The 55,818-nt window shown below is 61.7% G+C and carries 57 protein-coding genes and 1 riboswitch (1 of these 58 cut by a window edge); of the genes, 20 read left to right on the plus strand and 37 right to left on the minus strand.

What is annotated here, in order from left to right:
- The 12 genes from AC2FLM_RS07835 to dnaK all read right to left on the minus strand — a co-directional run.
- Positions 1-180, minus strand: partial view of an ABC transporter permease gene (locus AC2FLM_RS07835; RefSeq protein ID WP_496857030.1) — the start only. Its footprint begins 555 nt before the window's first position; 180 of the gene's 735 nt are visible here — the first part of the coding sequence; the start codon lies at positions 178-180; its stop codon lies beyond the left edge, outside the window.
- Positions 177-905, minus strand: coding sequence for an ABC transporter ATP-binding protein (locus AC2FLM_RS07840; RefSeq protein WP_496857032.1), 729 nt, complete (start codon positions 903-905; stop codon positions 177-179). Before AC2FLM_RS07840 ends, AC2FLM_RS07835 begins: the two co-directional genes overlap by 4 nt.
- Positions 902-1,582, minus strand: coding sequence for a thiaminase II (tenA, locus tag AC2FLM_RS07845; RefSeq protein ID WP_496857034.1), 681 nt, complete (start codon positions 1,580-1,582; stop codon positions 902-904). Before tenA ends, AC2FLM_RS07840 begins: the two co-directional genes overlap by 4 nt.
- On the minus strand, positions 1,579-2,514 hold the full coding sequence (locus AC2FLM_RS07850; protein WP_496857036.1) for an ABC transporter substrate-binding protein: 936 nt from the start codon (positions 2,512-2,514) through the stop codon (positions 1,579-1,581). The genes tenA and AC2FLM_RS07850 overlap by 4 nt, the downstream gene beginning before the upstream one ends.
- Positions 2,515-2,527: 13 nt before the next feature.
- On the minus strand, positions 2,528-3,493 hold the full coding sequence (locus AC2FLM_RS07855; RefSeq protein ID WP_496857038.1) for a ThiF family adenylyltransferase: 966 nt from the start codon (positions 3,491-3,493) through the stop codon (positions 2,528-2,530).
- Positions 3,490-4,086, minus strand: a complete 597-nt coding sequence (locus AC2FLM_RS07860; RefSeq protein ID WP_496857040.1) for a thiamine phosphate synthase — start codon at positions 4,084-4,086, stop codon at positions 3,490-3,492. The genes AC2FLM_RS07855 and AC2FLM_RS07860 overlap by 4 nt, the downstream gene beginning before the upstream one ends.
- Positions 4,083-4,847: a thiazole synthase gene (locus AC2FLM_RS07865; RefSeq protein ID WP_496857042.1), complete on the minus strand. Its 765-nt coding sequence runs from the start codon at positions 4,845-4,847 to the stop codon at positions 4,083-4,085. Before AC2FLM_RS07865 ends, AC2FLM_RS07860 begins: the two co-directional genes overlap by 4 nt.
- Before the next feature lie 3 nt (positions 4,848-4,850).
- The gene (gene thiS, locus AC2FLM_RS07870) at positions 4,851-5,045 is read right to left on the minus strand and encodes a sulfur carrier protein ThiS (protein WP_496857044.1); all 195 of its coding nucleotides are present in this window, start codon (positions 5,043-5,045) and stop codon (positions 4,851-4,853) included.
- Complete coding sequence (locus AC2FLM_RS07875) at positions 5,029-6,006, minus strand: FAD-dependent oxidoreductase (RefSeq protein ID WP_496857046.1); 978 nt, start codon at positions 6,004-6,006, stop codon at positions 5,029-5,031. The genes thiS and AC2FLM_RS07875 overlap by 17 nt, the downstream gene beginning before the upstream one ends.
- The gene (gene thiD, locus AC2FLM_RS07880) at positions 6,003-6,806 is read right to left on the minus strand and encodes a bifunctional hydroxymethylpyrimidine kinase/phosphomethylpyrimidine kinase (RefSeq protein WP_496857048.1); all 804 of its coding nucleotides are present in this window, start codon (positions 6,804-6,806) and stop codon (positions 6,003-6,005) included. The genes AC2FLM_RS07875 and thiD overlap by 4 nt, the downstream gene beginning before the upstream one ends.
- A 44-nt stretch (positions 6,807-6,850) precedes the next feature.
- Positions 6,851-6,955: riboswitch (TPP riboswitch) on the minus strand.
- A 142-nt stretch (positions 6,956-7,097) separates the two neighbouring features.
- Positions 7,098-8,243 carry a molecular chaperone DnaJ gene (gene dnaJ, locus AC2FLM_RS07885; RefSeq protein WP_234139193.1) on the minus strand — a complete coding sequence of 382 codons (1,146 nt, stop codon included), beginning with the start codon at positions 8,241-8,243 and terminating at the stop codon, positions 7,098-7,100.
- Between the two features lie 75 nt (positions 8,244-8,318).
- On the minus strand, positions 8,319-10,232 hold the full coding sequence (dnaK, locus tag AC2FLM_RS07890; protein ID WP_234220820.1) for a molecular chaperone DnaK: 1,914 nt from the start codon (positions 10,230-10,232) through the stop codon (positions 8,319-8,321).
- A 213-nt stretch (positions 10,233-10,445) separates the two neighbouring features.
- On the opposite strand from dnaK, the gene AC2FLM_RS07895 reads away from it, so the two are divergent.
- Positions 10,446-11,048, plus strand: coding sequence for an alpha-ketoglutarate-dependent dioxygenase AlkB family protein (locus AC2FLM_RS07895; RefSeq protein ID WP_496857051.1), 603 nt, complete (start codon positions 10,446-10,448; stop codon positions 11,046-11,048).
- On the opposite strand, the gene AC2FLM_RS07900 is transcribed toward AC2FLM_RS07895, so the two are convergent.
- Positions 11,045-11,629 carry a COG3650 family protein gene (locus AC2FLM_RS07900; RefSeq protein ID WP_496857053.1) on the minus strand — a complete coding sequence of 195 codons (585 nt, stop codon included), beginning with the start codon at positions 11,627-11,629 and terminating at the stop codon, positions 11,045-11,047. The genes AC2FLM_RS07895 and AC2FLM_RS07900 overlap by 4 nt on opposite strands.
- Positions 11,626-12,420 carry an ABC transporter permease gene (locus tag AC2FLM_RS07905; RefSeq protein WP_235790371.1) on the minus strand — a complete coding sequence of 265 codons (795 nt, stop codon included), beginning with the start codon at positions 12,418-12,420 and terminating at the stop codon, positions 11,626-11,628. The genes AC2FLM_RS07900 and AC2FLM_RS07905 overlap by 4 nt, the downstream gene beginning before the upstream one ends.
- 145 nt (positions 12,421-12,565) lie before the next feature.
- On the opposite strand from AC2FLM_RS07905, the gene cysQ reads away from it, so the two are divergent.
- From cysQ to AC2FLM_RS07935, 6 genes are all read left to right on the plus strand, one after another.
- On the plus strand, positions 12,566-13,363 hold the full coding sequence (gene cysQ / locus AC2FLM_RS07910; RefSeq protein ID WP_496857055.1) for a 3'(2'),5'-bisphosphate nucleotidase CysQ: 798 nt from the start codon (positions 12,566-12,568) through the stop codon (positions 13,361-13,363).
- On the plus strand, positions 13,364-14,164 hold the full coding sequence (locus AC2FLM_RS07915; protein ID WP_496857057.1) for a 3-deoxy-manno-octulosonate cytidylyltransferase family protein: 801 nt from the start codon (positions 13,364-13,366) through the stop codon (positions 14,162-14,164).
- Between the two features lie 13 nt (positions 14,165-14,177).
- Positions 14,178-15,221, plus strand: coding sequence for a glycosyltransferase family 2 protein (locus tag AC2FLM_RS07920; RefSeq protein WP_496857059.1), 1,044 nt, complete (start codon positions 14,178-14,180; stop codon positions 15,219-15,221).
- A 201-nt stretch (positions 15,222-15,422) separates the two neighbouring features.
- Positions 15,423-16,409 carry a glycosyltransferase family 2 protein gene (locus AC2FLM_RS07925; protein ID WP_496857249.1) on the plus strand — a complete coding sequence of 329 codons (987 nt, stop codon included), beginning with the start codon at positions 15,423-15,425 and terminating at the stop codon, positions 16,407-16,409.
- Complete coding sequence (locus tag AC2FLM_RS07930; RefSeq protein ID WP_234220836.1) at positions 16,406-18,106, plus strand: DUF5927 domain-containing protein; 1,701 nt, start codon at positions 16,406-16,408, stop codon at positions 18,104-18,106. Before AC2FLM_RS07925 ends, AC2FLM_RS07930 begins: the two co-directional genes overlap by 4 nt.
- A gap of 6 nt (positions 18,107-18,112) precedes the next feature.
- The gene (locus AC2FLM_RS07935; protein WP_496857062.1) at positions 18,113-19,552 is read left to right on the plus strand and encodes a sulfotransferase family 2 domain-containing protein; all 1,440 of its coding nucleotides are present in this window, start codon (positions 18,113-18,115) and stop codon (positions 19,550-19,552) included.
- 10 nt (positions 19,553-19,562) lie between these two features.
- Here AC2FLM_RS07935 and AC2FLM_RS07940 read toward each other — a convergent pair whose 3' ends face one another.
- The gene (locus AC2FLM_RS07940; RefSeq protein ID WP_496857064.1) at positions 19,563-20,471 is read right to left on the minus strand and encodes a LysR substrate-binding domain-containing protein; all 909 of its coding nucleotides are present in this window, start codon (positions 20,469-20,471) and stop codon (positions 19,563-19,565) included.
- Positions 20,472-20,615: 144 nt separating this feature from the next.
- Here AC2FLM_RS07940 and AC2FLM_RS07945 point away from each other — a divergent pair, with 144 nt between their 5' ends.
- A complete protein-coding gene (locus AC2FLM_RS07945) occupies positions 20,616-20,873 on the plus strand; it encodes a hypothetical protein (protein WP_496857066.1) in 258 nt (85 codons plus the stop codon).
- Here AC2FLM_RS07945 and AC2FLM_RS07950 read toward each other — a convergent pair.
- The 8 genes from AC2FLM_RS07950 to hslO all read right to left on the minus strand — a co-directional run bounded on the left by AC2FLM_RS07950 (position 20,857) and on the right by hslO (position 30,085).
- A complete protein-coding gene (locus tag AC2FLM_RS07950; protein ID WP_234220846.1) occupies positions 20,857-21,375 on the minus strand; it encodes a L,D-transpeptidase family protein in 519 nt (172 codons plus the stop codon). The two genes, AC2FLM_RS07945 and AC2FLM_RS07950, sit on opposite strands and share 17 nt — an antisense overlap.
- A 64-nt stretch (positions 21,376-21,439) precedes the next feature.
- Positions 21,440-22,216, minus strand: coding sequence for an ion transporter (locus AC2FLM_RS07955; protein WP_496857068.1), 777 nt, complete (start codon positions 22,214-22,216; stop codon positions 21,440-21,442).
- Positions 22,217-22,233: 17 nt separating this feature from the next.
- Positions 22,234-23,466 carry a class I SAM-dependent RNA methyltransferase gene (locus AC2FLM_RS07960; protein ID WP_496857070.1) on the minus strand — a complete coding sequence of 411 codons (1,233 nt, stop codon included), beginning with the start codon at positions 23,464-23,466 and terminating at the stop codon, positions 22,234-22,236.
- A gap of 39 nt (positions 23,467-23,505) precedes the next feature.
- Complete coding sequence (locus AC2FLM_RS07965; RefSeq protein WP_496857072.1) at positions 23,506-25,338, minus strand: ABC transporter ATP-binding protein; 1,833 nt, start codon at positions 25,336-25,338, stop codon at positions 23,506-23,508.
- Positions 25,335-27,173 carry an ABC transporter ATP-binding protein gene (locus AC2FLM_RS07970; protein ID WP_496857074.1) on the minus strand — a complete coding sequence of 613 codons (1,839 nt, stop codon included), beginning with the start codon at positions 27,171-27,173 and terminating at the stop codon, positions 25,335-25,337. The genes AC2FLM_RS07965 and AC2FLM_RS07970 overlap by 4 nt, the downstream gene beginning before the upstream one ends.
- Before the next feature lie 191 nt (positions 27,174-27,364).
- A complete protein-coding gene (locus AC2FLM_RS07975; protein WP_496857076.1) occupies positions 27,365-28,519 on the minus strand; it encodes a CCA tRNA nucleotidyltransferase in 1,155 nt (384 codons plus the stop codon).
- Positions 28,516-29,112: a CoA pyrophosphatase gene (locus AC2FLM_RS07980; protein WP_496857078.1), complete on the minus strand. Its 597-nt coding sequence runs from the start codon at positions 29,110-29,112 to the stop codon at positions 28,516-28,518. Before AC2FLM_RS07980 ends, AC2FLM_RS07975 begins: the two co-directional genes overlap by 4 nt.
- Positions 29,105-30,085, minus strand: coding sequence for an Hsp33 family molecular chaperone HslO (gene hslO / locus AC2FLM_RS07985; protein ID WP_496857080.1), 981 nt, complete (start codon positions 30,083-30,085; stop codon positions 29,105-29,107). Before hslO ends, AC2FLM_RS07980 begins: the two co-directional genes overlap by 8 nt.
- Positions 30,086-30,161: 76 nt before the next feature.
- Between hslO and AC2FLM_RS07990 the strand changes: the two genes are divergently transcribed.
- On the plus strand, positions 30,162-30,614 hold the full coding sequence (locus tag AC2FLM_RS07990; protein ID WP_496857082.1) for an NUDIX hydrolase: 453 nt from the start codon (positions 30,162-30,164) through the stop codon (positions 30,612-30,614).
- Here AC2FLM_RS07990 and AC2FLM_RS07995 read toward each other — a convergent pair.
- Complete coding sequence (locus AC2FLM_RS07995; protein ID WP_234145331.1) at positions 30,601-31,854, minus strand: fused response regulator/phosphatase; 1,254 nt, start codon at positions 31,852-31,854, stop codon at positions 30,601-30,603. The two genes, AC2FLM_RS07990 and AC2FLM_RS07995, sit on opposite strands and share 14 nt — an antisense overlap.
- Positions 31,855-32,044: 190 nt before the next feature.
- Between AC2FLM_RS07995 and AC2FLM_RS08000 the strand changes: the two genes are divergently transcribed.
- Positions 32,045-32,371, plus strand: coding sequence for an Hpt domain-containing protein (locus tag AC2FLM_RS08000; protein ID WP_496857084.1), 327 nt, complete (start codon positions 32,045-32,047; stop codon positions 32,369-32,371).
- A 6-nt stretch (positions 32,372-32,377) separates the two neighbouring features.
- Here the strand turns inward: AC2FLM_RS08000 and ilvA are convergent, their stop codons facing one another.
- Positions 32,378-33,604 carry a threonine ammonia-lyase IlvA gene (gene ilvA, locus AC2FLM_RS08005; RefSeq protein ID WP_234145333.1) on the minus strand — a complete coding sequence of 409 codons (1,227 nt, stop codon included), beginning with the start codon at positions 33,602-33,604 and terminating at the stop codon, positions 32,378-32,380.
- Positions 33,605-33,758: 154 nt separating this feature from the next.
- Here ilvA and AC2FLM_RS08010 point away from each other — a divergent pair, with 154 nt between their 5' ends.
- From AC2FLM_RS08010 to AC2FLM_RS08020, 3 genes are all read left to right on the plus strand, one after another.
- Positions 33,759-34,988 carry an argininosuccinate synthase gene (locus tag AC2FLM_RS08010; protein ID WP_496857086.1) on the plus strand — a complete coding sequence of 410 codons (1,230 nt, stop codon included), beginning with the start codon at positions 33,759-33,761 and terminating at the stop codon, positions 34,986-34,988.
- Positions 34,985-35,428 carry a DUF1810 domain-containing protein gene (locus AC2FLM_RS08015; protein WP_496857088.1) on the plus strand — a complete coding sequence of 148 codons (444 nt, stop codon included), beginning with the start codon at positions 34,985-34,987 and terminating at the stop codon, positions 35,426-35,428. The genes AC2FLM_RS08010 and AC2FLM_RS08015 overlap by 4 nt, the downstream gene beginning before the upstream one ends.
- A 75-nt stretch (positions 35,429-35,503) precedes the next feature.
- Positions 35,504-35,785 carry an SCP2 sterol-binding domain-containing protein gene (locus AC2FLM_RS08020; protein ID WP_496857090.1) on the plus strand — a complete coding sequence of 94 codons (282 nt, stop codon included), beginning with the start codon at positions 35,504-35,506 and terminating at the stop codon, positions 35,783-35,785.
- A 7-nt stretch (positions 35,786-35,792) separates the two neighbouring features.
- Here the strand turns inward: AC2FLM_RS08020 and AC2FLM_RS08025 are convergent, their stop codons facing one another.
- Positions 35,793-36,506, minus strand: a complete 714-nt coding sequence (locus AC2FLM_RS08025) for a sulfotransferase-like domain-containing protein (protein WP_496857092.1) — start codon at positions 36,504-36,506, stop codon at positions 35,793-35,795.
- Positions 36,507-36,668: 162 nt separating this feature from the next.
- On the opposite strand from AC2FLM_RS08025, the gene msrA reads away from it, so the two are divergent.
- Positions 36,669-37,331 (plus strand): peptide-methionine (S)-S-oxide reductase MsrA, encoded by a 663-nt coding sequence (gene msrA, locus AC2FLM_RS08030; protein WP_496857094.1) that lies wholly within the window; start codon positions 36,669-36,671, stop codon positions 37,329-37,331.
- Here msrA and AC2FLM_RS08035 read toward each other — a convergent pair.
- Both AC2FLM_RS08035 and AC2FLM_RS08040 read right to left on the minus strand, forming a co-directional pair.
- Positions 37,328-38,200: a ribokinase gene (locus AC2FLM_RS08035; RefSeq protein WP_496857096.1), complete on the minus strand. Its 873-nt coding sequence runs from the start codon at positions 38,198-38,200 to the stop codon at positions 37,328-37,330. The two genes, msrA and AC2FLM_RS08035, sit on opposite strands and share 4 nt — an antisense overlap.
- Before the next feature lie 3 nt (positions 38,201-38,203).
- Positions 38,204-40,459, minus strand: coding sequence for an NADP-dependent malic enzyme (locus AC2FLM_RS08040; protein ID WP_234220871.1), 2,256 nt, complete (start codon positions 40,457-40,459; stop codon positions 38,204-38,206).
- A gap of 248 nt (positions 40,460-40,707) precedes the next feature.
- Between AC2FLM_RS08040 and AC2FLM_RS08045 the strand changes: the two genes are divergently transcribed.
- Entirely contained in the window at positions 40,708-41,022 is a 315-nt protein-coding gene (locus AC2FLM_RS08045) for a hypothetical protein (protein WP_496857098.1), read from the plus strand.
- 67 nt (positions 41,023-41,089) lie between these two features.
- Complete coding sequence (gene mutS, locus AC2FLM_RS08050; protein ID WP_496857100.1) at positions 41,090-43,726, plus strand: DNA mismatch repair protein MutS; 2,637 nt, start codon at positions 41,090-41,092, stop codon at positions 43,724-43,726.
- A gap of 63 nt (positions 43,727-43,789) precedes the next feature.
- Here the strand turns inward: mutS and AC2FLM_RS08055 are convergent, their stop codons facing one another.
- Complete coding sequence (locus AC2FLM_RS08055; RefSeq protein WP_234182175.1) at positions 43,790-44,353, minus strand: nucleotide exchange factor GrpE; 564 nt, start codon at positions 44,351-44,353, stop codon at positions 43,790-43,792.
- Positions 44,354-44,363: 10 nt separating this feature from the next.
- Entirely contained in the window at positions 44,364-45,428 is a 1,065-nt protein-coding gene (gene hrcA, locus AC2FLM_RS08060; protein WP_496857102.1) for a heat-inducible transcriptional repressor HrcA, read from the minus strand.
- Positions 45,429-45,550: 122 nt separating this feature from the next.
- Between hrcA and rph the strand changes: the two genes are divergently transcribed.
- Genes rph through AC2FLM_RS08080 form a run of 4 tightly spaced genes read left to right on the plus strand, consistent with a single transcriptional unit; the run spans position 45,551 to position 48,379 of the window.
- Positions 45,551-46,264, plus strand: a complete 714-nt coding sequence (rph, locus tag AC2FLM_RS08065) for a ribonuclease PH (protein WP_234182172.1) — start codon at positions 45,551-45,553, stop codon at positions 46,262-46,264.
- Entirely contained in the window at positions 46,261-46,875 is a 615-nt protein-coding gene (rdgB, locus tag AC2FLM_RS08070; RefSeq protein WP_496857104.1) for an RdgB/HAM1 family non-canonical purine NTP pyrophosphatase, read from the plus strand. The genes rph and rdgB overlap by 4 nt, the downstream gene beginning before the upstream one ends.
- On the plus strand, positions 46,865-48,022 hold the full coding sequence (gene hemW / locus AC2FLM_RS08075; RefSeq protein WP_496857106.1) for a radical SAM family heme chaperone HemW: 1,158 nt from the start codon (positions 46,865-46,867) through the stop codon (positions 48,020-48,022). The genes rdgB and hemW overlap by 11 nt, the downstream gene beginning before the upstream one ends.
- Before the next feature lie 3 nt (positions 48,023-48,025).
- Positions 48,026-48,379, plus strand: coding sequence for a YbaN family protein (locus AC2FLM_RS08080; protein ID WP_496857108.1), 354 nt, complete (start codon positions 48,026-48,028; stop codon positions 48,377-48,379).
- Here AC2FLM_RS08080 and AC2FLM_RS08085 read toward each other — a convergent pair.
- The 7 genes from AC2FLM_RS08085 to AC2FLM_RS08115 form a co-directional block, all read right to left on the minus strand.
- Positions 48,369-49,259, minus strand: coding sequence for a ParB/RepB/Spo0J family partition protein (locus AC2FLM_RS08085; protein ID WP_496857110.1), 891 nt, complete (start codon positions 49,257-49,259; stop codon positions 48,369-48,371). The genes AC2FLM_RS08080 and AC2FLM_RS08085 overlap by 11 nt on opposite strands.
- A 22-nt stretch (positions 49,260-49,281) precedes the next feature.
- Entirely contained in the window at positions 49,282-50,085 is an 804-nt protein-coding gene (locus tag AC2FLM_RS08090) for a ParA family protein (RefSeq protein WP_234220884.1), read from the minus strand.
- Positions 50,078-50,692 carry a 16S rRNA (guanine(527)-N(7))-methyltransferase RsmG gene (gene rsmG, locus AC2FLM_RS08095; protein WP_496857113.1) on the minus strand — a complete coding sequence of 205 codons (615 nt, stop codon included), beginning with the start codon at positions 50,690-50,692 and terminating at the stop codon, positions 50,078-50,080. Before rsmG ends, AC2FLM_RS08090 begins: the two co-directional genes overlap by 8 nt.
- Positions 50,689-52,557 carry a tRNA uridine-5-carboxymethylaminomethyl(34) synthesis enzyme MnmG gene (mnmG, locus tag AC2FLM_RS08100; RefSeq protein ID WP_496857115.1) on the minus strand — a complete coding sequence of 623 codons (1,869 nt, stop codon included), beginning with the start codon at positions 52,555-52,557 and terminating at the stop codon, positions 50,689-50,691. Before mnmG ends, rsmG begins: the two co-directional genes overlap by 4 nt.
- Before the next feature lie 12 nt (positions 52,558-52,569).
- Positions 52,570-53,856 (minus strand): tRNA uridine-5-carboxymethylaminomethyl(34) synthesis GTPase MnmE, encoded by a 1,287-nt coding sequence (gene mnmE / locus AC2FLM_RS08105; RefSeq protein ID WP_496857117.1) that lies wholly within the window; start codon positions 53,854-53,856, stop codon positions 52,570-52,572.
- A 31-nt stretch (positions 53,857-53,887) separates the two neighbouring features.
- Positions 53,888-55,159, minus strand: a complete 1,272-nt coding sequence (rho, locus tag AC2FLM_RS08110) for a transcription termination factor Rho (RefSeq protein WP_234145352.1) — start codon at positions 55,157-55,159, stop codon at positions 53,888-53,890.
- 125 nt (positions 55,160-55,284) lie between these two features.
- A complete protein-coding gene (locus tag AC2FLM_RS08115) occupies positions 55,285-55,734 on the minus strand; it encodes a CopD family protein (protein WP_234139148.1) in 450 nt (149 codons plus the stop codon).
- Between the last annotated feature and the right edge of the window lie 84 nt (positions 55,735-55,818).

Genomic DNA, 55,818 nt, shown 5'->3' on the forward strand with positions numbered 1-55,818 from the left:
AACCTCCAGCGCCGTCACCGCCGTATGCTCGGCGATCAACCAGCGGCTCTGCCACCAGGTTTCGGCCACCAGAGCAGGGCCGGGCAGGATGAATCGCGGCAGGTCGGTCAGGCTGACCACCGCCTGCCAAATCGCCAGCGCAAAAAGGGTCGCGGCCAGAGCCGGGAGCCAGCGTGTCATTCCCCTCCCTCCCGCAGCATCCTGAGCAATACAGCCTGACATTCCAGCGTCGCGACGTCATCCACCGCGCGCGGCATTTCTTCCGTTGGCGGTACGACCGCTGTCAGCCCCCCGGCGGTCATCACCTGGATCGAATGACCCAACCGCGCGGCCTCGGCCGGGTCGTGGGTCACCAACAGCACGGTCCGGCAGGCCAGCAGTTCGGCGGCCAGCTCCTGCATATCGGCGCGGGTCCGGGCATCGAGGGCCGAGAAGGGCTCGTCGAGCAATACAACCGGCTTGTCCTCCATCAAGGTGCGCGCCAATGCCACCCGCTGGCGCTGGCCACCCGAGAGTTCCGCCGGGCGCTTGGCGGCATGGTCTGTCAGGCGCACCCGACGCAGCAGGTCGTCGAGCCGCGCACGGTCCACTTGCTCGCCCCGCAGCCGCGCGCCCAGCGCCACGTTCTGCGCTACACTGGCCCAAGGGAACAACAGATCGTCCTGCGCCATATAGGCCACTCGCGCCTCCACCGGGGAACTATCCGACGCCGTGATCGTGCCGCTGAACTCCGCTCCTGTTTCCAGCCCCGCGATCAGCCGCAACACCGTCGACTTGCCCACACCGGACCCGCCCAAGAGGCAGGTCCATTGCGCCGCTTCCAATGTCAGGGCCAACGGCGCGAACAAAGACCCACCGTCGATGCTGGCGCTGCCGGCAACAGTTATCGCGGGTGCCGGGGTCACGGGGTAAGCCCCATCTGCCAGAAACCGACCTCGAGTTCCGTTGCGGTGCAGAAGGTCCGACACAGACGTTCCCATCGCGGCGAGGCCTCGAAATCTGCGCCAATACGCCTTGTTAGAGCCTGATCCATCAACTCACCCGCAGCCTTGCAAGCCGCTTGATACTCGGCCCCGGCATAGGTGTCGATCCAATCCCTGTAACGATCACTCGTCGCCTCTGCCGCCAGCCGTGTGCCGATCTCGCCATAGCCCATGACACAGGGCGCCAGCGCAGCCAGCAGATCGGCCAGATCACCGCTATACCCGGCCTCGAGCACAAAGCGGGTATAGGCGAGGTTTTCGGGCCGCTCGGGGGTGGCAAACAGCGCGTCCTTCGAGATCCCCGCCGCCTCGCACACCCCGATATGGAGCTGCATCTCCTCGGCCACCAAGGCGTTGACGGTACCAACGGCGGCCAGCATCTCGGCATGGGTCTGGCCCTTGACCACCGCCAGCGCCCAGGCGCGCGCGAAATGGATCAGGAACACGTAATCCTGCCGCAGATAATGCAGGAAAGCATCGTGCGGGAGGCTGCCATCCTTGATCCCTTCGACAAAGGCGTGGCGGGTATAATCCCGCCACGGCTGGCCAGCCGCCGCACGCATCAGGCCAAAGGCGTGGCCATAATCCGGCGCGCTCATTCAGCGGTCACGTCGATGGTGATGGCCGAGACCGGATTGACGCTGTCGATCAGGCCGGTGTCCTTCAGAAACGCCTCGAACCGGGCATAGCGGCCCGCGTCGAACCCGGCGGGACGCAGGGCAAAGCGCGGCAGCGTATCGACCCAGGCGCGCTTGTTCAGTTCGTCCTGCAATTCGGGCGAGGTGGCGGCGAAGATCTCCCAGCTGGCCTGCGGGTTGTTGACGATGAACTGCGTCGCCTTCTCGGTCGCCTCAAGGAAGCGCGCGATCTTGTCGGCATCCATCCGGTCGGGGTTGGCGACGTAGATCAGCTCGTCATAGGACGGCACGCCCTCTTCCTCGATATAAAAGCAGCGGCCCGGTTCGCCTTCGATATCCATCTGATTCAACTCGAAGTTCCGATAAGCACCGATCACCGCGTCGACCTGCCCACTCATCAGCGCGGGCGAGAGCGAGAAATTGACGTTGATCATCTCGACATCGCTCAGGGCAACACCGTATTTGCCCAGAACCGTGGTCAGGATCGCCTCTTCGACGCCCGCGACAGAGAAGCCGATTTTCTTGCCCTTGAGGTCAGTGGGCGATTTGATTGGGCCGTCTTCCAGCACCAGAAGGCAGTTGAGCGGCGTGGCGACCAGTGTGCCCACGCGCTTGAGCGGCAGCCCCTCGTGGATTTGCAGGTGCAGTTGCGGCTGATAGCTGACCGCCAGATCGGCCTGACCTGCGGCCACCAGACGCGGCGGCGCGGAGGGGTCGGCAGGGGCCACGATTTCCACGGTTAGACCCTGTTCCGCGAAATATCCCTTTTCCTGTGCCACGATGATCGGGCCGTGATCGGGGTTGATGAACCAATCGAGCAGCAGGGTCATCTTGTCCTGCGCCAGGGCTGGCGTGGCGGCCAGCAGCGCCAATGCGGTTACCAAATGTTTCATGTCGCGTTTCCTTTCATGTTGTGGCAGCCGCGACGAGGACGATCTCGCCGGGCCAATCCGGTTGCAACTGTTCCGCAGCGCGCCAGGCCCGGAGGCCGGTGGCGCAGCACAGAACCAGTCGTTTTTCTTGGTTAGTGTCTGTTATTTCGATCTCGGATGTCGTCATGCGGCGGGCAGACGGGTGCGCTGGATGGGGTGCTTCGGACTCGCTGCGCAACTCGATGACGAGGTCATCGGCGGTCAGGCTCGAGGGCGCCACAAAACGGAAGGCGGTCTCTGGTTCCGGTGCGTGATCAAATCGGAACGCGCTATTGCGCCAGGTTTGCGCGTCGATCTGCACCATCTGGCCAAGCGGCGAAGGTTCCAGCCCGAGAAGCGCCGAAAGCGTCATTTGCGCCTGTATAGAGCCTAGTATTGAGACAACCGGCCCCAGCACGCCGGCGGTTGCGCAGCTTGCCGAGCTGTCCGGTGCCTCGGGGAAGACCGCGCGCAGGCTGGGCGCGCCGCCGCAGAAACCACCGGCATAGCCGCTCAGCCCCAGAACCGAGGCGCTGATCAGCGGTTTGCCCAGCGCCAGACAGGTATCGCTGAGAAGATAGCTGGCAGCATAGCTGTCGGCGCAATCCAGCACCAGATCGACATCCCGACAGGCCCCGATCACGTTTTCCGGGGTGATTGACCGTTTTGTCCCGGTCAGGACAATCCCGGAATTGAGCGCGCGGCAGCGTTCGGCGGCGACCTCGGCCTTGGCCCGGCCGACATCATCCTCGGTGAACAGCGTCTGCCGGTGCAGGTTCGACAGCTCGATCAAGTCGCCGTCGAAGATGTCGATCTGCCCGACCCCTGCCCCGGCAAGCAGTGGCAGCTCCGAGGCCGCGAGGCCCCCGGCCCCGACCACCAGCACGCGGGCGGCGGCAAGCCGGGCCTGGCCCTCGGCCCCGACCTGCGGCAGCATCATCTGGCGGGCATAACGGCTCATCTGGTCGCCTCGATCCACTGGCGCGCGCGTGCCTCGGGGTCGGCATTCAAGGTGATGTCGGTGACGACCGAGACGATATCGGCACCGGCGGCAAGCACACCCGGCGCGCGCTCGACGCTCATGCCGCCGATACCGACCAGCGGGATGGCACCGACACGCGTCTTCCACTCGGTGACGCGCGGCAGGCCCTGTTGGTGCCATTTCATCTGTTTCAGGATGGTCGGATAGACCGGGCCAAGCGCCACATAGTCGGGATCCATGCTCAGCACCCGCTCCAACTCGTCATCGTCATGAGTGGAGACGCCCAGCCGCAGACCCGCCTTGCGGATCGCGGGCAAATCGGCCTGATCCAGATCCTCTTGCCCCAAGTGCAGCCAGTCGCAGCCCGCGTCGATGGCGGCCTGCCAATAGTCGTTGACCACCAGCACCGCGCCATGCGCGCGGCAAAGGTCGCGCGCGGTGGCAATCTCGGCGCGGATCACCGCGTCGGGCTGATCCTTGATCCTCAGTTGCACCAGCTTGACCCCCAACGGCAGCATCCGGCGCAGCCAGTCGGTATGGTCGAAGATCGGATAGAACCGGTCGAGCGTCATGACAGGAAGGCCTTTCCTATGACTGGGGTCGAGGCGCTGGCCATATCGCGCGCCTCGATCGGATCGGCGCGATGCGCCAGTTGCCCGGCCTGAATGGCCAGAGCCATGGCGCGCGCCATCTCTACCGGGTCGCCCGCACGGGCCACGGCGGTGTTGAGCAGAACCGCGTCATAGCCAAGCTCCATCGCGCGGGCGGCATGGCTGGGCAGGCCGATGCCCGCATCTACCACCAGCGGAGTGTCGGGAAACTCGGCCCGCATGGCGCGCAGCGCGTATTCGTTGTTCAGCCCCCGGCCCGAACCGATGGGCGCGCCCCAGGGCATCAGTACCTCGCACCCCGCCGCCAACAGCCGTTCGCCGACGATCAGGTCGTCGGTGGTGTACGGGAACACCTGAAACCCATCCTCGGTCAGGATGCGCGCGGCCTCGACCAGGCCGAAGACATCCGGTTGCAGGCTGTCGGTATGGCCGATCAATTCCAGCTTGATCCAGGGCGTGCCGAACACCTCGCGCGCCATATGGGCGGTGGTCACCGCCTCTTTCACCGTGTGGCAGCCAGCGGTGTTGGGCAGGATCAGCACACCCAGATCGCGGATCATCGACCAGAATGTCTGCCCCGCCCCGGATTCCCGCCGCAGCGACACGGTGGCCACCCCGGCCCCGCTGGCGCGGAACGCCTGTTCCAGGATCGCGGGGCTGGGATATTGCGCGGTGCCCAGCATCAGCGGGTTCGGCAATTCGGTTCCGTAAAAGGCGCGCATGTTTCAACCCCCTTGCATGGGCGCGAGCACCTCGACCCGGTCGCCATCGTTCAGCCGGTGCCCGTCGCGCAGGAGCGCGGGCACAAAGCTTTCATTCACCGCCGTGGCCACCCGGCCCGACAGACCGCATTCCACCAGCAGCGCGGCCAGGGTTTCGGCCTCGACCTCGCGCGGTTCGCCGTTAAGCACGATCTTCATCAACCAACTCCGTATGTGTGTTGTTTAGCGCCAGGTCGGCCACCCCCTGTGCAAGCGCGGGCGCCAGCAGGTAGCCGTGGCGATAAAGGCCATTGGCATAGATCGTCTGCCCCAGCCGCCGGATGCGCGGCAGGTTGTCGGGAAAGGCCGGGCGCAGATCGACGCCGATTTCCAGCACCTCGGTCTCGCCAAAGGCGGGGTTCAGGGCATAGGCGGCGCTAAGGAGTTCCAGCATCGAGCGCACGGTGATGCGACCGCTGTCCTCACTCTCAATCATCGTAGCACCCAGCATGTAGACATGGTCGCTGCGCGGCACGACATAGAGCGGCATGCGCGGGTGCAACAGGCGAATGGGCCGTGTTAGAGCCACATCTGGCGCACGAATGACCAGCATCTCGCCCTTGACGCCACGCAGGTCATGCAGGACCTCGCGCGCGTGCAGGCCACGACAGTCGATGGCATTCTTCAGCCCGGCGGGGGCGGGTTTGCGGTGAAACTGGACCCCCTTGTCAGTGAGGCCGCGATAGAGGTCCGAGAGCGCGCGACGCGGGTCCAGATGCGCCTCGTTCGGGAAATGGAGGCCCTTGGAGAAGGCGGTCAGATCAGGCTCTAATTGAATGATTTCTGCTTGGATAACTTCGGTAAACCCTTCCGTCCGGCGGGCAAAGCGGCGCAGGTCCGGCAGGTCGCGCGGATTGGCCACCACCAGGGTGCCGCGCCGGGTGACCGTGGTGTGCTGCGCCCACCATGCGATGGCCTGCTGGCCCAGCCGCAAGATAGGCTCCTCGGCGTTTTCGTACTCGCACCAGGGCGCCAGCATACCGCCCGCCCACCAGCTGCACCCATGTGGGCCGGGTGGACCGGAGGGGTCGAACACCTGCACCTGTGCGCCGCGCGCGGCCAGTTCGGTCGCCACCGCCAACCCAGCAACGCCTGCACCTATGACCGACCAGAGCGTCATGCGGGCCATACTCGATGGAAATGATGCACCGGGCCGTGGCCTTGGCCCACGTGCAGATCGTCGGCGGCAATAATCGCGCCTTGCAGATAGGTATGCGCCTCTTGCACCGCGCTTTTCAGGGTCAGCCCCTTGGCAAGACCGGCGGCAATCGCCGAACTCAGCGTACAGCCGGTGCCATGCGTGTTCTTGGTTGCCCGGCGTGGCGCGGTGAACTCGGCCAACACGCCTTCAGGCCCCACCAGAAGATCATGACAGATCGCCCCGCTGGCATGCCCACCCTTCATCAAGACCGTATCCGCGCCCAATGCGACCAGGGCGCGACCTTGAGCGGTTACCTCGTTCAAGGACCCGGCGTCATTGGTCTCCAGCAAGCACGCCGCTTCAGGCAGATTTGGGGTCAACACCGATGCGCGCGGCACAAGCAGACGCCGGAGCGCCCCGATTGCCTCTGCCGCCAGCAACGCGTCACCCGATTTCGCAACCATGACCGGATCCAGCACGATTGGCCCGTCAAACCCGGCGATGGCATCGGCCACGACCCCGATGATCTCGGGTGTCGCCAGCATGCCGATCTTGATCGCCTTCACGTCAAGATCGCCCAGAACCGCGTCGATCTGCGCCCGGATCACTTGCGTTGGGATACCATGCACCGCCGTCACCGCGCAGGTGTTCTGCGCTGTCACCGCCGTGATCACCGAGGCGCCATAAACGCCCAGCGCCGACATCGCCTTCAGATCGGCCTGGATCCCCGCGCCGCCGCCGCTATCGGATCCCGCTATTGTCAGCGCAATCGCTGCCATTTCCGCTACTCCGGTTCAGGGGCAACGGGGGCATGGAAAACGTCCGATAGCGATAGACCGTTCCCTACGCCGGTATTGCCCGGATCAGGTTCGATGGGTTGACGCAGCCGCGCCTCTCAGCCCCAAACGGGGCACCCCAACGGTTATGCGCACCTTCTCAGGTGACGTCGCGGTAATCAAGAGGAAATTGACAAACGGAAAAGGGCGGGCACCACATGGCACCCGCCCCTGTCTTCATTCCGCCCAAAATACTCCGGGGGAGTCGCCGTCAGGCGGCGGGGGCAGCGCCCCCTAGCCTTTCATCCCGTCCCAGAACGACTTGACCGAAGAGAAAAAGCTCTTGGTCTCGGGATTATTGTCTTCGCTCAGCTCGTCGAATTCGCGCAACAGTTCTTTTTGCTTGCTGGTCAGGTTGACCGGGGTTTCCACCGCCAGTTCGATGAACATGTCACCTATACCGCCGCCACGCAGGGCGGGCATGCCTTTGCTGCGCAGGCGCATCTGCCGGCCTGACTGGCTGCCCGCAGGCACCTGCACCCGGCCCCGGCCGCCGTCGATGGTCGGCACCTCGATGGCACCGCCAAGCGCCGCCTTGGCCATGCTGACCGGCACCCGGCAATAGAGGTTCACGCCGTCGCGTTCGAACAGGTCGTGCTTAGCCACCTCGACAAAGATATAGAGATCGCCCGGCGGGCCGCCGCGCATCCCGGCCTCGCCTTCGCCGGCAAGGCGAATGCGGGTGCCGGTTTCGACCCCGGCGGGGATATTGACGCTCAGCGCGCGATCCTTTTCCACACGGCCCTGCCCCCGGCAGGATTTGCACGGGTTCTTGATGATCTGACCCAGACCCGAACAGGTGGGACAGGTCCGCTCGACGGTAAAGAAGCCCTGTTGCGCGCGCACCTTGCCCATGCCCGAACAGGTCGGGCAGGTGGTGGGTTCAACCCCGCCTTCGGCGCCGGTTCCCTCGCAGGCCGAACAGGCAACCGCGGTGGGCACGTTGATGGTCTTTTGCAGACCCGAGAACGCCTCTTCCAGCGTGACCCGCAGGTTATAGCGCAGGTCCGAACCACGCGCGGCGCGGCGACCGCCGCCTCCCCGCTGGCCACCCATGAAATCGCCGAACAGGTCCTCGAACACATCCGAGAACGCGCTGGAGAAATCGCCCGATCCAAAACCGCCGCCGGGACGCTGGCCGCCGCCCATCCCACCTTCGAACGCGGCATGACCGAACCGGTCATAGGCCGCCTTCTTCTCGGCGTCTTTCAGGACCTCATAGGCCTCGTTCACGTCCTTGAACAGCGCCTCGGCATCCGGGTTGTCCTTGTTGCGGTCGGGGTGCAGTTCCTTGGCCTTGCCGCGATAGGCCTTCTTGATCTCGTCAGCCGAAGCGCCCTTGGACACGCCGAGCACATCATAATAGTCGCGTTTTGACATCCGAATTCCCTTCTGCCTCAACGAATGCGGGCCGGCCCGGTTACCGGACCGGCCCGTTCTGGCCCGGATGACCCGTTACTTGCGCTTGTCTTCGCCGAGATCTTCGAACTCGGCGTCGACGATGTCGTCGTCCGACGGACCGGCATCCGCCCCTGCGGGCTCGCCATCGCCGCCTTCGCTCTGCGCCTTATAGATCGCCTCGCCCAGCTTCATGGCCGCTTCGGTCACGTTTTGCAGGCCCGACTTGATCTTCTCGGCGCTCACGCCGTCCTTGTCCAGATCGTCCTTCAGCGCGGCAATGGCCAGTTCGATCGCCTCGACAGTGGTCGGGTCGACCTTGTCGCCATGCTCTTCGATCGACTTCTCGGTCGAATGGATCAGGCTTTCGGCCTGGTTGCGCGCCTCGACCAGCTCTTTGCGGGCCTTGTCGGCTTCGGCGTTCTCTTCGGCATCCTTGACCATCTTTTCGATGTCCTCGTCCGAAAGACCGCCCGAGGCCTGGATGGTGATCTTGTGCTCTTTGCCGGTACCCTTGTCCTTGGCCGAAACCGACACGATGCCGTTGGCGTCGATGTCGAATGTCACCTCGATCTGGGGCATGCCGCGCGGTGCCGGCGGGATGTCCTCGAGATTGAACTGGCCGAGGATCTTGTTGTCAGCAGCCATTTCACGCTCGCCCTGGAACACGCGGATGGTCACCGCGTTCTGATTGTCCTCGGCGGTCGAGAAGACCTGAGACTTCTTGGTCGGGATCGTGGTGTTGCGGTCGATCAGACGGGTAAACACGCCGCCCAGGGTCTCGATACCCAGCGACAGCGGGGTCACGTCGAGCAGGACCACATCCTTGACGTCGCCTTGCAGAACACCGGCCTGAATGGCGGCACCCATTGCGACAACCTCGTCGGGGTTCACACCCTTGTGGGGTTCCTTGCCGAAGAACTTGGTCACTTCCTCGATGACCTTGGGCATGCGGGTCATACCGCCGACCAGAACCACCTCGTCAACGTCAGAGGCCGAAATGCCGGCATCCTTGAGCGCGGCCTTGCAGGGGTCCATCGACTTCTTGATCAGGTCGCCCACCAGGCTTTCCAGCTTGGCGCGGGTCAGTTTCATGACCAGGTGCAGAGGCTGACCATTGGCGCCCATCGAGATGAACGGCTGGTTGATCTCGGTCTGGGTGGTCGAGCTCAGCTCGATCTTGGCCTTTTCCGCAGCTTCTTTCAGACGCTGAAGCGCCATCTTGTCGCCGGACAGGTCGACACCGTGCTCTTTCTTGAACTCGTCCGCCAGATAGTTGACGATCCGCATGTCGAAATCTTCGCCACCCAGGAAGGTGTCGCCATTGGTCGACTTGACCTCGAACAGGCCGTCGTCGATTTCCAGGATGGTCACGTCGAAGGTACCGCCACCAAGGTCATAAACGGCGATGGTCTGGCTGTTCTTCTTGTCCAGGCCATAGGCCAACGCGGCCGCGGTCGGCTCGTTGATGATGCGCAGCACTTCCAGACCGGCGATCTTGCCGGCATCCTTGGTGGCTTGACGCTGGGCGTCATTGAAATAGGCGGGCACCGTGATCACTGCCTGGGTCACTTCCTCGCCCAGATAGGATTCTGCGGTTTCCTTCATCTTGCCGAGGATGAAGGCCGAAATCTGCGACGGCGAATACTTGTCGCCCTTGGCTTCGACCCATGCGTCGCCATTGCCACCGTTGACGATGGAAAACGGCACCATTTTCTTGTCCTTGGTGACTTCGGCATCGTCGACCCGGCGGCCGATCAGGCGCTTGACACCAAAGATGGTGTTGGAGGGGTTGGTGACCGCCTGGCGTTTCGCCGGCTGACCGACCAGTCGCTCATCATCGGTGAAGGCGACGATCGAGGGCGTGGTCCGCGCCCCTTCAGAGTTTTCGATGACTTTCGGCTGGGCGCCGTCCATGATGGCAACACACGAGTTGGTGGTGCCCAGGTCGATACCGATAACTTTACCCATTTGTTCGATCCCTTTCTCTTCAAGGCGATGGCTCGAGACGTGAACCCGTTTTGGCATTCAGGCCCCGATCTGTTTGCGCAATGGCCTACACCACGGCGCGTCCCGGCGTATATAGGGGGCGGAAACAGGTGCTGCAAGCATGCAGAATTGCTGGTTTTCGCGAATCTGCATGCTTTTTGACAAGGCTTCGTCAAGGAAAGGGTCTGGCAGGGAATGACCATGTTGAACCTGCGCGGTGTCGAAATTCGCAAGGGTGCGCTGGACGGGCCCGGGCAGGCGCGGCTGATCGAGGCGCTGCGCCCGGTTCTGAAGGCCGCGCCGCTGTTCACGCCCACCATGCCGAACGGCAAACCGCTTTCGGTACGCATGACCTCGGCCGGGCCGTTGGGCTGGGTGACGGACAAGGGTGGCTATCGCTATCAACCGACCCATCCCAAGGGCATGGCCTGGCCCGCGATCCCGGAAGCGGTGTTGGATCTGTGGCACGTTGTCACCGGGACGCAGCGTGCGCCCGATTGCTGCCTGATCAACTACTATGGCGAGGGCGCCCGGATGGGCCTTCACCAGGATCGCGACGAGGCCGATCTGACCTGGCCCGTCGTGTCGCTGTCTCTGGGTGACGATGCACTGTTTCGCATCGGGAACACCAGTCGCGGCGGCAAGACCGATTCTGTCTGGCTCAATTCCGGCGATGTGGTGGTGATGGGTGGACCGGCGCGGCTGATCTATCACGGCATCGACCGTATCCGGTTCGGCTCGTCCCGGCTGTTGCCCAAGGGTGGCCGGCTGAACCTGACGCTGCGGGTGGCGACCTAGTCCGCCAACAGCGTGCAGCAGCCAGCATAGAGCGTTCCATTCAGCATCAGCCCCACATCCAGCCCAAAGGCCCGGTCGGACATGCCGTCATGGCACTGCATCTGTCGCAGGATGGCAACATTGTGGCCCAGTGGCAAAGCGAACCGGTCGATCACACCCGCTCCGGGTTGAAGCAGGCCGGCAGGCAGGTGCTGTTCGGCCTCGCCCATGATCCGGAATTGCGCCGCCACCCCCTGTTCAACGGTCAGCGACCAGAAAGGCTCTGTCCCGTAACAGGCAAAACGCGGCGTCATCCAGACCTCGGCCGCATCGGGCTGCTGCTGCATGTATCGCATGGAAACCCAGCCGCTCATCTCGTTCACGTTCACCCGGCCCCAATCGGCGCCAACGGTCAGTTCGACAACCTCGACCCCGACCGCATCAGGCGCCAGCGCGCCGATCACTTCGGACCCGGCCGAAGGTTCCTCGCGCACGTTCAGCACATCGTCGGCGGCAACCCCGGTCACATCGAACAGCGCAGGTACAGGGTCGGCGGCAAGCGGCGCGGCGAGCACCAGCAGGAGAGCGACAAGCCACCTCATCGCCGCGCGTACCAACTGGCCGAGACATGGCGGCGCGTATAGAATTCGCCCATCAGCCCGATCATGATCAGGATGATCCCCAGCCACAGTGAGTAATGCCAGTCGCTGTTATGCGGGAAATAGTTGCGGAACACGAAGCCGCGGCATTGGTCGATGGCGTGAAACAGCGGGTTCCAGTCGAACATCGCCAGCATGTAGCCCGGCAAGGTATTGGCGACGAACATCTTGCCCGAGGCGATCATGTTCGCACGCTGATAGAGCGTGGTCATCACCCCCACCAACATCGGCGCCCATGGCTTGATCGAGAGAAAAACAAGACCAACCGCAAAGCCGGTGAACCACGACAGCATCAGCATGCCGAACGCGCCGGCAGGGTCAGCGATTTCCACCGGCTTGAATGCAACGTGGTAACCGAACAGGATCAAAAGCAAGGTCAGCACCTGCGTGTAAAGTGACCCAATCGCCGCCGAAAGGATGGCGATAATCGTGTTCATCGGTGCATGCTTCATCATCGCGCTATTGGGGCCCTCGGCCCCGGCAACCGCGCCGACCGTTTTGATATGCACCATGAACAGGAAGATCCCCGACAGGATATACAGAAGGAAATCACCCCGGATCGCCGAACCGCGCAGTCCCAGCATCGAGAACATGAGGTAGAATACCATCACGAAGACCAGGACTTGCATCATGTTCTTTCCCAGCGCCGCATAGGCGTTGGAATGGCCCTGCCGGACACTGCGCACCACGTTGTGAAAAATCAGTTCCGCCATGGTGATGGCGCCACTGATCATGGATTTGTGCTGTCGGTACCGAAACACGTTGCTGCTTTCTCTCGATCTACCCAAGCCTTGCACGGAATTCTTGCCGTTCCGTTGCCATCACAGCATAAGGGCACCTGCATCTTGGATCAACAAATCCCACGATCGGAGCATTTTTGTGACCTACGAGGAACTAATTCCTGTCATCCGGCGCCTCGCGCTCGAAGCGGGCGACAAGATCATGTCGATCTATGACGCCGACGATTTCGCGGTAAAGGTGAAATCCGATTCCAGCCCGGTGACCGAGGCGGACGAGGCCGCCGACGCGCTGATCTCGGCCGGGCTGCGCACGGCATTCCCTGATATCCTGCTGGTGACCGAGGAACAGGCGGCATCCCACAGCCAGACCGGCGACACGTTCCTGATCGTCGATCCGCTGGACGGCACCAAGGAGTTCATCAACCGGCGTGGCGATTTCACTGTCAATATAGCGCTGGTGGAAAACGGCACGCCGACCCGCGGCGTGGTCTATGCCCCGGCCAGAAACCGGATGTTCTACACACTCGCCGATGGCAGCGCTGTCGAAGAGACCGGCGCGCTGGACAAGGAGACCCCCGGCGAGTTGACCCCGATCCGGGTAGCGCAGGCAGACAATGCCGCGTTGATGGTGGTGGCGTCGAAATCGCATCGCGACCAGGCGACCGAGGATTACATCGGCAAATACGCCGTCAAGGACAGCAAGAGCGCCGGTTCCTCGCTGAAATTCTGTCTGGTGGCCACGGGCGAGGCCGATCTTTACCCGCGTGTTGGCCGCACCATGGAATGGGACACCGCCGCCGGTCACGCCGTTCTGGCCGGAGCCGGGGGCAAGGTGGTACGTTTCGACAATCACCAGCCGCTGACCTATGGCAAGGAAGGCTATGCCAACCCGTTCTTTATCGCCTACGCGCCCAGCGTCACCCTCAAGGAAGCCTGAATGTCCGTCCTCATCGCCATTCCCGCCCGCTATGCCTCGACCCGCTATCCCGGCAAGCCTCTGGTCAGCCTGACCGGCGCCAGTGGCAAGGAAATGACGCTGATCGAACGCTCGTGGCGGGCGGCGATGGCGGTACGTGGCGCCGACCGGGTGGTGGTCGCCACCGATGACGACCGCATCCGCGAGGTGGCCGAAGGGTTCGGGGCCGAGGTCGTCATGACCTCGTCCAACTGCGTCAACGGCACCGAGCGCTGCGCCGAGGCGCATGCTGCGCTGGGCGGTGGGCACGACATCGTGGTCAACCTGCAAGGCGATGCGCCGCTGACGCCGCACTGGTTTGTCGAAGACCTGATTTCGGGGCTGCGCGCCGCGCCCGAGGCCGACATCGCCACGCCGGTGCTGCGCTGCGACGGGATGGCGCTGAACAGCTTTCTGAACGACCGCAAACATGGCCGCGTCGGCGGGACCACGGCGGTGTTCGCCACCGACCGGAGCGCGCTCTATTTCTCCAAAGAGGTGATCCCCTTCACCTCGCAAATCTATGCCGATGACGCACCGACCCCGGTGTTCCACCATGTCGGCGTCTATGCCTATCGACCCGGCGCGCTGGCGGATTATCCGACCTGGCCGATAGGGCCGCTGGAAACGCTGGAGGGGCTGGAGCAACTGCGCTTCATGGAAAACGGGCGCAAGGTTCTGTGTGTCGAGGTCGAGGCGCGCGGGCGCCAGTTCTGGGAGCTGAACAACCCCGAGGACGTGGCCCGGATCGAAGAGATGATGGCCGCGATGGGGCTGGACTGACACGAGGGACCGGATGACCAGCAGCCCCGCACCGCCGCTATCGCCGATCGGATGGGCCGATGCCTATCGGTTGCGATGGAAACGGCGGCGGTTGCTCTGGCGCGCTTTCCGCAGCCGCCACGCGCTGACCGCGTTATCCGACCGCACCGCGGCTATCCGACCGGGTCAGGTTCTGGCCGTTACCACGCTCAGGAACGAAGCGCTGCGCCTGCCCTGGTTCCTGGACTATTACCGCAACCTCGGTGTCGATCATTTTCTGATGGTCGACAACGGCAGCGACGATGGTAGCGACGAGCTGCTGATGGCGCGGCCCGATGTCTCGCTCTGGCGGACCGGGTCCAGTTACCGCGACTCCCGCTTCGGGCTCGACTGGATGACATGGCTTCAGATGCGCCACGCGCACGGGCATTGGTGCCTGATGGTCGATGTGGACGAGCTGCTGGTCTATGCACATCACGACCGCCGCGACCTGCATGCATTGACTGGCTGGCTGAATGGGCAAGGGCGGGACAGCTTTGGCGCCCATATGCTGGACCTTTACCCCAAGGGGCCGGTCGCGGCGCAGAGCCATGCGCCAGGCGACGATCCGCTGGATATCCTGCACTGGTTCGATGCCGGCCCCTATCGCGCCCAACGCCAACAGCCACTGGGGAACCTGTGGGTTCAGGGCGGCGCGCGCGAGCGGATGTTCTTTGCCGATGAGCCGCGCCGATCACCGACATTGAACAAGATACCGCTGATCCGCTGGGACCGACGCTATGCCTATGTGAACTCGTGTCATTCCGCCCTGCCCCGCCGACTGAACGCGGCCTATGGCGGGCCAGGGGACAGCGCGCCCTCGGGCGTGCTGCTTCACACCAAATTTCTGCCCGACATTGTTTCCAGATCGGCCGAAGAAAAGACCCGACAGCAGCATTTTCACACGCCTGCCGATTTCGACCATTACTATGACGAGTTGACCGCCTCACCCGATTTCTGGACATCATCCTCGACCCGGTTCGCGGGCTGGACGCAATTGAGCGCGCTCGGGCTCCTTTCGCCCGGAGGTTGGGATTAGAGTCAGAATACAACCGAGACCCGGGGAAAGTCACGGTTACGGCATCAGGATTGACGTAACGCTTTCTAAACCCGTTGCTTCCATAGATGTTTCAGTGACATAAACGGTCAATACCTATTGGGTTTGTTGGTTATAAGTACCGGGCATGCTCGCGTCATAAGAAGAGTGGATAGCAGCGTGAGCCTTTGGGAGTCCTATCGGATGAGAGTGCGGCGCAAGCGCCGTCTTTTGCGTTGCATCCGTAAGTCCCGTGAATTGCGCGCCGTTCAGAACAATACCGCCGCAATTCGACCCGGCGACGTGCTGCTTGTCAGCACCGTGCGGAACGAAAAGATCCGCCTGCCCTATTTCTTGCGTTACTATCGGGAACTTGGGATCGACCATTTCCTGTTCGTGGACAATGACAGCACGGACGGCACGCTCGATTATCTCAACGGACATCCCGATGTGTCGGTCTGGCACACCACGCAGAGCTACAAGTCCGCCACATTCGGCGTTGACTGGATGAACTGGCTCAAGCGGAGCTATGCCCACGATCATTGGGTTCTGGTTGTCGATCCCGACGAATTCTTTATCTATCCTTTTTGCGATACCCGCCCGATACAGGCGTTGACGGACTGGCTCGACAATTCCTCGATCCGGTCATTCAGCGCGATGCTGATCGATGTCTATCCAAAGGGTCGGATCGACAGTGTCCCCTATGCCGAGGGGCAGAACCCGCTGGAGATTGCCAACTGGTTCGACAGCGGAAATTACTCGATCAAGAAGAACCCCGAATACGGAAACCTGTGGATCCAGGGCGGGCCGCGCAGTCGGGTGTTCTTTTCCGACAACCCCAAGAAGGCCCCTGCCCTTAACAAGACCCCGCTGGTGAAGTGGAACCGGCGCTATGCCTATGTCAGTTCGACCCACACGCTATTGCCGCGCGGCCTGAACCAGGTTTACGAGGAATGGGGTGGTGAAAAGGCGAGCGGCGCGCTGTTGCACACCAAATTCCTCGACACGCTCACCGCCAAGGCGGTCGAAGAGCTGACACGCCGCCAGCATTATTCCAACTCGGTGGAATACAAGGCCTATGCCGAAAAGGTCGAGAGCCAGCCCGACCTGTGGTGCAAATGGTCTGAGAAATACATCAACTGGCGCCAGTTGGAGATTCTCGGCCTCATGTCCAAGGGGAACTGGGCATGAGCACGGTCGGCATCGTCATGCTGGTGCATACCGCGCTTGATCGGGCGCAGCAGGTGGCCCAGCACTGGACTGCTTCGGGCTGCCCGGTGGTGATCCATGTGGACCGCAACGTATCGCGCAAGACGTTCAAGGCGTTTCATGATGCCTGCATCAAGGACCCGCTGATCCGCTTCAGCACCAGGCATAGATGTGAATGGGGCACCTGGGGGATCGTCGCCGCGTCACAGGCGGCCTCTGAACAGCTTCTGGCCGAGTTTGCCGATGTCCGGCATGTCTATCTGGCCTCCGGCTCGTGCCTGCCGCTGCGCCCGGTGCAAGAACTGATCGACTATCTTGCGGCCAGACCGCGCACCGATTTCATCGAAAGCGCGACCACCGCAGATGTGCCATGGACCGTGGGCGGTCTCGACCATGAGCGATTCACGCTACGCTTTCCCTTTTCGTGGAAAAAGCACCGCTATCTGTTCGACAGATACGTCAACCTGCAACGGCGGCTGGGGTTCAAGCGCCGGATACCCGCTGGGCTGGTCCCACACATGGGCAGCCAATGGTGGTGCCTGACGCGGCATACGCTTTCGGCGATCCTTCAGGACCCCGAGCGCGACACCTATGACCGCTATTTCCGCAAGGTCTGGATACCTGACGAAAGCTATTTCCAGACCCTCGCCCGCCAGTTCTCGGCCAATATCGAAAGCCGCTCGCTGACGTTGAGCAAGTTCGATTTCCAGGGCAAACCGCATATCTTCTATGACGACCACCTGCAATTGCTGCGCCGGTCCGATTGTTTTGTTGCCCGCAAGATCTGGCCGCGCGCCGAGCGGCTGTACCAGGCCTTCCTGACCGATCAGGCCGGAGCGATGAAACGGACCGAGCCGAACCCGGGCAAGATCGACCGCATCTTTGCCAAGGCGGTCGAACGCCGGACCCGCGGGCGCGACGGTTTGTATATGCAAAGCCGCTTTCCCCGCCACGGTAACGAGAACGGCCTGACCTCGAACCCGTATTCGGTGTTCCAGGGCTTCACCGAGCTTTTCGAGGACTTCGAACCCTGGTTGGCCAAGGCCACCGGCACCCGCGTGCATGGGCATCTCTTTGGTCCCGACCGGGCCGAATTCGCCGGGGGCGAACGGTTGATCAACGGTGCGCTCAGCGACAGCGCCATGTTGCGCGACTATAATCCCACCAGTTTCCTGACCTCGCTGATCTGGAATACGCGCGGGGAACGCCAGTGTTTCCAGTTCGGCCCTGCCGACAATCAGGAGATCAACTGGCTTCTGGCACGTGATCCCAACGCCCAGATCTCGGTCATTACCGGCGCCTGGGCGGTGCCGCTGTTCAAGTCGAACCGAAATTTTGCCGACCTGCGCAAGGAAGCCGCGCGCCTGCAACGGATCGAAAGCAAGCATCTTGAGATCCTGCGCTCGGTCTGGACCAAGGCACGGGTGCGGATCTGGACCATGGCTGAGTTTGTCGAGGCACCGATGGAACCGATCCAGACCATCGTCGACGAAATCGGGCAATCCAGCCCGCGCCGCCTGACCGAGGCGCCGACCATGGTTGATCTGACCGGATTTGGACAGTTCCTCCAGAACCTCAAGAATCAGGGCATGCATCCCTATCTCATGGGTGACTTTCCGGTCGAACCGGCCCTAGTCAATAACCCCAAACCGACACGCAAACCCTATCTGGTGCGATAAGGACGTATGAGCAGCCCTTTCGATTACTTCGTTGTCTTCGCCGAGATGCGGACCGGCTCCAACTTTCTCGAGGCGAACCTGAACGCGCTGGACGGGGTTGCCTGTGTCGGCGAAGCGTTCAACCCGCATTTCATCGGCTATCCCAACAAGACCGAGATACTGGAAATCAGCCAGCAGATGCGCGACGCCGATCCGCAATGCCTGATCGATGCGGTGCGGGACGCGCGCGGGGTTCTGGCCGGGTTCCGGTTCTTTCACGATCACGATCCGCGCGTTCTGGACCTTGTCCTGTCCGATCCGCGCTGCGCCAAGATCATCCTGACGCGCAATCCGCTGGACAGCTATGTCTCGTGGAAAATCGCGAAGGAAACCGGTCAGTGGAAGCTGACCAACATCAAGCGTCGGAAAGAGGCACAGGCCCGCTTCGATGCCGAGGAATTCGCACGCCACGTCGAGGCGTTACAGGATTTCCAGGTCTTTCTGCTCAACAGCCTTCAGCGCAGTGGCCAGACCCCGTTCTATGTCGCCTATGAGGATCTTCAGGACCTGGCGGTGATGAACGGGCTGGCGCAATGGCTGGGCGTGCCCGCGCGGCTGGACCAACTGGATGACAGCCTCAAGCGCCAGAACCCCAGCCCCGTCACCTCTAAGGTGGTGAATGCGGGCGAGATGGTCGAGGCCCTGAGTGGGCTGGACCGTTTCAACCTGACACGGACTCCCAATTTCGAACCGCGCCGCGGCCCCGCGGTACCGACCTATGTTACCGGCGCGGTGACACCTTTGATCTATCTGCCGGTGCGTGGCGGCCCCGAGGACGAGGTTCGCCGCTGGATGGCAGATCTGGACGGTGTTGTCGATGCGGCGCTGGGCACCGGCCTGAACCAGAAACAGGTACGCGGCTGGCTCAAGGGTAACGAGGGACACCGCTCGTTCACGGTGCTGCGTCACCCTTTGGCACGTGCGCATTCGGCCTTTTGCCACCGCATCCTTAACAAGGGGCCGGGCTGTTTCACCAAGATCCGCAACACCCTGCGCCGACAGTTCAACCTGCCGATACCCGAGGACAGCCCCGGCCCGGATTACGGGCGCGCCGATCACCGCGCCGCGTTCGAGGCGTTTCTGGAATTTGTCCGCATGAACCTCGCGGGACAGACAGCGATCCGCATCGACGGATCCTGGTGCAGTCAGGCTCAGGCGCTAAACAGCTTCTCCGACTTCGTCAGTCCAGACCTGATCCTGCGCGAAGATGAGATCGCGAGCGATTTGCCTGCGCTGGCCCGCCGCTTCGGCCATGCCGAACCACCCGAGCCGCCTCGTGCCGCCCCCGATACGCCGATCCCGCTGGGCGATATCTATGATGACGCGCTCGAGGCGCTGGCCGCCGATATCTATCAGCGCGACTATATCCTGTTCGGGTTCGGGAAATGGGCCGGCAACCAGGCGTGACGCAGATTGGCTAGACCCCGAGATCTGGCATGAGATCAGCGCAGTCTTGCGCCACCCATTCCCGAAACGCCCGCAGATGGGGTTCGTCCCAACGGTCACGCATACCGATCAGGACATACCCCCCTTGTGGTGTGACACAGGTCATCTCGGGAAAGGGAAGCACAAGCGCTCCATTCCGCAGTTCTCCCTGACACAAAGCCAGGTCCGCCATCACAACGCCTGACCCCATCGCCGCCGCCCTTGCGGCCATATCCAGATTCGGAAATGTCGGTCCGCTTGCCGCATCAATCCCGCGTATCCCAAAGCTGGCCAGCCAATGCGCCCAGTCCCGGCGCTGCGGAGATTCATGCAACAAGACCATCCGCGCAAGATCTGAAGGTGTCCTGAGGGACTGTTGACGTAGCAAAGCCGGGGAACAGGCCGGGGACAGCACCATTGGGAACAGCGGCATGCTGGTGATACCCGCTGGCCGTCCGTGGACATGTTCGACCGACACACCGAGATCATATTCGGTACCGTCAAATCCCTTGGCGCCGTAAAACTCTGTGGTCATCCGGACACGGATACCGGGATGCGCTGCCTGGAAGTTCTCCAATCGAGGAAACAGCCAGCGAATTGACAACGCCGGCGGACAGATGATCCGTATGTCCTGAGTCATAGCAGAGATCTGTTCGGCTTCGCGCCCGATCCGGGCAAACGCCTCGGTCAACACAGGCAGCAACTGCCGCCCCGCCGCGGTCAGATCGACCCCGCGGTGGTTTCGGTGGAACAGGGCAACGCCCAGATGCTCCTCCAACAACTTGATGTGACGGCTCACAGCACCTCGGGTCACGCAAAGCTCCTCGGCGGCCGCAATGTACCCATTGTGACGCGCGGCAGCTTCAAATGCGCGCAGAGCATTCAACGGCGGCAATCGCATGTGCAAACCCTTTGGATTAGAATTCCTAATCCAAGTTACGAGAAAGCTTGCGTTGAAGGCAAGAGATCGAGGGTCCAGCTTTGGTTATGACCAGATAACCAAGGGGAAAATATAATGAATTCTTGCGGCGTTTACGAAAGCCCTGTGAATGCCACCAAGCCGGGATTGCGCGCCTGGTTCTTTCGTTGGATCAGCATTATTGATCGAAAGAGAAAGCGGGAGCGTGCGGTGCTCGAAGCGGATCTGATCCGCCTCGCGGAAACCGCGCCGCATCTGCTGGCGGATATCGGATTTGCGGTGGACCCGCAGCGCAGCAACCCTGCCATGACGGTGTGGGTCTCGCCTGACAGGGATCTGGTCTTTGAACAACCGGGTCCGGCTGCGATCACGCGCGAAGGGTGATCACCGTTCCGTCGCGCACCATGGCATAAATCTCTTCAATCTCTTCATTCCTGACGGCGATGCAGCCTGCGGTCCAATCCGGTTGTTTCTTCGCCTTCTTGCGGTCGCGCAACAGGTTGGGTTGTCCATGAATGAAGATCTCGCCGCCCGGCTTCTTGCCCATCGCCTGGGCATAGGCCACGTCGCGGGCATTGGGATAGGATATGCCCAGCGACAGGTGGAACGCACTGTTGGGATTGCGGCGGTCGATCAGATAGGTGCCTTCGGGCGTCTTGCCATCGCCTTCGAACTGTTTATGCCCGGCCGGGGCAAAGCCCAGATCGACCTTGTATTCCTTCAGCACCTTTTCGTTGTTCAACAGGTACATCTTGCGTGCACCCTTGTTGATCACGACCGAGGTGACCGCAGGTCCGTAATAGCGGCGGAACTTGCTGTCCTGACTGCCGCAGGCCGACAGGCCAAGCACGGCGACCGCACCAAGACCAAAATGCCGACGATCCATATTCACTGCCTCGTTTTTTTTCTCAATGGTCCCCGGAATACCCCGGAATCGGGGGCGGGCAAAATCACTTTTTGGTTTCATCCAACGCGCCAAGACGCTGTTCGATCTGCTCCAGACGGGCCAGAACCTCGTCCCGATAGGCATCGGTGCGGACACCGTCCTCGGCATGATGGGCGTCCTGCATCGAGTTCACGATGAGACCGACCAGGAGGTTCACCACCGCAAATGTGGTGATCATGATGAAGGGGACAAAGAACAACCAGGCATAGGGATAGACCTGCATCACCGGTCGAACGATGCCCATCGACCAGCTTTCCAGCGTCATGATCTGGAACAGCGTATAGGCAGACAAGCCCAGGTCGCCGAACCAGTCGGGAAAGCTGTTGGCAAAGAGCTTGGTCGCGATCACCGAACCGATATAGAAGATGATGGTCATCAACAGGAAAACGCTGGCCATGCCGGGCAGCGCGGTGATGAAGCCCTCGACCACGCGACGCAGGCGCGGTGCAACCGAGATCACCCGAAGAACCCGCAGAATACGCAGGGCCCGCAGCACCGACAGGCCGCCGGCGGCGGGGATCAGGGCGATACCCACGATCACGAAATCGAAGATGTTCCAGCCGTTCAAAAAGAAACGCTGCCGCTGCGCCACCAGTTTCAGAACGATCTCGACGATAAAGATGCCCAGACAGATGCGGTCGGCGGTCAGGATCAGCCCGCCCCACCGCTCCATCAGATAGGGCGACGTCTCCATCCCCAGAACAACGGCGTTCAGCATGATCACGGCGGTGATGAACCGGCCAAATCCGGGCCGGTCGATGAATGCCTGCAATCTCTGCATCGCGCGCTCCTTGTTGCTCAGCCGCCGATATGGACCCGCGAGAAGGACGCCGCAAGCTCCACATGCGCCGACCAGCGGAACTGATCGACCACCTGCACCCAATTCAGGCGATAGCCGGCCTGAACCAGCGTTTTCGCATCACGGGCAAAGGTCACCGGATTGCAGCTGACATAGGCGATGACGGGTGGCTTGGCACGGGCCAGTTCCGCGACCTGCGCCTCGGCCCCGGCACGGGGCGGGTCCAGCACCACCGCGTCGAATGCGGCAAGCTCGTCTGGCAACAGCGGGCGTCGGAACAAGTCGCGCGCCTCAGTGGTCACACGCTTCAAGCCCGCCGCCCGGCGCCAACCCTGATCCAGCGCCGCGGTCATCGCGACCTCGCCCTCGACCGCATGTACCTCGGCGGTCTCGGCCAGCGGCAAGGCAAAGGTGCCGCAACCGGCAAACAGATCGGCGACCCGCCTGGCATTTCCGGCAGTCTCGCGGACCGCTGCCAACAGCGCTTGTTCGCCGTCGCGCGTGGCTTGCAGAAAGGCGCCCGGCGGCGGCGCAACCGCCGCCTTGCCAAAACGTTGCGTGGGCGGGTGTCGCATCGCGATCACCTCACCCTCCCAGGCCAGCCGGGCCAGCCCTTGCGCCTCGGCCAACTGGCCCAGCACCACCTCAAGCGGGCCATCCAGCTGTTTGCCACCGCGCACCGCCACATCCAGCCCGGCGTCTGAAAGGGTCAGCGTCACCGCCATAACACCCTTGCGACTGCCACCCAGCATGGCCAGCGCCTCGGCCACCGGAATGGCGGCAAGCAGCGCAGGGTCCAGCAACTGGCAATCGGATATTTCGGTGATCACGTCCGACGCTCGGCCATGAAACCCGGCAAGTGCGCCCTTCTTGGTGCGTCGCACTGCGATGGTTGCACGGCGGCGCGTGCGGGGCGGCGAAGTATGAACGGGGCGCATCTCGGCCTCGATACCCTGAGCCGAAAGCGCGGAATGAACCACTTCCTGCTTCCACTGGGCGACAAATCCGTCCGATGCATGCTGCAACTGGCAACCGCCGCAGGCGCGATAATGGCGGCAGGGCGGCGTCACCCGGTGTGGCGACGGGGTCACGACCCGCATATCGGCCAACCTGTCGCCCTCGGGCGTTCCGCTGACCACTTCGCCCGGTAGTGCGCGTGGCACATAGATCGGGCCCGGGGCGATCCCGTCACCCTGATGGCCCAGCCGAATGATGGTTATCTCTTGTGTCATGGCCGCCTGATACAGGGGCGCGCGCAAGGCGAAAAGCCCTTACTCGGCCGCTTGCGTGCGGATAAACCCGCCGGATTGCCTATGCCAGAACCGGGCATAGAAACCATTGCGGGCCAACAGCGCCTCATGCGTGCCACTTTCAACGATTCGCCCGCGATCCAGCACCACGATCCTGTCCATTTCCGACAGGGTTGACAGGCGGTGCGCGATGGCCAGCACGGTCTTGCCCTCCATCACCCGGTGCAGCGCGGTCTGGATCGACGCCTCGACCTCGCTGTCGAGCGCGCTAGTCGCTTCGTCCAGCACCAGAATCGGGGCGTCCTTGAGGATGGCGCGGGCCAGCGCGATCCGCTGCCGCTGACCACCGCTCAGCTTGACCCCGCGCTCGCCCAGATGTGCATCGTAACCCTTGCGCCCCTTGGCGTCGGCCAGATCCTGAATGAACTCATGCGCCTCGGCTTTCTGGGCGGCGGCTATCAATTCGGCCTCGGTCGCGTCGGGGCGACCATAGAGGATGTTGTCGCGAGCAGACCGGTTGAACATTGCTGTTTCCTGCGTGACCAGCCCGATCCGTCGTCGCAGGCTGTCTTGCGTCACGGTTGCAATGTCCTGTCCGTCAATGCGGATTTGACCGGTTTCCGTCTCGTAGAGCCTTAGGAGAAGCGAAACCAACGTCGATTTTCCCGCCCCCGACGCACCGACGATCCCCAGTTTCTCACACGGCTCGACAGTCAGCGTCAAGGCATCCACACCACCGGTTTCGCGCCCATAGGCAAAGCCGACATCGGCGAATTCGATCTTTCCACTGCCTGCAACCAGCGGTTGGGCATCGTGCATATCCTCGATCCGCTCGGCCCGAGCGAGGCTGTTCATGCCGTTCTGAACCTCGCCCAGGTTGGCATAAAGGCTCATCAGCGTGAAACTGACCCAGCCGGACATCTGCGCGATACGGATCGAAACCGAGCCCGCAACCACCACATCGCCGGCACTGGCGCCCCCTGCTCGCCATAGAAGCAGCGCCGATCCAAGCAGGATTACCGGCAAGATGCCTGCCAGAAGCATCAGGAAAAACCGGAAACTGGCAGAAAGCCATCCGAAATCCAGCGACCGCTCGCGCAGGTCGGCCATGGCGTTGCGCGCCGCCACATCCTCGGCCTGTGCATGGGCGAAGAGCTTGACCGTCTTGATATTGGTGATCGTGTCCACGACCTGGCCCGACACCATCGCCCGCGCCCCCGCTCGTGCCGCCGACCGTCTGCGGACCCGTGGCAGATACCAGCGGATAAGCAGGAAGTAGGCGCCGAGCCACAGGGCAAAGGGCAGCATCACCAATGGATGAATCGACCCTAACAAGGCCAGACTACCGACCAGAGAGGCCAAGGCGAACACAATCGCGCTGATCGTCTCGGACACGACAGATGTGAGCGCACTTGCGGTTTGCATCTGTTTTTGCGCGATCCGACCGGCAAAATCGTCGTCAAAGAACCCGACCGACTGACCCAATGTCCAGCGGTTCAGCCGGGCCAGCACCAACGGCGGAATATTGGGCATGACGACATAGTTGTTCGACAGCGCCGACAGGCCGAATGCAACCGGTCGGATCAGCACAAAGAACGCCACCGCGGCCAGGATTGCCCCCAGATTGGTCCCGTCAAAAAACCCTTCGGGACCGAGTTCGACCGCCCGGTCGACCACCTGCCCCAGTATCCACGCGGTTATCGCCTCGAACATACCCGCCATTGCCGAAAACAGCGCGGCGGCAAACAAGACCGGCCAGGCCCCGCTGAGCGCCCAGCGGATGAACGCCCCCAGCCGTCGGGGTGGGGGCGTATCCGTGTCGCGGAACGGGTCGATGAGTTCGGCAAGCCTCATCCATCGGCCTCGACATTCAGGAACCCGCCCGATTGCCGCGCCCAGAACTGGGCATAAAGCCCGCCCTGCGCCAACAGATCGGCGTGACCGCCTTCCTCGACGATCCGGCCCTGATCCAGCACCAGGATACGGTCCATCTGCGCGATAGTGCTCAGCCGGTGAGCGATGGCGATCACGGTCTTTCCTTCCATCATGCCGTAGAGCGTGTCCTGTATGGCAGCCTCGACTTCGGAATCTAGGGCGCTGGTCGCTTCGTCCAACAGCAAAATCGGCGCATCCTTGAGAATGACACGCGCCAGGGTCACCCGTTGACGTTGCCCGCCGCTCAGCTTGACCCCGCGCTCGCCCACATGGGCGTCATAGCTGCGTCTGCCTTGCGGGTCTTCGAGATCGAGGATGAACTCATGCGCCTCGGCCTGTTTGGCGGCGGCGATCATCTCTTCCTCGGTCGCGTCGGGACGCCCGTAAAGCAGATTGTCCCGTACCGAGCGGTGCAACAGTGCGCTGTCCTGCTGCACCATACCGATATGGCTGCGCAGGCTGTTCTGGGTCACTCGGGCGATATCCTGCCCGTCGATCAGGATACGACCGCTATCCGGGTCGTAGAACCGGAGCAGCAGTTTGACCAGTGTCGACTTGCCCGCGCCCGAACGCCCGATCAGCCCGATCTTTTCGCCCGGCGCAATGGTCAGGTCCAACCGATCCAAACCACCGGTGCCGCGCCCGTAATGATGCGACAGCTGTTGCAGTTCGATCCGGCCCTCGCTCAGCTCGAGCGGCCGGGCATCCGGCGCATCCACCAGGTCGATGGGCTGGGCGATGGTCTCCATCCCTTCGGCCACCACACCAAGCTGGCGGAAAAAGCTGGTCAGCGCCCACATGATCCAGCCGGTCATCGCATTGAGCCGCAGCGTCAGGGCCGAGGCGGCGGCCACCAGGCCAACGCTGGCCTGCCCCTGCATCCAAAGCGCGATGGCCCAGCCGACGACACCGACGATCAGCAACCCGTTCAGGGTGACCAGCACCACATCCATGATGGTAAAGATCCGCATTTCCACCTGAAAGGTGCGGCGCGTTTCTTCGATCGCCTCGCGGGCATAGGCCAGTTCGCGGTCGTCATGGGCGAACATCTTGACCGAATGGATGTTGGTATAGCTGTCCACCACCCGGCCGGTCACGGTCGACCGCGCGTCCGAGGCCGCCTGCGACGCCGGTCCCACCCTCTGGATCGTCCAGCGCACCAGCAACGCGTATAGCGCCAACCAGATCAGAAGCGGCAACAACAACCGGGCATCCGCCGCCATCAGCAGGACCGCAGCCCCCAGCAGATAGGCCAGCGAAAACGAAATGGCATCGAATACCTGGAACACCACCTCGCCCGCAGCCGGAGGGGTCTGCATGATCCGGTTGGCGATACGCCCGGCAAAGTCGTTCTCGAACCAGCCCACCGACTGGCGCAGCACATGTTTATGCGCGCGCCAGCGGATAAGGGTGCCGAAATTCGGCAAGATCGCGTTGTTCAGAACCAGCACGTCCAGCACATGCAGCGCCGGGCGGATCAGCAGAACAAACAGGGCCAGCGCGATCATCTCGGTGCCATACTGTTCCCACACTTCGGCGGGTGAGCCGTTCAGCACATCGACCACGCGGCCCATGTAATAGATCAGCCAGACCTCGACCCCGGCGACAACGATCGACAACAGGCCGGCCCAGATGAAGACACGCAGAAAAGGCTGGGAATAGTCCAGCATGAAGGGCCACAGCCGTGTGGGCGGCGTGTCCGTCTCATCATAGGCGACAAAGGGATCGACAAGATTTTCGAAAAAGCGAAACATGAAGGATGCTCCGTTGAGCAATTAGGTAATACGCGAAAGAGGCGGCGTGCAGGACACCACCCGAACGGGTCGGTTATCCCAGCCTCAGCTGAACCAGAGCCCGTAATACATTCGCATCCCTCCTATCGGTTTCGCGGCAAACCTAACCTCGCAAGGTTCAGCATGTCACGCAGGATTTGATTGACCTTACGTCAATCATCTCGAGCCAGCAAAGCCGCCCGGCTCAGCTTGAAATCGGATGCGATCCAGCGCGCTTTCAGCGTGGCAAGCCGCGCGCCCAGCGCGGGGCCCGAAAACGCTGGCATCAGGTCGCGAGCGGTGACCGGAAACACGGCCGCAGCACCGCGCGCAATCGCGGCGGGCGCATGCGGGTCAAGCGGTTGTTCCAGCAACGCGGCCCGCAGAATAAGTGCATCGCGCGCCGTCTCGGCGCCCAGTTCGTACCCCAACTCTCCGGCCCCGGCGGTACCCAAAGCAGCGCGGCGCAGAGTGTCCAGCGCCGCCATCTGCGCCTTGCTCAACCGGAGCGAGGCCAGTGTTTCGCCGTCGCCCAGCGCAGCCAGCCGCCGGATCGGGTCGGCGCTCAGCCCGTCTTCCAGATGCACCAGAGGCGCCAGCGCCCGGTCGTCAGCGCCGGGCAAGAGCTGCGCCAGAACCCCGGCGGCGCGCATGGCGGCGACCGAAGGCGCCGGATCCGGCGCAGCGAGCAACTTCAGCATCTCGGCCCCGACCCTCTCGCGCGAGAGGCGGGTCAGCCCGTCGAGATTGCAGGCGATTGCCGCCAGCGCCTCGGCATCGAAACCGGCATCGGCATCGCCATACCAAGCGTGGAACCGGAAATAACGTAGCGAACGCAGATAATCCTCGCAAATGCGGTCGGTCGCGTTGCCGATGAACCTTACGCGCCGCGCCTTTAGATCGGGAAACCCCCCCAACGGATCCAGCACGGTACCGTCGGGTCGGGCATAAAGCGCGTTCATCGTGAAATCGCGTCGCGCCGCGTCCTCGTGGATCGAGTCGGAAAAGGCGACCACCGCACGGCGGCCATCGGTTTCCACATCCCGGCGAAAGGTGGTCACCTCATGCGGGATACCCCCGGCAACCAGCGTCACAGTGCCATGGGCGATGCCGGTAGGCACCGCCTTGATCCCGGCCGCCGCAGCCAGCTCCATCACCCGCTCGGGACGGGCATCGGTGGTGATGTCGATATCGCTGACCGGTGCCCCCAGCAGCGCATTTCGGACACAGCCACCGACAAACAGCGCCTGCGCACCGCCATCTGTCAGGGTCCGGCAGGCCTTTTGCGTTGCCGGGTGGGTCAACCAGGCCTCGTTAATGCGGGTCACGGCTGCATCCTTTCGGCCAGCCCCCTCAACATCCGAGCGGTGGCGCCCCAGATATAATAGGGCCCGAAGGGTACGGTGAAATAGTGCCGCCGCTGCCCGCGCCAGCGGCGTGATTGCACCGAGTAATTTTCGGGCCGCATCAGATGCGCAAGCGGCACGCTGAACACCTCTTCGACCTCACCCGGCTCTGGCCGGATGTCGAACGCGCGTTCGATCACTGCCACCACCGGTGTCACGGTAAAGGCGGTCACTGTCTCGTGTGACGGCAGGGTCCCAAGCACGCGCGGCAGGTCTCTTGGCAAACCGATCTCTTCCTCGGCCTCGCGCAGGGCGGCGGCGATCACATCCGCGTCGCCCTCGTCCTGCTTGCCGCCCGGAAAGGCGATCTGGCCGGGATGATGTTTCAGGGCCGAAGACCGCTTCGTCAGGATGACCCGGGGGGCGCCATCGGCCAGCGTCACCGGTACCAACACCCCGGCGGGGCGCAGCTTGCGCCCCTCGGGCAGGATCGTACCGGGATTAAGGTCAAAATCGCTCGACCCCGGCCCGGTCCGGGCCAGCGCCGCAAGCAGAGGGCTGACCGGGTCAGTCACCCTGATCCGCCTCGAACCCGACCGAGGCCGGGTCCAGCACGTAATGTGCGCCGCAGAACTGGCAATCAGCGGTCACCGTTCCCTCATCCGTGGTCATGTGCCCGATATCCTTGGCGGAATAGATCGACAGGCTCTGGCGCACCCGCTCCTCGGAGCAGGTACAGCCAAACCGCACCGACTGCGCATCGTAGACACGCGGCTGTTCCTCGTGAAACAGCCGTACCAGCAGGTCGGTCGGCGGCAGCGCCGGGCCGATCAGCTCCAGATCCTCGACCGTGTCGAGCAGGATATTGACCCGGTTCCAGTTCTCGCCCTCGGCGCCGTCCACCAGATCGGCGGCGGTCAGGATATCGCCAGAACCCGGTTCAACTGCGGCAAAGGGCGAGGCCTTGGGCATGTGCTGCAACATCACGCCACCTGCGCGCCAATGCTCTGGCACACCCGGTTCGGTGGATTTTCCGAACCGCAGCTGAAACCGTGTCGGCAGCTGTTCGGATTGCGCGAAATAGGCCTCGGCACAGGCGCTCAGCGACCCGCCCGCCAGCGGGGTGATGCCTTGATAGGGCTGGGTCCCCTTGCCCTGATCGATCAGGATCGCGAAATAGCCCTCTCCCACCTGGTCGAAGGGGGCGCCATCGGTCAGCCGGTCGCGGTCGAAACTGGCATAGGCGCGGATGCGCGCCGGCTCGCCCTCGACCTGCGGCGCATAGTAATCGGTGGCGATCATCCGCACCGCGCCCTTGGACTGTACCTGCAGCGACAGTTTCCAGCGCAGGCCGATGGTCTGGCCGATCAGCGCGGTCAGCAATGCCATCTCGGCCACCAGGGCCTCGACAACGGTGGGATAATCATGCTGTTTCAGAATGCCGTCCAGCACACCATCCAGCCGCGCCACGCGGCCACGCATGTCGGGCAAATCGAGCTGAAAGGGCAGGACCGTGTCGTCCCACGCGATTTTGGTTCCGAGTGTCATGGGTTTCCTTGCACGCCAAGTCTTGGCATATCGCGATCATATAGGGTCGGACAAGCCGCGTTGAAAGGGCCTCTACATGATCAGACGTTTTGGGGAAAGCCCCGAGCCGGGGCGCCGCTATATCCGCCGGGTGGGGGCCTATGCCCTGCTGCCGCGCGGATCGGACCTGCTGCTGACCAGCCAGTATGACCCCGATCCCGATCTGCAACTGCCCGGCGGCGGAATCGATCCGGGCGAATCGCCGGTCGCGGCGCTGCATCGCGAGGTGTACGAGGAAACCGGCTGGCTGATTGCCGCACCGCGTCGGATCGGGGCGTTCCGGCGCTTTGCCTATATGCCGGAATACGATCTCTGGGCCGAGAAGATATGTCTTATATATCGCGCCCGGCCCGTGCGTCGTATCGGCCCGCCGACGGAACCCGACCACGCTGCTCTGTGGATGCCGGCGCTGGACGCTGCGGGCTTGCTGGGGAATGCCGGTGATCGCCATTTCGCCGCGTGGCACCTGGCGCAGATCAGGGCCCGTTGAACTCGAAGAACGTGGCCGAGACATCGTCCTCAAGCCCATGTTCGGGCGACATCACCTGCGTCAAGCGCCAGAAAAGGTCATCCAGAAACTCCTGCCCGCCCTGTTCCGGATTACACTCGTTGACCAGTGCAAGCAGCCCCTCGGGCTCCAACATCTCGCCATTGGCGAGACGGCATTCGGTGAACCCGTCGGAATATAACAACAGCCGGTCGCCAACCTCCATCTGCGCCTCGACCTGCGTATAGGGAATGCCCGGCAACAGGCCGATGGGTACGCCGCCCTCGCCGATGAATTCCGCCGTACCGTTCCGGCGCAACAGCAGAGGATGCGGGTGGCCAGCCTGTACCATCCGCAACATGCCGCTGCGCAGGTCCATGATCGCATAGACCATGGTAAAATACTCTTCGATCCCGGTATCGGCGATCAGGCGCGAGTTCAGGGTTTCGGCCACATCCTGCGGCTGGCGCAGCGCATAGAACTTGTTGAACCGTTTCTCCATCGCGACGTTCTGATCGAAGTACCGGCTGGACAGATAGCCGCCTAGCCGCGCGGTCATCATCGCCGAGGTGATACCGTGGCCCGAGACGTCGATGCTGTAGAATCCGACGCGATTCGGTCCGGGCGAGAACATGCCGACGAGATCACCACCGATATGACCGCAGGGTTTCAGCAACAGGCTGATGCGTGACGAACCAAAATCCTGGCTGAAATCGGGCACCAGCGATTCCTGGATCTTGCGCGCCTGAATCAGATCCTTGTCGATGGCGTCATGAGCGCGTTTCAGGTCGTCCAGAGCCTGTTCGATAACCTCGTTCTTGGCCGAAAGCTCTCGCTGCATGCCGATCACGCGGTCCCCGGCCGAAATCCGCGCGCGCAGCTCGTCCGAACTGACCGGCTTGATCAGGAAATCGTCGGCACCGGCGTCAAGCCCTTGCGCCACCTCGTTCTTTTCGCTCTTCGATGTCAGCAGGATGAAATAGCAGTATCGGTCGGAGTTCAGCTGCCGGAACGCCTCGCAGAATTCTACACCGCTCATCCCCGGCATGACCCAATCACTCAGCACCAGATCGGGCATGGCGCTGGCGCAAATCTCCATCGCCTCCTCGCCGCTATCGGCTTCGATTACCTCGAACCCCCATTTTTTCAGAGAGCTCGACAGGATACGACGCTGTAACCGGCTGTCATCGACAACCAGCACCCGGCGGATTGCACCCAGCTCCATCTCGGTCTGGGCCTCCATTTCCCTACCATGCAACAATGTCGTCTGTCCCGAATTCACCAAGGCCAAGGATACTGACACGCTAGACAGGCCCCGGTTAACATCTCATGAAAGTGCAAATTGCCGCTTATGCACCTGCCTCTCTTTACCGGCTGTTTACCCTCGATCTCCTAATGATGGGTGAATGGGGCAGACAGAACGGAGGTGCGCCATGATTCACTGGCCCCGCGTGACCCAATTGCGGGAAGAGGTCGGTGCGGAGGATTTCGACGAGGTTGTAGACCTTTTCCTGGAAGAGGTCGAAGAGGTGATCGCGCGTCTTCGCCAGACACCGGATCGCCGCCTGCTCGGAAAGGATCTGCATTTCCTCAAGGGCAGCGCGCTCAGCCTTGGGTTCGAGTCCTTTTCCGCCCTGTGTCAGGATGGCGAGCGGCAATCCGCCGCCGGTCATGCAGACGCGGTCGATCTGGACGCGATCATCAACAGTTTCGAGGCCTCGAAATCGGCCTTCCAGTCGGAGCTGTCCGACCATATCTGAGCGCGCTCAGATCACGAATTGCGCCAGCGTCTCGTTGCGGGTGATGTCGGTATAGGTGAACCCGGCCTCGTCCAGACGGGCATAAAGGCGCTCGAAATTCTCAGGCTTGGCGGTCTCGATACCGATCAGGACAGACCCGAAATTGCGTGCCGATTTCTTCATGTATTCAAACCGGGCGATATCGTCATCCGGTCCGAGGATGTTCAGAAACTCCTTCAGCGCACCGGGCCGCTGCGGCAGGCGCAGCAGGAAGTATTTCTTGACCCCCGAATAGCGCTGCGCCCGCTCCTTCACTTCGGGCAAACGTTCGAAATCGAAATTGCCGCCCGAGGTGACACAGACCACGGTCTTGCCCCTGATGAAGCTTTGCACATCCGCCACCGCCTCGACCGACAGCGCGCCCGCGGGTTCCAGCACGATACCCTCGACATTCAGCATTTCGATGATGGTGGTGCAGATGCGATCCTCGGACATCACCAGCACATCCGACATGTGCCGCGATTTCAGCAGTTCGAATGTCTTTTCGCCGATCCGGCCCACTGCTGCGCCATCGACAAAGTTGTCCACATGATCGAGCGTCACCGGATGCCCCGCCGCCAGCGCCGCGCGCAGACAGGCACCGCCCTCGGGCTCGACAAAGATGCAGTGGCTGCGATCCCCGAACCAGGTCGCCACCCCCGCCGACATGCCGCCGCCGCCGACCGGCAGCACCACATGATCGGGCACGCCGCCCAGTTGTTCCTCGATCTCGACAGCCAGCGAGGCCTGCCCCTCGATCACATCGGCATCGTCGAAGGGCGACAGGAAATGCCCACCCTCTTGCGCGCACCAGGTCTGTGCGGCAGCCAGCGTCTGGTCGAAATAGTCGCCGGTCAGATGAATCTCGACCTGATCGCCGCCGAACATCCGGGTTTTCTGGATTTTCTGCTGCGGAGTGGTCACCGGCATGAAGATCACACCCCGCACCCCCATGTGCCGGCACATATAGGCCACGCCCTGGGCATGGTTACCCGCACTGGCACAGACGAACAGCGCCTGCCCCTGCTGCTTGCGCATCGCGTTGAATGCACCGCGGATCTTGTAGGATCGGACCGGACTCAGATCCTCGCGCTTGAGCCAGATATCGGCACCATAGCGCGCCGACAGATGGTCATTGCGCTGCAACGGCGTGGCGGGAAAGACATCGCGCATCGCCTGTTCGGCGGCGCGGGCACGGGTCATGAAATCGCTCATTCCGCCTGACTGCCGCAACCCCGCGTCCGAGGCAAGGAATACATTGGTGTGCTGGATTTCACCCACCGATTTCGCCACAGTTCCGATGCCGCAACTTGCCCCCAACCGCAAAAACCGCTACGGCCCTTGCGTCATACGTAAATGGGGAAGTCCAATGTCCGCGCCCAAGAAAGTTGTCCTGGCCTATTCCGGTGGCCTCGATACCTCGATCATCCTGAAATGGCTGCAAACCGAATATGGCTGCGAGGTTGTCACCTTTACCGCCGATCTCGGTCAGGGAGAGGAGCTGGAACCCGCCCGCAAAAAGGCCGAGCTGCTGGGTATCAAGCCCGAGAACATCCATATCGAGGATGTGCGTGAAGAGTTCGTGCGCGACTTTGTCTTCCCGATGTTCCGCGCCAATGCGGTATACGAGGGGCTGTATCTGCTGGGCACCTCGATCGCGCGGCCGTTGATCTCGAAACGTCTGGTCGAGATCGCCGCCGAACACGGCGCCGATGCGGTGGCCCATGGCGCCACCGGCAAGGGCAACGACCAGGTGCGGTTCGAACTTTCCGCCTATGCCCTGAACCCCGAGATCAAGGTGATCGCCCCCTGGCGTCTGTGGGACCTGACCAGCCGCACCCGTCTGCTGGAATTCGCCGAAGCACATCAGATTCCGATTTCGAAGGACAAGCGCGGCGAGGCGCCGTTCTCGGTCGACGCAAACCTGCTGCACACCTCGTCCGAGGGCAAGGTGCTGGAGGATCCGGGCGTCGAGGCGCCCGATTACGTCGCCCAGCGCATCGTCGCGGTCGAAGACGCCCCCGACACGCCCGAGTTCATCGAGATCACCTTTGAAAAAGGCGACGCGGTTGCGATCAACGGCGAGGTGATGTCGCCGGCGACCATCCTGACCAAGCTCAACGAGTTGGGTGGCAAGCACGGCATCGGCCTGCTCGACTTCGTCGAGAACCGCTTTGTCGGCATGAAGTCGCGCGGCGTCTACGAAACCCCCGGCGGCACCATCCTGCTCGAGGCACATCGCGGAATCGAACAGATCACGCTGGATAGCGGCGCGGGCCACCTGAAGGATTCGATCATGCCGCGTTATGCCGAGCTGATCTATAACGGCTTCTGGTTCAGCCCCGAGCGCGAGATGCTGCAAGCCCTGATCGACAAAAGCCAGGAGCATGTGTCGGGCACCGTCCGGCTGAAACTCTACAAGGGCTCGGCACGCACCGTCGCCCGCTGGTCCGATCACTCGCTCTACTCCGAGGCCCACGTGACCTTTGAAGAGGACGCGGGCGCATACGACCAGCAGGACGCCAAGGGCTTCATCCAGTTGAACGCGCTGCGGCTGAAACTGATCGCCACCCGCAATCGTCGCGTCGCCGACAAGTGAGCGGCGAAGACGACTTTGACGAAGACGACGAACTGGAGATGTTCGTCGAGGCGCAGGACACCGTTTGGCCGGATGTCCTGCGCGAACTGACTGCGGGACAGAAGACGAGCCACTGGATGTGGTTCGTCTTTCCGCAGCTGGCCGAGCTGGGCCGATCGCATATGGCACAGCTTTACGGTATCGGCGATCTGGACGAGGCCGCCGCCTATCTGGCCCATCCCGAATTAGGTGCCCGCCTGATCGAAGTCAGCCGGCTTATGCTCGGCCACACCGGCAAACGGCCCGAGGATATCCTGGGCAGCATCGACGCAAAGAAACTGCGTTCCTCCATGACCCTGTTCGCCGCGGTGCCGGACGCGCCGGGCGAGTTCCGCGCGGTTCTGGAGGCATTCTATGGCGGGTCCCCCTGCCCCCTGACCCTGCGCGCGCTGGGCGACTGACCCTGCCGCTTGGTCAGGCTTGCCAAGCGCGGGCCGGTTTCTTACCGCTTTTCCCAGCAACATGAGGGGCGCGAAATGCTTCAGGACATCGCCGACAAGATGCAGACCGAACTGGCCGGCAAAAGCTTTGACGGGTCGCTGAAATTCGATTGCGGCGACGATGGCGTGATCGTTCTGGCCGACAATACCGCCAGCACCCAGGACCGCGATACAGATTGCACCATCCGCCTGAGCCAGGACAACCTGGTCAAACTGCTGACCGGCAAGCTGAACCCGATGACCGGTGTGATGATGGGCAAGCTCAAGGTCAGCGGCAACATGGGCGTGGCGATGAAACTGGGACAGTTGCTGGGCTGATCGCGCCTCAGATCTTCTTGGCCCGCATGCGCTCGTAAAACGGCATTGCGGCCTGCAAGACCGGCTGAAGCGCCTCCGGCACCTCGGGCAAATCGCCCTCGGGTCCGGCAAAGCCGGTCGAATTCCAGACCGCTCCGTACCAATGCTGCGCCCAGACACCGTCGTCCTTGTGGCCACCCCTGGGCCAGCTCAGCATATGCGGTGACCATGGCACACCGATCCGGTCGCAGAGTTGTTCCAGCATCCGGGCCGGGTTTTCTCGAATGTCATGACTGTCGATCACGACCGGATCGCCACCCCAACCGGTGACCTCGTCAAACAACTCTGCCTGAAGCTGGAAGCCGATATCCTCCAGAGTCGGGTTTTCGCGCTTTTCGGCATAACTCGCGATCACCCGCGCCGGATGGCGGATCAGGAACACGTTGCGCACCGCCCGCATCCAGTCGCGCGGGATGCCGGGGATCATGTGCTGGGTCATGTGTTTCTGATACCAGAACGGCCGCGCACCGGGATTGGGCCCACTCAGCGCCGCCGCCACCACATTTGGGTCCTGTGGCTGTGCGGCCAGAACCTCTTCTCGCATCGGGTGGTTCAGCCCGGTCATCGCCAGGTAAGCAGCATAGAACGGCTCGTCGATGACCGCACAATCGGTCCGGGCGCCAAAGGCATACATCATCGCCGTCGACAGGTTGCGCGGTCCCGACCACATGGCGATTTTCATCTACTGCCCTCCGTTTACGGGTATTCGCCGCACGCTATCGCCCCGCCCGCCGCGTTCCAAGGGGTAAACACCGCATCAACAGCGCGTGACATTCGATGACGGAACCTTGCCGCAAATCCGGTTGCGGGGCAGCCTGATCAGGACCGGAAATGGAGGATCATCATGTTCCCGATCCAGACACTCAAACCCGTCGCATTGGTGGTTGCCATGGTGCTGGCAACGATCCTGCAAGGGGGCAAGGCCGAGGCCGCAGAGACCGAAACCCTGACCGTTGCGGGCGGTTGTTTCTGGTGCGTCGAGGCCGATTTCGAGAAAGTGCCCGGCGTGCTGGGTGCGGTGTCCGGTTATACCGGCGGGACGCTCGATAATCCGACCTACAAGCAGGTCTCGCGCGGGGGAACCGGGCATTACGAGGCTGTGCAGATCCTGTTTGACCCCGACAAGGTTTCGCGCGAACGCCTGCTGCATCTCTTTTTCCGCTCGGTCGACCCAACCGATGCAGGCGGTCAGTTCTGTGATCGCGGTGAAAGCTATCGCACCGCGATATTCGTCTCTAACAAGGCAGAAACCGCGCTTGCATCCCAGGCCAAAGCCGCCGCTGAGGCAGATTTGGCGCAGTCGGTCGTAACCCCCATCCTGGAGGCGGGCCGGTTTTATCCGGCCGAGGCCTATCACCAGGATTATGCCAAGGGAGAAAAGCTGATGCTGACCCGGTTTGGCCCGAAACGGCAAAGCGAGGCTTACAAGCTCTATCGCAAATCCTGTGGTCGGGATGCACGGGTGAAACAGCTTTGGGGTGATGCGGCGCCCTTTGCGGGCAGCTAGAACCGCGCCTCCAAAACCTCTTTCAAATCGGGGATCACATCGGCCGTACCGTGGCGCATCACCATCAAAGCGGCCGCGCGCGTCGCCTGGGTGATCGCCTGCGGCATCGGCAAGCCCCGGTCCATCCCCGACAGGACATAACCGGTAAAGGTGTCGCCCGCCCCGGTGGTATCGACCGCCTTGACCTTGTGCGCGGGGTATTCCGCCGTTTTTCCCTGATTAGTGTCGAAATAGCGTGCGCCTTTCGATCCAAGGGTCACGATGACATGCTGCACCGGCAACTGATCTGGCGACAGACCGGTCGCCTGTTGCAACTGCTCGGCCTCGACAGCGTTCAGGATCAGGAAGTCGAGCCAGGGCAGGACATCCCGCACCGCCTGAGCATCAAAGGGGGCTGCGGCATAGCACACGGTCAGGCCGCGTTCGCGACCCAGCCGCGCCGCTTCGACTTGGGCACTGGTCTCATTCTGCATCACCAACAGGTCGCCCCGCGCGGCATCGGCCAGCACGCTGGCGACCCGCTCGGGCGAAATGGCCCGGTTGGCACCGGGCAACAGAACGATCAGGTTTTCGCCGCCCGGCTCAACCGCGATGATGGCATGTCCGGTGGGCGCGTCTAGCGTCGCGATATGGCGGGTATCGACGCCATATTCGGTCAACCGGTCGATGGCCCACCGCCCATCCGGCCCCACCGCGCCGATATGGTGCACATGCGAACCCGCGCGGGCGGCGGCCACCGACATATTGGCGCCCTTGCCGCCCAGAAACCGCTCCATCCCCGAGGCGGCCAGCGTCTCGCCCCCCCCGGGCAGATGCGGCACGGCATAGACCATGTCCGCATTGATCGAGCCAAGGTTCCAGATCGCCATGGCCTAGCCGATCTCGGCCGAGGCCAGCACCGCCATGTTCAGGATGTCATTGGCGGTGGAGACGGTCGAACAGATCTGGATCGGCTTGTCGACACCGGTCAGGATCGGGCCGATCACCGTGGCGCCCGCCATCTCCTGCATCAGCTTGGTCGAAATCGAGGCCGAGTGCCGCGCAGGCACGATCAGGATGTTCGCAGGGCCGGTCAGACGCGAGAAGGGGTAGGCCTCTTTCGAGCGCGGGTTCAGCGCCACATCGACGGTCATTTCGCCTTCGAATTCGAAGTTCACCCCGCGCTCTTCCAGAACCTTTGGCGCCTTCGTCAGTTTTTCGGTCCGCTCCGAGATCGGATAGCCAAAGGTGGAGAAGCTGACAAAGGCCACGCGCGGTTCCAGACCCATATGGCGGGCCACATCTGCGGCGCGTTCTGCAATGGTGGCCAGGTCGTGTTCGTCGGGCCATTCATGCACCAGCGTGTCGCCAATCAGGACGATCTTGCCCTTGTGCAGCAACGCGGTGATCCCTGCCGCCCCATGCGCGGCGTCGGCGTCAAACACATGGCTGATCTGATGCAACACATGCGCCGATTTCCGGGTCGCACCGGTCACCAGCCCGTCGCCGTGCCCATGTGCCAGCATCAGGGCCGAGAAAACGTGCCGGTCGCGCGCGGCGAGGCGATGCACATCCTTGTAATCGAACCCTTTGCGTTGGAGTCGACTATACAAAAAGCCCTTATAGCTCTCCAGATGCGTGGTGTTGGCTGCATTCACCACTTCGAGCTCGCGCACCGCATCGCCCAGACCGGCGGCTTCAAGTTTGGCCTTGACGTCGTCCTGGCGTCCAACAACCAGCGCCTTTCCATAACCCGAACGCTGGTATGTCACTGCTGCACGCAGCACGCGGGGGTCGTCGCCCTCGGCAAAGATCATCCGGCTTTGCGCCTTGCGGGCGCGGGCGTTGATGCCGCGCAGGATGCTGGCGGTCGGGTCCATCCGCGATTTCAGGCCCAGCTCATAGGCATCCATGTCGATGATCGGCCGCCGCGCCGCGCCGGTATCCATACCCGCACGCGCCACGGCGGGCGGAATGCGGTGGATCAGGCGCGGGTCAAACGGGGTCGGGATGATGTAGTCGCGACCAAAGGTCAAGCTCTTGCCATAGGCCATGGCGACCTCGTCCGGCACATCCTCACGCGCCAGATCAGCAAGCGCATGGGCGCAGGCGATCTTCATCTCGTCATTGATGGCACGTGCATGGATGTCCAGCGCCCCACGGAACAGATAGGGAAAGCCCAACACGTTGTTGACCTGGTTGGGATAGTCGCTGCGCCCGGTGGCGACGATGGCGTCGGGACGCACCTCATGCGCCTCTTCCGGTGTGATTTCGGGGTCGGGGTTGGCCATGGCAAAGATGACCGGGTTGTCGGCCATGCTTTGCACCATCTCTTGCGTCACCGCGCCCTTGACGCTGACACCCAGGAACACATCGGCCCCTTTCATCGCCTCTTCGAGGCTGCGCAGCTCGGTCTTGATGGCATGGGCCGATTTCCACTGGTTCATGCCCTCGGTACGACCCTGATAGATCACGCCCTTGGTATCGCAGACAATGCAGTTTTCATGCCGCGCACCCATGGTTTTCAAAAGCTCGATACAGGCGATGCCCGCCGCCCCTGCCCCGTTCAGGACGATTTTCACATCTTCGATCTTCTTGCCCGAAATGTGCAGCGCGTTGATCAGCCCCGCCGCGCAGATCACCGCCGTGCCATGCTGGTCGTCGTGAAAGACCGGGATGTCCATCTCTTCCTTGAGCCGCTGCTCGATGATGAAACACTCGGGCGCCTTGATGTCTTCGAGGTTGATGCCGCCGAATGTCGGCCCCATCAGCTTGACCGCGCGGCAGAACTCATCCGGATCCTCGGTGTCCAGTTCGATATCGATCGAGTTCACGTCGGCAAAGCGCTTGAACAGCACCGCCTTGCCCTCCATCACCGGCTTGCCGCCCAGCGCGCCCAGGTTGCCCAGGCCCAGAACCGCCGTCCCGTTCGAGATCACCGCAACCAGATTGCCCTTGTTGGTATAGTCATAGGCCAGCCCGGGATCGGCCGCGATCGCCTCGCAGGGAACCGCCACGCCCGGGGAATAAGCCAGCGACAGATCGCGCTGGGTGGTCATGGGAACGGTGGCCTGAACCTCCCACTTGCCGGGGGTCGGTTCCAAGTGAAAGGCCAGCGCCTCTTCGTTTGTGATCTTCGCTTTGGGCATGGGATGGGTCGTTTCTCTGCTATGCGGGCTTTCAGCCTCATAGCCCTGAATGCAGCGCATCTCAACCGTCGAGACTGTGCGCTCAGAATCGAAAGATATGGTAAAGTGTCGGCATAGCGGAAACCGAACGACCTTACGTCAAGTCTATCTCTAGGCAATCCCACATTTGAAAGGTCCGCGCCTAAGAGCCGTACGCTCCAAGTACTCCAAACAAGGATATTCAATATCAGATCACAAGGAGAACCAAGATGACCCCAGATGTGTTCATTTTTCACGACAACGACTCTTCGGATGGCGAGAGAGTACGCGGCATCACAATCTCGACGGCACATGTCGAATATACACATGGAGCAAATGTCGAGATCTCATCTGGTGGAACTTTGTACTACAACGCCTCGGGCCAACATGCGCCTAGTTTCGGCGAGTTTTATGTCTTGATTGAAATTGAACAAGACAACGCACCGGTACAGCCAGAAGATTTGATATGGACCATAGATATGGTTCCGGGCTTCACGAGCCCACCGACGGATACAATACCGACATCTTTGGATTTTCTTTTCTGAAGGATTGTAGTCTTTCGCGTTCTGTCTCGGAACAGTAAGTTCCCCCCAATTTAGTATTGGGGGAAATATGAACGCAATCACGCCCATGATGGCCCAATACCTCGAAATCAAAGAGGGCCATACCGATGCCCTGCTGTTCTACCGGATGGGCGATTTCTACGAGATGTTCTTTGACGACGCGGTGGCCGCCGCCGAGGCGCTGGATATCGCGCTGACCAAGCGCGGCAAGCACGAGGGCGAGGATATCCCGATGTGCGGCGTCCCGGTTCACGCCGCCGAGGGCTATCTGCTGACCCTGATCCGCAAGGGGTTCCGGGTTGCCGTCTGTGAACAGATGGAAAGCCCCGCCGAGGCCAAGAAACGCGGATCAAAATCCGTGGTGCGGCGCGATGTGGTGCGGCTCGTCACCCCCGGCACCCTGACCGAAGATGCGCTGCTCGAGGCGCGCCGCCACAACTTCCTTGTCGCCTATGCCGAGGTGCGCAGCGGCGCCGCGCTGGCCTGGGCCGATATCTCGACCGGTGATTTCCACGTGATGCCGGTGACGCGCCCGCGCCTCAGCCCGGAACTGGCGCGGCTGGCCCCGTCCGAATTGCTGGTTGTCGATGAACCGGTGTACCAGCAGTTGCGCCCGCTGGCCGACGATTACCGCATCCCGCTGACCCCGCTGGGCAAGGCCAGTTTCGACAGCATGGCCGCTGAAAAGCGCCTGTGCGAGCTCTACAAAGTCGGCTCGCTGGAGGGGTTCGGCACCTTCGCCCGCGCCGAGCTGTCGGCCATGGGTGCGCTGATCGACTATCTGGAAATCACTCAGAAAGGCAAACTGCCACTGCTACAACCCCCAGTGCAAGAGGCCGAAGACCGGGTGATGCAGATCGACGCGGCCACCAGGCGCAATCTGGAACTGACTCGCTCCCTGTCGGGCGAACGTGGCGGCTCGCTCCTTTCGGTGATCGACCGCACCGTCACCCCCGGTGGCGCCCGCCTGCTGGAACAGCGCATCGCCAGCCCGTCCCGCAATCTGGACGTCATCCACGCGCGGCTCTCGGCGCTCGACTTCTGTATCGACCACACAACCCTGGCCGCCGACCTGCGCACCGCGCTGCGCAAGACGCCCGATCTGGATCGCGCCCTGTCGCGGCTGGCGCTGGACCGGGGCGGTCCGCGCGACCTTGCCGCGATCCGTAACGGGCTGGGCCAGGCCGATGCGATTGCCGCGCTCTGCCATGGACTCGAACTGCCCGACCTGATCGCAAGCGCCTGTGCCGATCTGAACGGGTTCGACGACCTACTTGGCCTGCTCGATACCGCATTGGTAGCCGAGCCGCCGCTGCTGGCCCGCGATGGCGGCTTTATCGCGCCGGGTTACGACAGCGACCTGGACGAGGCGCGCGAGTTGCGCGACAAGGGTCGCGGTGTCATCGCCGGGATGCAGCAGAAATATGCCGAACATACCGGCATCGCCTCGCTGAAGATCAAGCACAACAACGTTCTGGGCTATTTCATCGAAACCACCGCCACCCACGCGGCCAAGATGCTGAACCCACCGCTGAGCGAGACCTATATCCACCGACAGACCACCGCCAATCAGGTGCGCTTTACCACGGTCGAGTTGAGCGAGCTGGAAACCCGCATCCTGAACGCGGGGAACCACGCGCTCGAGATCGAAAAACGGCTCTATTCCAGCCTTTCTGGCGCAATTCTAGAGGCCGCCGCCCGCCTCAACCTCGCCGCGCGCGGGCTGGCTGAACTTGATCTGGCGACCGCGCTGGCCGATCTGGCACGGGCCGAGAACTGGTGCAGACCCAGCGTCGACACCTCACGCACCTTTGCCATCGAGGGAGGCCGCCACCCGGTGGTGGAATACGCCCTGCGCCGGCAGGTCGGAGAGCCGTTCGTGGCCAATGACAGCGATCTCACCGCTGACAAGGGTGCCGCGATCCGCCTGCTGACCGGCCCCAACATGGCCGGTAAATCAACCTATCTGCGCCAGAACGCGCTGATTACCCTGCTCGCCCAAATAGGCAGCTACGTACCCGCCGACAGAGCCCATATCGGGGTGGTCAGCCAGCTTTTCAGCCGCGTCGGCGCCTCGGACGATCTGGCACGGGGCCGCTCGACCTTTATGGTCGAGATGGTGGAAACCGCCGCCATCCTGAACCAGGCGGACGACCGAGCGCTGGTGATCCTGGATGAAATCGGCCGTGGCACTGCCACCTATGATGGTCTTTCCATCGCCTGGGCCACGCTGGAACACCTGCATGCGGCCAATCGCTGCCGCGCTCTGTTCGCCACCCACTACCACGAACTCACCGCCCTTGCCGGAACGTTGGATGGTGTCGAGAACCTGACCGTTGCCGTCAAGGAATGGGAGGGAGAGGTCATCTTTTTGCACGAAGTGAGGAAGGGCGCCGCCGACCGGTCCTATGGTGTGCAAGTGGCGCAACTCGCCGGCCTACCCCCGTCCGTGGTGGCGCGTGCCCGCGTGGTTCTGGACCAACTGGAGAAGTCCGAACGCGAAGGCGGCAAGCAAAAGGCGCTGATCGATGATCTGCCGCTGTTCTCAGCCGCGCCGCCACCACCGCCGCCCACACCAAAAAGCTCACCTGCCGTCGCGATGCTCGAGAACATCCACCCTGACGAGCTGACCCCCCGCCAGGCGCTTGAGATGCTGTATAAACTGAAAGAGGCGGCCAGATCCTGACCGCCCCTTCATTCCGCTGAAAGTACTCCCGCCGGAGGCTTGGCTTCGCCGGGCGAAGCCAAATCAGCTTGCAGGCATCGACGACACACCAACCTGCGCCGGACGCAGCAGACGGTCGTGCAGCATGAAGCCTTCGGCGGAAACCTGAATGATATCACCCGCCTTGGTGCCCGGCACCGGCGCCTCGAACATCGCTTCATGCATCTGCGGATCAAACCGGTCGCCCACCTGCGGCGATACGATCTGGATGCCGTGCTTGCCGAAAACATCCAGAAGCGCCCGCATGGTCAACTCGATCCCTTCGATCAGGGCGCCGGACACCGCGCGCTGTTCATCGGTCACGGTTTCAAGCGCGCGCTTCATGTTGTCATAGACCGGCAGCATGTCACGGGCCAGTTTCGACCCGCCATACTGCTCGGCCTCGCGCCGGGCGCGCTCGCCCCGCTTGCGCACATTCTCGGCGTCTGCCAACGCGCGCATGAACTTGTCCTTGAACGCATCCCGCTCGGCCCGCAGCGTATCCAGCTCTGCCGCCTCTTCGCTGATCTCGGCCATTTCCTCGGCCAGCTCTTCGGCCTCGGCGGTTGCGATATCGTCCAGAAACTCTTCGTTGTTCGGCTTTGCCATCTTTCTACCTCTAACTCCGATCGGAAATCAGACGTCCGACCAGCTGTGCCGTGTAATCCACGATCGGAACGATGCGACCATAGTTCAGGCGCGTCGGGCCGATCACCCCCACCGCTCCGATAATCTTTCGATCCGCGTTCATATAAGGAGACACCACCAAAGAGGAACCCGAAAGTGAGAAAAGTTTGTTCTCCGAACCGATAAAAATGCGCACACCCTCGCCGTCCTCGGTCAGTTGCAGGAACTCGGCGATATCGCGCTTGCGCTCCAGATCATCAAACAGCACCCTGATCCGCTCGAGCTCCTGTTCCTGGCCGGTCCCGTCTATCAGATTCGCCCGCCCGCGCACGATCAGGCGGGCGGCGCCTTCACCCTCGCGGTCCCAGACCGCCAGACCGCTTTCGACCATCTGGCGGGCCAGCTGGTCGATTTCCTGCTGGCGGACGCCGATCTCGGTCTGCATCAGGCGGCGCACCTCGCTCAGGGTCTTGCCCTCGATCAGTGCGTTCAGGAAATTGGCCGCCTCGCGCATCGAACTGGGGGTCTGTCCCGGGGGCGGCGCAAACAGGCGGTTTTCCACATGACCGTCCGAAAAGACCAGCACCACCAACGCCCGATCCTGCGCCAGCGAGACAAACTCGATATGCCGGATCTCGGCCTCGTGCTTGGGCGTCAGAACCAGCGAGGCGCCTTGGGTCACCCGGCTGAGCGTGGCGCTGATCCGGTCCAGTGTTCCACCCACATCGCCGGCATTTGTGCCCAACGTCGCGTCCAGCTTGGCGCGATCATCCAGGCTCAGATCCGCGACCTCGAGCAACCCGTCGACAAACATTCTCAGCCCCATCTGCGTCGGGATCCGCCCCGCACTGACATGGGGACTGTCGAGCAGGCCCAAAAACTCCAGGTCCTGCATCACGTTGCGCACGGTTGCGGCGCTGACTTTTTCACTCAGGGTGCGGGTCAGGGTGCGGCTGCCGACCGGCTCGCCACTGTCCAGATAGGACTCGACGATCAGGCGAAACACCTCGCGCGAGCGGTCGTTCAAATCGTCCAGTATTTTGCGCGCATCGCTCATGGCATTCCTTGGGCAATCCCCGGCTGAGTGGCCATTAAATCCCCTGCCCCGAAAAGGTCAATCGGGCTTGCATCCACGCCCTTGCGGGCGGTATCCCCAGCGCAACAGACAAAGGATGACCCATGCGACCCTCTGGACGAGATCTAAGCGAAATGCGCCCGGTTTCAATCGAAACCGGTTTCACAAAACATGCCGAAGGCTCGTGCCTGATCAAGATGGGCGACACGCATGTGCTGTGCACCGCCACCATCGAAGAGCGCGTGCCGCCTTTCATCAAGGGGTCGGGTCTGGGCTGGGTCACCGCCGAATACGGCATGCTGCCACGCGCGACCAACACCCGGATGCGGCGCGAGGCCGCCAGCGGCAAGCAAGGCGGCCGCACCGTTGAAATCCAGCGCCTGATCGGCCGCGCCTTGCGCGCGGGTGTTGACCGGGTGGCCCTGGGCGAGCGTCAGATCACCGTCGACTGTGACGTGATTCAGGCCGATGGCGGCACCCGCTGTGCCTCGATCACCGGCGGTTGGGTCGCCCTGCGGCTGGCGGTGAACAAGCTGATGAAAGCAGGTGACGTCATCTCTGACCCACTGATCGACCCGGTCGCCGCCGTGTCCTGCGGCATCTATGCCGGCCAGCCGGTGCTGGACCTCGATTACCCCGAGGACAGCGAGGCAGGCGTTGACGGCAATTTCATCATGACCGGGTCCGGCAAGCTGATCGAGGTGCAGATGAGCGCCGAAGGCTCTGTCTTTAACCGCGCGCAACTGGATCAGCTTCTGGGTCTCGCCGAAAAGGGCGTGGGCGAACTGGTTGCTGCGCAAAAGGCCGCCACCGCATGACCCGCAGGTTCACAGGCGACACGTTGCTGATCGCGACCCACAACAAGGGCAAGCTGGAAGAGATGGCGCATCTCCTCCAGCCCTTTGGGGTCAAGGTCGTTGGCGCCACCGAGATGAACCTGCCTGAACCGGAAGAGACCGAAGACACCTTTGTCGGCAATGCCCGGATCAAGGCGCATGCCGCCGCCCGCGCCACCGGCCTGCCCGCCCTGTCCGATGACAGCGGCATTACCATCGACGCGCTGGATGGAGCGCCGGGTGTCTATACTGCCGACTGGGCGGAAACCGGCAACGGGCGCGATTTCCTGATGGCGATGACCCGCGCCAATGACGAACTGGAAGCCAAAGGCGCCCCGCATCCCCGGTTAGCGCAATTCCGCTGCACGCTGGTTCTGGCCTGGCCCGATGGTCATGACGAGGTGTTCGAAGGCGTCGCCCCCGGTCATCTGGTCTGGCCTATTCGTGGCGCGGCCGGGTTCGGCTATGACCCGATGTTCGTACCCGAGGGCTATGACGTGACCTTTGCCGAGATGGATCGTTGGGAAAAGAACAAGATCAGCCACCGCGCACGGGCGGTTGAGAAGTTCGTGAAGGGCTGTTTTGGCGGATGACTGGCAGCATGGAGGCTTTGGCCTCTACGTGCATTGGCCCTTTTGCCAGGCCAAATGCCCCTATTGCGATTTCAACAGCCATGTTGCCCGTGAAATCGATCAAAAGGCCTGGGTTAGAGCCTATATCGCAGAGCTTGAACGCTCTGCCGCCGAACTGCCGGGCCGGGTACTGAACACCATCTTTTTCGGAGGCGGCACCCCATCTCTGATGATGCCGGAAACTGTTGCGGCGGTGATTGAAACCGCCCGCCGGCTTTGGCCCACCTCCAACGACATGGAAATCACGCTGGAGGCCAATCCAGGCTCTGTCGAGGCCGGTCGCTTTGCCGCCTATCGCGATGGCGGGGTCAACCGCATCTCGATGGGGGTGCAGGCGCTCAACGACCAGGACCTGCACCGGCTGGGCCGCATTCACAGCGTCGCCGAGGCGCGCGCTGCCTTCGACATCGCGCGCCGCTGTTTTGACCGGGTCAGTTTCGATCTGATCTATGCCCGGCAGGATCAGACGCCCGAGGCCTGGCGCGCAGAGTTGAACGAAGCGCTGGCCATGGCCGTCGATCACCTGTCGCTCTATCAGCTGACGATCGAGGACGGCACCGCCTTTGGCGACCGTTACGCCCGTGGCAAGCTGCGTGGCCTGCCCGCCGATGACGATGCCGCCGACATGTACCTGATCACGCAAGAAGTCTGCGCTGCCCATGGCTTTCCCGCCTATGAGGTTTCAAACCACGCCCGCCCCGGCTCCGAGTCCCGCCACAACCTGATCTATTGGCGCTATGGCGATTATGTCGGCATCGGTCCCGGCGCGCATGGCCGCATCACCATAGATGGTCAGCGATTTGCCACCGAGAGCCCACTGAACCCCGGTGCCTGGCTGAGCGCAGCGGCAAAGGGAAACGGTGAGTTGAGCCGCGTTGCACTATCCCTACAAGATCAAGCCGATGAATACCTGATGATGGGGCTTCGCATTACCGAAGGACCAGATATTCGCCGATACGAGGCACTTTCCCCACAGCCCCTGAACCAGAACCGCCTTGCCCATTTGGCCGAACTGGGCATGATCGACATCGACGGGTCGAGACTAAGGGCAACGGCCCAAGGGCGAGCGGTGCTGAACGCGGTCATTCTGGACCTGATGTCGGAGTAGAGAATGCAGTTTATCTGGGCGGCTCTTGGACTGGTCTGCGTTGCCCTCGCCCTGATTGGCGTTGTCCTGCCGCTGCTTCCTACTGTGCCGTTCCTTCTGCTGGCCGCGTTCTTCTTTGCCCGCTCGTCCGAGCGCCTGCATACCTGGCTGCTGACCCACCGCCTGTTTGGCCCGATGATCGTTGACTGGCAGCATTCTGGCGCCATCCGTCCAGGCGCAAAAAAGGCGGCAACCCTGTCGATTGCCGCCGTCTTTGGCCTGTCGCTTCTTCTCTCGGCGCCCTCCCATGTCCTGGCCATTCAAGCCGTGGTTCTGGGGGGAGTGCTGATCTTTATCTGGTCCCGCCCTAACGGCTGAGCTTGGCGCAAAGATCGTCAAGCTGATCCAGATTCTCATAGGTCAGGATCACTTGACCGGTTTCGGTTCCCGCCTTGTGGTTGATCGTCACTTTCATCGCCAGGATCGCCGACAGATCCTTTTCCAACGCGCGGGTATCGGCGTCCTTGTCGCCTCCGACCGATTTCGGGCGCGCCGTCGCCGCAGGCTTATCGCCTTCCACCTGCTTCTTGACCAAAGCCTCAGTCGCGCGTACCGACAGCCCGTCACGCACCACGATCTTAGCCAGTTCCGACGGATTATCGCTGGTAATCAGGGCGCGGGCATGTCCGGCTGACAGTTTTCCTTCGACCACCATCTGTTGAACGTCATCCGGCAAGGACAGCAGGCGTAGAAGATTCGCGATATGACTGCGGCTTTTGCCCAGCGCTTCGGCCAGCTTTTCCTGCGTATGGCCGAATTTGTCCATCAACTGCCGATAGCCTGCGGCCTCTTCTACCGCGTTCAGGTCGGCGCGCTGGATATTCTCGATGATCGCAATTTCCAGGACTTCGGTATCGTCCAGATCACGCACCAGAACCGGAACTTGATGCAGTTGTGCCAGTTGCGCAGCACGCCAGCGGCGTTCACCGGCGACGATTTCGTACATGTCACCCTCAACGGGACGCACGATCAGCGGTTGCAAGATACCCTTCTCTTTGACCGAAGCTGCAAGCTCTTGCAGTGCCTCTTCGGTAAAGGTGCGGCGCGGCTGGTTCGGGTTTGCGCGCAGCTTTTCGATAGGCACAGTACGATCAGGGCGACGCGACGACTCACCACTGGTCGCCTCTGGCGTCTGCGTCACATCGGCCATCAAAGCGGACAGTCCGCGTCCCAACCCCCGGGGTTTGTTCGAAACCATGTGTCGCTCCTCTCTACCGCGTTCAGGCGGCGATCTTTTTATGTTTCTTCATCAATTCAGCGGCCAGGTCACGATAGGCCATCGCACCGAGAGAGTTCGGATCGTAATTGAGCACCGGCATCGCAAAAGACGGCGCCTCGCTGACCCGCACGTTACGCGGTATCTTGGTTTCGAAAACCAGATCACCCAGATTGTCGCGCGCATCCTTTTCAACCTGCTGAGACAGGTTGTTGCGGCGGTCATACATGGTCAGCACGATCCCCTCGATCCGCAGATTGGGATTGGCGGCCTGCCGCACCTCGCGGATGGTCAGCATCAGTTGCGACAGACCTTCGAGTGCAAAGAACTCGCTTTGCAGCGGAACCAGTACCGAATGCGCCGCGACCATAGCATTGACCGTCAACAGGTTCAGCGAGGGCGGACAATCGATCAGGATGTAGTCCCACAAATAGGCATCCATCGCTGTCTGACGCAGTGCATCATGAAGCAGAAAGCTTCGCTTCTCGTTCGAGATCAACTCGATATCCGCAGAGCTGAGATCGACTGTGGCCGGAACGATCGAAAGCCCTTCGATGCTGGTTTCCTGGATCACCGAGTTCAGCGGCGCATCATCCACCAGCAACTCATAGGTCGTCAGGTCGCGTTCATCCACACCCAGCCCGGTCGAGGCATTCCCTTGCGGATCAAGGTCAACAACAAGAACGCGTTGTCCAGATTCGACCAACGCCGCAGCAAGGTTGATGGCTGTTGTGGTCTTTCCCACGCCGCCTTTCTGGTTGGCGACCGCTATGATCCGGGGTCCGACTGGACGGGAAAGATCAGACACGCGTGACTCCTGTTATCTTCAAAAGAACGGCCTGGGGCTCGGTTAAACTAGTAACCGCCTCATAGGAGAAATTCCATTGCTTCGCGGCCTCTTGCATCTCTTTTTTCCAGTTGGCGCCCTTGGGGAACAGCGCAGTTCCGCCGGATTTCAGGTGCCTCTCGGCAAAATCCAGCAACCCTGTCAGATCGGTCAGAGCACGGGCAGAAAGGATATCTGCGTTAAGGGGATCCAATACTTCGATACGCTGTGAGATTACTTGGCAGTTCACACCGCACTCTCTGGCAGCACTGCGAAGAAACGCGGACTTTCTCTGGTCGCTTTCTACGCAGATAAATCGTGTATCCGGCATCTCCTCGGCGCCGAGAATTGCGCAGATCATGCCGGGAAATCCCCCGCCGCTTCCCAGATCAACCCAAAGCCCACCAACTGGTGCATTACGAAACACCTGGATTGAATCGATGATATGACGCGTCCAGAGGTCATCCAGGCTGCGTTTGGAAACCAGATTGATGCGCGGATTCCACTTTTTCACCAGCTCGGCAAAGATCGACAGCCGGTCGAATGTTTCACGTGAAACATTCAAACTTTCCGCGTTGTGGGTAGTCATGCGGTGCGTACCTTGTCGATCTTCCGCAGATGAGCCAGGATCAGAGCAAGCGCCGCTGGCGTCATCCCCTCGACCCGCCCCGCCTGAGCGATATTCTCGGGTCGTGCCGAAGTCAGTTTTTGCTTCAACTCACTCGACAGCCCGTCAAGTACCAGAAAGTCGAAATCTGCGGGGATCACGAGCGCCTCGTCTCGTTTCATTGCTTGGACATCACGCTCTTGCCGGGTGATATAGTTTGCGTATAGCGCGTCACGCTCCACCTGCGACCGTGTCTCTTCGTCGGTGTCAGCAAGTTCGGGTATCAATGATGCAATTTCAGCGAAGCCGACATCAGGAAAAGCAAGAACCGCAAGGCCGTTTCGCCGATTCCCATCCTGGCTAATAGTGATCCCAGCCGCAGCGATTTCCTTGGGGGTAAAGCTACTCTCCTGGAGAATGGCGGTGACCTTGGCGAGCTTCTCGGATTTCAGTGCAAAAGCCGTGCGCCGACGCTCTCCGACACAACCAACGTCAATCCCCATCGGCGTCAGCCGTTGATCGGCGTTATCCGCCCGCAACGACAACCGAAATTCGGCCCGAGAAGTGAACATACGGTAAGGTTCAGCCACACCGCGCGTTGTAAGGTCGTCAATCATTACGCCGATATAGCTATTCGCTCGGCTGAAAGGGACTGGATCACGGCCGAGAATCATCGTTGCCGCATTCAACCCGGCCACCAAACCCTGAGCGGCGGCCTCTTCGTAACCGGTTGTCCCATTGATTTGACCAGCCAGATAGAGGCCGGGCACCTCAGGCAGAGACAGCTGCGAAGTCAAAGCACGCGGATCGACATAGTCGTATTCGATCGCATAACCTGGCTGAAGAATTTCGACATTCTCCAGGCCATAAATAGAGCGGACATAATCCTCTTGAACATCCACCGGCAGCGAGGTCGAGATCCCGTTCGGATAGACCGTGTGGTCGTCCAAGCCTTCGGGCTCCAGAAAGATTTGATGCGATTCTTTGTCGGAAAAGCGTACGATCTTATCCTCGATCGACGGACAATACCTGGGACCGACCCCCTCGATATGCCCTCCGTACATCGCGGAACGGTTCAGGTTCTCGCGGATGATGTCGTGGGTTCGGGCATTCGTATGCGTAATTCCGCAGGCGATCTGGCGGGCGAAAACACCTTTGGAGAGAAAGGAGAACAACACGGGCTCCTCGTCTCCGTCCTGCCTTTCCAATATCGACCAGTCGATGGAACGTCCATCAAGGCGTGGCGGTGTCCCTGTCTTGAGCCGTCCCATGGGCAGATCAAAACCGGCGAGACGCTCTGCCAAGGGTACCGAAGGTCGATCTCCCATTCGCCCACCGGGACGTGAGACATCCCCGATGTGAATGATCCCTCGCAAGAAAGTTCCCGAGGTCAGGATCACAGCTTTTGACGAAATCTCTGATCCGTCTGCCAGGACAACTCCAGCGACGCGATTTCCCAGCATTCGAAAGTCGGTTACCTCACCCTCGATGAGGGACAAACCGGATCGATTGCGTGTCTCCTCTTGCATTGCGAGGCGGTAAAGCTTGCGGTCAGCTTGCGCCCGAGGTCCTTGAACTGCTGGGCCCTTGCGTCGGTTCAACAGGCGAAACTGGATCCCCGCCTTGTCCGCCACGCGCCCCATCACGCCATCCATCGCATCGATCTCGCGCACGAGATGACCCTTACCGAGTCCACCAATGGCGGGATTACAGGACATCACGCCGATATCACGTTCGGACAAGGAAACCAGTGCCGTCCGCATTCCCATGCGTGCGGCGGCATGCGCGGCTTCGGCACCGGCATGCCCGGCTCCGATTACCAAGACATCAAAATCCGAATGTTTCACGTGAAACACTCCTCACTTACCAAGGCAGAAGGACGCAAAGATTTCGTCCAACAAGGTTTCCACACCTATGCGTCCGACCAACGACTCCAACGCACGAATAGCTGTTCGCAGCTCTTCTGCGGCAATATCATACAGGTCGGGACCTGATTCCAGAACAGCACCAGTGCGCTCCAAAGCATCCAACGCCGACTTCATCGCAATGCGGTGACGTTCCCGGGTGGCTATCCCGGCACTCGCAGAGCGGGTCTTGAGTACAGCCGATATTTGTTGGACCAGTTGATCCACCCCCTGCCCCGTTATTCCCGACACAGCGTTTTCCGCGGCGGGCCGCTGATCGGCTTTCGGCAAGACGTGCAAATCGCCGGGTTGCCGCGTTACGCCCATAGCGGCGATATCCTCGGTCAAGAACACCCGCAGGTCGGCACTATCTGCGCGACGGCGAGCCAAGGCTATACCCATCCCTTCGACCAGATCGCGGGTTTCGCGCAGACCCGCTGTATCGAGCAGAGTGACCGGCAAACCACCCAAGTCCATCCGAACCTCGATCACGTCACGGGTGGTGCCCGCCACTTCTGACGTGAGCGCCGCCTCTCGACCTGCCAACATGTTCAACAAGGTAGACTTTCCAGCATTCGGTGGGCCGATGATCGCAACTTCGAAACCGGTACGAATACGCTCGGCGATGCGGACCCCGGCGATCTCTTGTTCGAGATCCGAACGCACCCCGGCCAACAGTTCCCGCACCTCGGGGCTGACGTCGGTTGGTACCTCTTCATCGGCAAAGTCAATCACCGCTTCCAACAGGGCTGCAGCGCGAATCAGCTTTACGCGCCAACTCTCTGCCAACTCACCCAATGCGCCCGACAAGATCGCTTGTGCCTGTTTGCGCTGCGCCTCGGTTTCAGCATCAATAAGATCGGCTAGCCCTTCGACCTGCGGCAAGGTCATCTTGCCGTTTTCCAGCGCACGACGCGTGAATTCTCCGGGCTCAGCCAAGCGCAAACCGTCTAGGTCACCAAGGCACCGCAAGACAGCTTCGGTTGTTGCAAGGCTACCGTGGATTTGGAATTCGACAACATCCTCTCCGGTAAAACTGGCAGGCGCCGCAAAGGTCAGCACAACACCAGCATCCAAAGGCACGCCACGGGTATCCTTCAACTGCCGCACAGACAATCCGCGCGCGGGCAGATCAGATCCTGCCAAAAGGCTGGCCGCGTGATAGGCACGCGGACCGGACAGGCGGATGACTGCAACACCCGCCTTGCCCTGCGCCGTGGCCAAGGCAAAAATCGTGTCCATATCCTTGCCCTCGCGCTGCCTGGATACCGGATCAGGTATTCATCGAATCGAAGAATTCGCCGTTTGTCTTGGTCTGTTTCAGCTTTGACAACAGGAACTCGATCGCGTCGGTCGTACCCATCGGATTGAGGATCCGACGCAGGACAAAGGTTTTTTGCAGATCGCCCTTATCGACCAACAGATCCTCTTTCCGGGTACCGGATTTCAGGATGTCGATAGCCGGGAATACCCGCTTGTCGGCGATTTTCCGATCCAGCACGATTTCGGAGTTACCGGTGCCCTTGAATTCTTCAAAGATCACTTCGTCCATCCGGCTGCCGGTATCAATCAGCGCGGTTGCGATGATGGTCAGCGACCCGCCCTCTTCGATGTTCCGCGCCGCACCAAAGAACCGCTTGGGCCGTTGCAACGCGTTGGCATCCACACCACCAGTCAGAACCTTACCCGAGGACGGCACAACGGTGTTAAAGGCCCTACCAAGTCTTGTGATCGAGTCGAGGAGGATAACAACATCTCGTTTATGTTCGACCAGACGCTTGGCCTTTTCGATCACCATTTCCGACACCGCCACGTGACGCGCGGCCGGCTCGTCAAAGGTCGAGGACACCACCTCGCCCTTGACCGAACGCTGCATGTCGGTGACTTCCTCGGGGCGTTCGTCGATCAGCAGAACGATCAGATAGCACTCGGGATGGTTCTTCTCGATCGAATGCGCGATGTTCTGCAAGATCACCGTCTTACCCGTCCGCGGCGGCGCCACGATCAACGAACGCTGGCCCTTGCCGATCGGCGCGACCAGGTCGATCACCCGAGCCGAGCGGTCCTTGATGGTCGGATCCTCGATCTCCATCTTCAGCCGCTCATCCGGGTAAAGCGGGGTCAGGTTGTCAAAGGCGATCTTGTGCCGCGCCTTTTCGGGATCTTCAAAATTGATCTTGGTGACATTGGTCAGCGCGAAATAGCGCTCGTTATCGTCGGGCGCCTTGATCTCACCCTCGACCGTGTCACCGGTCCGCAGCGAATACTGGCGGATCATGTCGGGCGAGACATAGATGTCATCGGGACCCGGCAGATAGTTCGCTTCGGGCGAGCGCAGGAACCCGAACCCGTCCTGCAATACCTCCAGCACGCCGTCGCCGCCGATGGTCCAGCCCTCATCAGCCCGCTCGCGCAGGATCTGGAACATCATCTCGCCCTTGCGCATGGTCGAGGCGTTTTCGATCTCCAGCTCCTCGGCCATGGACAACAGGTCCTTGGGGCTCTTTGCCTTGAGATCGGCAAGATTCAGGGATTCGATCGTCATCGTATACGGACCCTCTGCCGCCCTGTGGCGGCGCTAGACGGAATATGTGAACAGGAAGGCACAGCCACCCGGACGGGCGCGTTAGCCCTTAGATAAGCGCGTAGACCAGCAGAGTCAAAGGGGGATCAGAATTTCACGATCACCGACAGCACGATCACCACCATCAGCAGTGTCGGCACCTCGTTCATCATCCGGTACTGGCGCCCGGTCAATCGGTTTTGCCCTGACAGGAAAGCGCGACGGCGGGCGTTGAGCCATTCATGGAACCAGGTCATCGCAATGACGGATACACCCTTGGTCCAGGGCCATACCTCGCCCCAGTCGACGATACCCGGCGTCAGAACCATGATCAGACCACAGACCCAGGACACGATCATCGCCGGTCGCATGATCACGCGCATCAGCTTTTCTTCCATCTCGTGAAAGATCGCTGGTGCGTTCTGCACCTTCTCAGCCTTTTCGACGTGATAGACAAAGAGCCGGGGCAGATAAAACAGACCGGCCATCCAGCTGATCACCGCCATGATGTGCAGGGATTTGACCCATGGGTACAGGGTGAACAGCAGGTCGGTCATCATGTCTCTCTTCGGGCGCTTGGTCTCGTATCTAATAATAAAAAAGAAAAGAAGAAAGATTGATGGTTTTGTAGGTCGGCCCCT

Source organism: Ruegeria sp. SAZD011 (genome assembly GCF_059612545.1).

Coding starts and splice junctions, on each gene's coding strand:
- tenA (WP_496857034.1), bottom strand. CDS start 1,582: ATGAGCGCGCCGGATTATGGCCACGCCTTTGGCCTGATGCGTGCGGCG.
- AC2FLM_RS07850 (WP_496857036.1), bottom strand. CDS start 2,514: ATGAAACATTTGGTAACCGCATTGGCGCTGCTGGCCGCCACGCCAGCC.
- AC2FLM_RS07855 (WP_496857038.1), bottom strand. CDS start 3,493: ATGAGCCGTTATGCCCGCCAGATGATGCTGCCGCAGGTCGGGGCCGAG.
- AC2FLM_RS07860 (WP_496857040.1), bottom strand. CDS start 4,086: ATGACGCTCGACCGGTTCTATCCGATCTTCGACCATACCGACTGGCTG.
- AC2FLM_RS07865 (WP_496857042.1), bottom strand. CDS start 4,847: ATGCGCGCCTTTTACGGAACCGAATTGCCGAACCCGCTGATGCTGGGC.
- thiS (WP_496857044.1), bottom strand. CDS start 5,045: ATGAAGATCGTGCTTAACGGCGAACCGCGCGAGGTCGAGGCCGAAACC.
- AC2FLM_RS07875 (WP_496857046.1), bottom strand. CDS start 6,006: ATGACGCTCTGGTCGGTCATAGGTGCAGGCGTTGCTGGGTTGGCGGTG.
- thiD (WP_496857048.1), bottom strand. CDS start 6,806: ATGGCAGCGATTGCGCTGACAATAGCGGGATCCGATAGCGGCGGCGGC.
- dnaJ (WP_234139193.1), bottom strand. CDS start 8,243: ATGTCAAAACGCGACTATTATGATGTGCTCGGCGTGTCCAAGGGCGCT.
- dnaK (WP_234220820.1), bottom strand. CDS start 10,232: ATGGGTAAAGTTATCGGTATCGACCTGGGCACCACCAACTCGTGTGTT.
- AC2FLM_RS07895 (WP_496857051.1), top strand. CDS start 10,446: ATGACCATGTTGAACCTGCGCGGTGTCGAAATTCGCAAGGGTGCGCTG.
- AC2FLM_RS07900 (WP_496857053.1), bottom strand. CDS start 11,629: ATGAGGTGGCTTGTCGCTCTCCTGCTGGTGCTCGCCGCGCCGCTTGCC.
- AC2FLM_RS07905 (WP_235790371.1), bottom strand. CDS start 12,420: ATGATCAGTGGCGCCATCACCATGGCGGAACTGATTTTTCACAACGTG.
- AC2FLM_RS07915 (WP_496857057.1), top strand. CDS start 13,364: ATGTCCGTCCTCATCGCCATTCCCGCCCGCTATGCCTCGACCCGCTAT.
- AC2FLM_RS07920 (WP_496857059.1), top strand. CDS start 14,178: ATGACCAGCAGCCCCGCACCGCCGCTATCGCCGATCGGATGGGCCGAT.
- AC2FLM_RS07925 (WP_496857249.1), top strand. CDS start 15,423: ATGAGAGTGCGGCGCAAGCGCCGTCTTTTGCGTTGCATCCGTAAGTCC.
- AC2FLM_RS07930 (WP_234220836.1), top strand. CDS start 16,406: ATGAGCACGGTCGGCATCGTCATGCTGGTGCATACCGCGCTTGATCGG.
- AC2FLM_RS07935 (WP_496857062.1), top strand. CDS start 18,113: ATGAGCAGCCCTTTCGATTACTTCGTTGTCTTCGCCGAGATGCGGACC.
- AC2FLM_RS07940 (WP_496857064.1), bottom strand. CDS start 20,471: ATGCGATTGCCGCCGTTGAATGCTCTGCGCGCATTTGAAGCTGCCGCG.
- AC2FLM_RS07950 (WP_234220846.1), bottom strand. CDS start 21,375: ATGGATCGTCGGCATTTTGGTCTTGGTGCGGTCGCCGTGCTTGGCCTG.
- AC2FLM_RS07955 (WP_496857068.1), bottom strand. CDS start 22,216: ATGCAGAGATTGCAGGCATTCATCGACCGGCCCGGATTTGGCCGGTTC.
- AC2FLM_RS07960 (WP_496857070.1), bottom strand. CDS start 23,466: ATGACACAAGAGATAACCATCATTCGGCTGGGCCATCAGGGTGACGGG.
- AC2FLM_RS07965 (WP_496857072.1), bottom strand. CDS start 25,338: ATGAGGCTTGCCGAACTCATCGACCCGTTCCGCGACACGGATACGCCC.
- AC2FLM_RS07970 (WP_496857074.1), bottom strand. CDS start 27,173: ATGTTTCGCTTTTTCGAAAATCTTGTCGATCCCTTTGTCGCCTATGAT.
- hslO (WP_496857080.1), bottom strand. CDS start 30,085: ATGACACTCGGAACCAAAATCGCGTGGGACGACACGGTCCTGCCCTTT.
- AC2FLM_RS07990 (WP_496857082.1), top strand. CDS start 30,162: ATGATCAGACGTTTTGGGGAAAGCCCCGAGCCGGGGCGCCGCTATATC.
- AC2FLM_RS07995 (WP_234145331.1), bottom strand. CDS start 31,854: ATGGAGGCCCAGACCGAGATGGAGCTGGGTGCAATCCGCCGGGTGCTG.
- AC2FLM_RS08000 (WP_496857084.1), top strand. CDS start 32,045: ATGATTCACTGGCCCCGCGTGACCCAATTGCGGGAAGAGGTCGGTGCG.
- ilvA (WP_234145333.1), bottom strand. CDS start 33,604: ATGAGCGATTTCATGACCCGTGCCCGCGCCGCCGAACAGGCGATGCGC.
- AC2FLM_RS08010 (WP_496857086.1), top strand. CDS start 33,759: ATGTCCGCGCCCAAGAAAGTTGTCCTGGCCTATTCCGGTGGCCTCGAT.
- AC2FLM_RS08020 (WP_496857090.1), top strand. CDS start 35,504: ATGCTTCAGGACATCGCCGACAAGATGCAGACCGAACTGGCCGGCAAA.
- AC2FLM_RS08025 (WP_496857092.1), bottom strand. CDS start 36,506: ATGAAAATCGCCATGTGGTCGGGACCGCGCAACCTGTCGACGGCGATG.
- msrA (WP_496857094.1), top strand. CDS start 36,669: ATGTTCCCGATCCAGACACTCAAACCCGTCGCATTGGTGGTTGCCATG.
- AC2FLM_RS08035 (WP_496857096.1), bottom strand. CDS start 38,200: ATGGCGATCTGGAACCTTGGCTCGATCAATGCGGACATGGTCTATGCC.
- AC2FLM_RS08040 (WP_234220871.1), bottom strand. CDS start 40,459: ATGCCCAAAGCGAAGATCACAAACGAAGAGGCGCTGGCCTTTCACTTG.
- AC2FLM_RS08045 (WP_496857098.1), top strand. CDS start 40,708: ATGACCCCAGATGTGTTCATTTTTCACGACAACGACTCTTCGGATGGC.
- mutS (WP_496857100.1), top strand. CDS start 41,090: ATGAACGCAATCACGCCCATGATGGCCCAATACCTCGAAATCAAAGAG.
- AC2FLM_RS08055 (WP_234182175.1), bottom strand. CDS start 44,353: ATGGCAAAGCCGAACAACGAAGAGTTTCTGGACGATATCGCAACCGCC.
- hrcA (WP_496857102.1), bottom strand. CDS start 45,428: ATGAGCGATGCGCGCAAAATACTGGACGATTTGAACGACCGCTCGCGC.
- rph (WP_234182172.1), top strand. CDS start 45,551: ATGCGACCCTCTGGACGAGATCTAAGCGAAATGCGCCCGGTTTCAATC.
- rdgB (WP_496857104.1), top strand. CDS start 46,261: ATGACCCGCAGGTTCACAGGCGACACGTTGCTGATCGCGACCCACAAC.
- AC2FLM_RS08080 (WP_496857108.1), top strand. CDS start 48,026: ATGCAGTTTATCTGGGCGGCTCTTGGACTGGTCTGCGTTGCCCTCGCC.
- AC2FLM_RS08085 (WP_496857110.1), bottom strand. CDS start 49,259: ATGGTTTCGAACAAACCCCGGGGGTTGGGACGCGGACTGTCCGCTTTG.
- rsmG (WP_496857113.1), bottom strand. CDS start 50,692: ATGACTACCCACAACGCGGAAAGTTTGAATGTTTCACGTGAAACATTC.
- mnmE (WP_496857117.1), bottom strand. CDS start 53,856: ATGGACACGATTTTTGCCTTGGCCACGGCGCAGGGCAAGGCGGGTGTT.
- rho (WP_234145352.1), bottom strand. CDS start 55,159: ATGACGATCGAATCCCTGAATCTTGCCGATCTCAAGGCAAAGAGCCCC.
- AC2FLM_RS08115 (WP_234139148.1), bottom strand. CDS start 55,734: ATGACCGACCTGCTGTTCACCCTGTACCCATGGGTCAAATCCCTGCAC.